The organism is Thiobaca trueperi (assembly GCF_004342175.1).
GTDB classification, from domain to species: Bacteria; Pseudomonadota; Gammaproteobacteria; order Chromatiales; family Chromatiaceae; genus Thiobaca; species Thiobaca trueperi.
Genome location: NZ_SMAO01000004.1, coordinates 461374 through 516446, shown reverse-complemented (window position 1 = coordinate 516446; position 55073 = coordinate 461374). Strand labels below are relative to the sequence as shown.

The window sequence follows — 55073 nt, the reverse complement described above, 5'->3', positions numbered from 1 at the left end:
GGCCGCCACGGCTGAGGAAATGAGCGGTCAGGCCGGGCAGCTTCAGCAGATGATGAGTTTCTTCAAGACCGGTGGCGAATCGGCCCGGCGGCAGGAAACCGCGCCGAGGCGGCAGACACGCCCCGACAGCAAGACCATCTCCACATCCGGCGTCAAGGCATTGACCGCCAAATCCTCGCTGATGCCTGAATTCATTCGTTTTTGAAAGAGGAACAGCTCATGGCAACAGCCCGATCCGAACAGTCGCGCGTGTCCTTTACGCCGGCTCGAACAGTCGTCGATTCTGCCAAGTCCGACTCGATCATCAACGATCACATACCGTTTCAGGCGCGGTTTAACAGGAGGTCTTTTCGACGGTAGCGGGCATGCCAGATTCCGGATCAGCCCGTGCCAAATCAGTCTTCGCCGAATCCAAGCACCCAGGACATTCATGATGACACTCTCCCTTTCCAGAAAAATGACCGTCGCCCGCAAAATGGCCCTCCTTGTCGGTGCCGCCCTGCTCGGCATCGGTCTGCTCGCCTTCTTCAGCCACCAGCAGATGGGCAAGGTCTTCGAGGCCGCCAACTACAGCACCGTCAAGTCGGTGCCCAGCCTGGTCACGCTCGGCAATCTGCGCGCTGACTTCTTGAATCTGCGGCTTCGGACGTATCGTCACATCATTACTGAGGATCCCGCCCGGATGGAAGAAGTGGAACAGACCATCACCCAGAGTCGGGGCAAGATCGAGGAAGCGATGCGCGCCTACGAGGCCACGATCTCGGACGAGGCCGACGGTGCCCTGCTTCGTCAGGAGCAGGAACTGTTCACCAAATACCTCGCCGTACTCGAACCCGTTTTGATCCAGTCGCGCGCCAACAACAAAGAGGCGGCACACAAGCTGGCTGAACAGAATGCCAGTCTCGCCAGAGAACTGGGCGCTAAAATCGACGAGCATTTTGACTACAACGTCAGTCAGGCCAAGAAGGCCGCCGATCTGGCGCTCAAGGTCCGCAGCGACGCCGCCAACCTGGCGCTGATCATTCTCGCCCTGACCCTGGTCACAGTTACCTTCATCGGCGTCGCCATCACCCGCAACCTGCTCCAACAACTGGGCGGTGAGCCCGATTTTGCCGCCGAGGTCGCCAACAAGATCGCGGCCGGCGATCTCAGCTCGCGGATCGATCTCAAACCCGGCGACAGCAGCAGTCTGATGGCGGCGATGAAGACGATGTCGGCGACCATCAATCAGGTTATTGAGGAGATGAGCCGCATGTCCGTCGAGCACGACAAGGGCGACATCGACGTGCGGATCGATGCCTCCCGCTTCAGCGGTTCCTTCCGGGCTATGGCCGAGGGCGCCAATCAGATGGCCGCTGGCCATATCGCGGTCTATCGGGACTCCATCGGCTGCGTCAGGGAATTCGGCGAGGGCAACATGGATGCGCCGCTGGCGGCTTTCCCCGGCAAGAAGGCCTTCATCAACGAGACCATCGAGCAGGTGCGCGGCAACATCAAGGCGCTCATCGCCGACACCCGGACCCTGTCCGATGGCGCGCTACGCGGCCAACTCGACATCCGCGCCGACGCCAGCCAGCACCAGGGCGATTTCCGGCGCATCGTCGAGGGGATCAACGGCACCCTGGACGCCGTCATCGGCCCGGTCAACGAGGTCATGCGCGTTCTGAAGCTGATGGAAGACGGACAGTTATCGGAGACGATCAAGACGAGCTATCAGGGACAACTGGAGGAACTGCGCAACACACTCAACAACACGGTCGAGAAGCTGGCGCAGACCATGCGCGATGTGCGCGCCACCGCCGACGATCTGACCTCAGCCGCCGATCAGGTGAGCATGACCGCGCAGACGCTCTCGCAGGGGGCCACCGAGCAGGCCGCCAGCGTGGAAGAAACCTCCGCCTCAATGGAGCAGATGGCGGCATCCGTTGCGCAGAACACCGAGAACGCCTCCGTCACCGACGGCATGGCGGCGAAAGCGGCGAAGGAGGCCGCCGAGGGTGGCGTGGCGGTGCGCGAGACGGTCGCGGCGATGAAACAGATTGCGCAGAAGATCGGCATCATCGACGACATCGCCTATCAGACCAATCTGCTGGCGCTCAATGCCGCCATCGAGGCCGCCCGTGCCGGTGAGCACGGCAAGGGCTTCGCGGTGGTCGCTGCCGAGGTTCGCAAACTGGCCGAGCGCAGTCAGGTGGCGGCGCAGGAGATCGGCGAGGTCGCCGGCTCCAGCGTCGAACTGGCGGAGAAGGCCGGGCGTCTGCTGGATGCCATCGTGCCGGCCATCACCAAGACCTCCGATCTGGTGCAGGAAATCGCCGCCGCTTCGACCGAGCAGTCGAGCGGCGTGAGCCAGATCAACGGCGCCGTGTCTCAGCTCAGTCAGGCGACCCAGCAGAACGCCTCGGCGTCGGAAGAACTGGCTGCCACGGCTGAGGAAATGAGCGGTCAGGCCGAGCAGCTTCAGCGGATGATGAGCTTCTTCAAGACCGGTGGTGAATCGGCCCCGGCGCGGCTCGCCGCGCCGACCCGCCCGTCCATTGGCAGCGCCAAAGTCCTGGTCAGCGGGACCGACAGGAAGCGGCTGACCCTTGGCCGGCCACTTCCCGATTCCGAATTCGTGACCTTTTGAGAGGAACGACCATGGAACAGATCCAAAGACTTGATGCCGGCCGATCCGGGCCCAGGCAGCGGGGCGCTGCCGAGGCCGATCAGTACCTGACCTTCACCGTGTCCGGCCAGATGTATGGAATCGGCATCCTGGCGATCAAGGAAATCATCCAGTACGGCGCGGTGTCCGGCGTACCGATGATGCCTGATTTCATCCGGGGGGTGATCAACCTGCGCGGCGCAGTGGTGCCGGTCGTCGATCTCGCGGCCCGCTTCCATGGCCGACTGGCCGAGGTGGGCCGGCGCAGTTGCATCATCATCGTTGAGATCGGCGAACAGGCCGCCATCCAGGACGTGGGCATCCTGGTTGACAGCGTGTCCGCCGTGCTGGAGATCGCCGCCGACGAGATCGAGCCCGCGCCGGCCTTCGGTGCCGGGGTCAGGACCGATTTCATCCGTGGCATGGGCAAGGTCAATGGCGGCTTCGTGATTCTGATCGATGTCGCGCGCGTCCTCGGCACCGACGGACTCATGCTCCTGGCCGACCCGGTTGAGGCATTGGCAAAGGCGGCGGCGCGCGCCGCGCCGGACGCTGTGGATGTTTTGGGATAAACTGCGCCTGGACATTGGCAGGGCCGTTGCCTGCATCGCCAGTGTCCGGGCGGATTTTCACCCACAAGCTCAGGTCTCGTCTCTGCCGCGACAGTCAGGCGGCGGTGATCGGTCTGCGGCTGGAACAGCATCGACCCAGATGGATATCGACATCACGGATCGCAGAGCCGCCAAGACCAGACAACGACGCATCGAGTCCGAGCGGCGACGGCGCGATCAGGGCCGCTTTCTGGAGACTCTGGACCGGATCTCACGCATCCTCACGGGCCGCGTGCACGATGCCGGTCTCATCACCGAACTGGCCGCCGCGATTCTGGACATCTTCAAGGCGGATCGTGTCTTCTTCCTGCATCCCTGCGACCCGGATGCCGCCACCTTCCGGATTCGGATCGAAGTGACCCGGCCCGAATGGCCCGGTGTCTTTGCAGACCGGGAGGTCGGTCCCGATGGGGTTGAATTCGTTCCGGACGATGCCTTCAGGATGCACCTCCGTCAGGCGCTGAGTCGCCGCTGGCCGTTAACGATCCAGTGCGCCGACGCCTCCGCCATGGGCCGGCATTATGGCGTCCAAAGCCAACTGTCCGCAGTGCTTTATCCGCAGGCGGACCAGCCCTGGCAACTGAGTCTCCAGCAATGCGGCGCCCCACGGCAATGGACCGACGCCGAGCAGCGACTGTTTCAGACCATCGCGGAACGGGTGGGCGAGGCGCTCTCGGGTCATCTGCTGCTCCAGCGGCTCCAGTCGAGCGAGCAGCGATTCGCCAAGGCGTTCCGCTCCAGTCCGGCGCCCATGCTCATCACCACGATCAATGAAGGCCGCATCCTCGACGCGAACGAACGCTGGCTCGACCTGCTGGAGGCCGAGCGGGAAAGGCTCATCGGAAGGACCACGCTGGAGCTCGACATCTGGGTCGATCCTGAGCAGCGCGCCCGCATGGTCGCCCAACTGCGGGCGACTGGCCCGTTTCAGAACCTGCCGATCCGTATTCGCTCCTGCCGTGGCAATCTGAGAGAGGTTCTCTGGTCAACCGAGATCATCCGGTTCGGGGACGAGGAGGTGCTGCTCTCATCAATCCACGATCTGACCGAGCAGCGGCGCACCGAGCGAGTGCTCCGGCTGACCCGCGCCGCCATCGACAGGAGCCGCATCGGTTTTTACTGGCTCAGCACCGGGGGCCAGGTCGTCGATGTCAATCAGGCCGCCGCCGACAGTCTGGGCTACAGCCGCGAGGAGCTGATTGGACTCCATGTGTGGGACTTCGACCCCAACTATGGCCCCGACATGTCCGACGAGATCTGGAGCGCCATCCGACGGCTGAAATCCATCGCCTTCGAGTCCAGTCATCGCCGCAAGGATGGAACCATCTTCCCGATTGAGGGCGCGACCGACCATATCTGCATGGATGATGACGAGTACGCATTCACCTTCGTGCGCGACATCTCCGACCGCAAGGCCGCCGAGGCCGAACTGCGGGCCAGCGAGGAGCGTTTTGCCAAGGCCTTCCGCTCCAGCCCGGCGCTCACGGTGATTTCCACCCTTGATGAGGGACGTTTCATTGATGCGAACGATCGCTGGCTGGACGCCATGGGATACCGGCGGGAGGAGGTGATCGGGCGCACATCGCAAGACATCGCGCTCTGGGTTGACGCCGATGAACGCACCAGACTGGTCTCGATCCTCAAGACCAGGGGTTCGTTGCGGGATGTCCCGGTTCGGATCCGGGGCAAAACGGGCGCGGAATTCGATCACCTGTGGTCCGCCGAGATCCTTAGTCTCAGCGGTCAGTCTGTCATGCTCTCGGCGGTTCAGGACATCACCGAGCGCAAGCGAACCGATCAGGCACTCAGACTGGCTCAGTTCTGTATCCTGCACGCCTCGGACGCGGTGTTCTGGATCACGCCGGAAGCGCGTTTCATCTATGTCAATGATCAGGCATGCAGCTCACTCGGCTATGCGCGTGACGAGCTGTTGAACATGAGCGTGTGGGACATCGATCCCGATTTCTCGCCGCAGCGATGGCCCGAGCACTGGGAAAAGACACGGCGACTGAAGAAGCACGGGCTCGAAACCCGACATCAACGCCGGGACGGCGTGATCTTCCCCGTCGAGGTCGTCGTCAACTACGTCGAGTACGAAGGCCAGGAATACGATTTCGCCTTCGTGCGCGACATCAGCGAGCGCAGGCAGACGGAGGAGCAACTGGCGCGCTACCGCGAGCATCTGGAAGAACTGGTGGCACAACGCACCACCGCCCTGGAGGCGGCCAACGCGCATCTGCAACAGGCCATGACGCAGTTGGTACAGGCGGAGAAGCTCGCGGCATTGGGCAGCCTGGTCGCCGGTCTGGCGCATGAGCTCAATACCCCGCTCGGCAACGCGCGCATGGTCGCCAGCACGCTGGACGAATGGTTGAGCGAGGCGACGGACGCCGTTCACGCCGGTGCGCTGCGCCGTTCGCAGTTGATCGATCTGATTGATCGCGGGCGCGAGGCGGCTGGCCTGATTGACCGCAACACGGCCCGCGCCGCCGATCTGATCAATCATTTCAAGGAAATGGCGATTGACCAGACCAGCATGCGCCGACGTCGCTTCAGTCTGCGTCAAACGGTCGAAGAGGCGCTGATCACGCTGGGACCGACCCTGAAACGCACGGCGCATCAGATCGCGATCAAAATCCCCACCGACCTCGAACTGGACAGCTACCCTGGTCCACTGGAGCAGGTCATCGCCAATCTGATCAGCAATTCGCTGACCCACGCCTTCGCCGGGATGGATGCCGGCAGCATCGAGATCACCGCGCACGCAGAAGGATCGGAACACATTGCAATGATCTATCGGGACAACGGCAGCGGCATTCCGGACGCCTTGCAAAACCGCATCTTCGAGCCTTTTTTCACCACCCGCCTGGGTCAGGGCGGAAGCGGGCTGGGGCTCTACATCGTATACAACCTGGTGACTGGCGTACTCGGCGGAAACATCAGGGTCGAAAGCCGGGAAAGTCAGGGTACAACCTTCCTGTTCAATCTCTCGTGTTCAGCACCTCAGCAGCCTGCCGTGATGGCATGAAAGACGAGTCTGCCGCCTGTCGGAAAGTCAAGGTCATCGGCGGGCGTACTCTGGACGTTTGACACATTCCATGCTACCCATGCTGCCCGTTGCGGATTCGGCCTGTTTACCCAGCCCGATTCTGAGGATTCACCGCAACACCCCTCGGCGCCCCCTTACCCCGAGCGCAACCTGATCCAACGACCGCCCCACCCCTGCGGTTCGGATTGTTTTGGGCGGAAGTATGCAACCGCACATCAACGCGCGCGTGTTTTCCAGCATGCGCGAAGGGATGATTATTACCGATTCACTGGGAACGATCCTGGAGGTCAACGAGGCCTTCAGCAGAATCACCGGCTATCGACGCGAAGAGGTGCTGGGCAGGACGCCGCGTCTCCTGCGATCCGGACGCCACGACCCGTCGTTCTACGCGACGATGTGGAGGGATCTGCTCGCGCATGGCTGTTGGAGCGGGGACATCTGGAACCGCAACAGACAGGGCGAGATCTATCCGGGACACCTGACCATCAGCGCCGTGCACGATGCACAGGGCTGGGCCAGACACTATGTCGGGCTCCTCTCCTGCCTCCAGACGGACGAACAGCACCTGGCGCGTCTTGCCTGTCACGATGTGCTCACGGGGCTGCCGAATCGTGTCCTGCTGGCCGAGCGTCTGCGTCAGGGCATGATGCAGGTGCGGCGACAGAGACGGCGTCTGGCGCTCGTCTATCTCGATCTCGACGGCTTCAAGGCGGTCAATGACGCCTACGGTCACGACGTTGGTGACCAGCTCCTGATTGCCCTGGCCGCGCGGCTCGGACAGGCGCTGCGGCAGGGCGATCTGCTGGCCCGGCTCGGCGGCGACGAATTCGTGGCCGTGTTCATGGATCTGGACGACGAGCAGGCCAGTGCGCCGCTCCTCGCGCGACTGCTTGCGGCAGCTTCGCAGACCATTCCGGTCGGTGCCCTCGTCCTGCCGGTCGCCGCCAGTCTCGGCGTCACGCACTACCCGCAGAACGAAGCCGTGGACGCTGATCATCTGGTCCGCCAGGCCTATCAGGCGATGTGTCAGGCCAAGCTCGCGGGCAGGAATCGCCTGCATCGCTTCGACGCCGAGCTTGCCACAAGCCTGAGAGTACGCAACGAGGATGTCGAACGGATCCGGGAGGGGCTGGAGCAGGCCGAGTTCCTGCTTTTCTATCAGCCCAAGGTCAACATGCGTACGGGCGAGGTCATCGGCGCTGAAGCCCTGATCCGCTGGCAGCACCCGCAGCGCGGTCTCCTGTCGCCGATCCATTTTCTCCCGCTCATTGATGAGCATCCGCTGGCCGCCGAGATCGGCGACTGGGTGATCGATTGCGCACTCAGGCAGCTTCGTCTCTGGCACACCTGGGGTCTGACGCTCACGGTCAGCGTCAACGTGGGGGCTTACCAGCTTCAGCAGCCCGATTTCGTCGAGCGACTGGCCGCCGCACTGGCGCGCTATCCCGAGCTTCCGGCGGGTTCGCTGGAGATCGAAATACTCGAAAGCAGCGCCCTGCATGACATCGACAAGGTGTCGGCACTGATGCACCAGTGCCGCGAGTTCGGTGTGGAATTCGCGCTGGACGACTTCGGCACCGGCTACTCATCGCTGACCTACCTCAAGCGGCTGCCGGCCGCCTCGCTCAAGATCGATCAGACCTTTGTCCGCGACATGCTCAAGGATCCGGACGATCTCTCGATCCTGGAGGGCGTGCTCAGTCTGGCGACGGCCTTCCAGCGGCAGACCATTGCCGAAGGCGTCGAAACGCTCGCACATGGTCAGCTTCTGCTCCAACTGGGCTGCGAACTGGCGCAGGGTTACGAGATCGCGCCGCCGATGCCGGCGGACCAGTTCGCCAACTGGGCGCGGGAATGGCGTACCCATGACGAGTGGCGGTCACAGCAGCCGGTCAACCGCCATGACCTGCCGATCATCTTTGCGCAGATCGAGCACGCCATCTGGCTCCAGGCGATCGACGACTTCCTCAAACAGGGTCTTGGATCGCTGCCGCCCTTGCATCACCAGGCGTGCCGTTTCGGGCGCTGGCTGAGCGCGGAAGGCGATGCACGCCACCGGGACAATCCGCTCTTCCAGCCGCTCAGGGTCAGCCATGAGCGGCTTTATGATCTCGCCGCGCGACTGATCGCGCACAAGACGGCGGGAGAGGATCAGGCGGTCGTTCAGGGACTCGCCGAACTGCACGCCGTCAGCGCCGAGTTCTGTCAGCGGCTCATGATGCTCGTACCCGGATGGCAGTGGTGCCGCAGTCACGCACCGGAAGACCATCCACACCCGATCAAGATTCAGCATGAGAGTCCTCATCCATGACAAGCCGTCCAGGGCAGCCGCCTGCGATCACCGACGCCACCAACGAAGCCATCTGGATCCCCGATCCGGGTCACGGCTGTGAGGGCGCGAACGCCTCGGCGCCAGGATTGATGACGGGGTCCGGCCTCGGCCCCAGCGGGCCGGTTCAGGGACCGCTGCACTCCCGCGAATCGCTCTATGCGGTCATCCTCAACGAGTCGCCGGACGGGATCCTGCTGATCGATGCCGAAACCCTGCGTTTCGTTGAATTCAATGACGCGGCGTGCGCCTCGCTTGGCTACTCGCGCGAGGAGTTCAGCCGTCTTGGTCTCGCGGACATTGATCAATCGATCATGAACGGGGAATTCAGTCAGCAGAGTGCCGCACTCGACCGGGCGGGCGGCGGCTGGTTCGAGACGACGCATCGCCACAGGGACGGGAGTCTCCGCCATGTCGAGGTGGCGACACAACAGCTTGAAACGGTTCAGGGTCGGCTGTGGGCGTCGGTCTGGCACGATGTGACCGAGCGGCGCGTCATGCATGAGCAACTCGCCCGCGAGATCGCCTTTTCGCAGACGGTGATCAATGCCGAAGTCGATGGCGTGGCCGTCTGTCACCGCATCAATCAGCCCCCTTATGTGCGCTTCACGGTCTGGAATCAGGCGATGATCGATCTTACCGGCTTCTCGCTGGATGAGATCAACCGTCTTGGCTGGTATCAGAGCATCTATCTGGACCCGTTGATTCAGGAAGGCGCGCGGGCGCGCATGGCGCGCATGTACCAGGGCGATCATCTCCAGGGCGAGGAATGGATCATCACGCGCAAGGATGGCGAATCTCGCCATCTTCGGATTCACACTGCACCTGTGCTCGAAGACGAGCGCGGCAGCCACGTCCTTGCGCTCATGCACGATGTCACCGAACAGGTCCGCAATGCACGCGCCCTGCGCGAGAGCGAGGCGCGCTATCGCGACCTGCTGGAGACCATCCCCGTCGGGATCGTGGTGCACGACGCCCTGGGGCGCGTCATCGACCACAACGCGACGGCCCTGACCATTCTCGGTCTCGCGCACGAGCGACTGCACCAACTCGATTCGCGCACCGATCACCGGGAAATGATTGCGGAAGACGGGAGTCCACTGGGAGCGGATCGTTACCCCGTGAACCGGGTCATCGCCGATCATCGCCCGGTACGCAATGCACTGGTCGGATGGGTGCCACACGGCGTGCAGGATCCGCGCTGGTTTTTTATCAATGCCGATCCGGTCTTCGCCGATGGCCGTCTGCGTCAGGTCCGGGTGAGCTTTACCGAGGTCACGGAAAAGAAACAGGCTAAAGACATCCTCGCCCGGCACCGCGAGCAGCTCCAGGAAGAGGTCAGGGCGCGCACCGCCGAACTGGAGACCGCGAAACAGCTTGCCGAAACCGCAAATGCGGCCAAGAGCACCTTTCTGGCCAACGTCAGCCATGAGGTTCGCACACCGCTGAATGTCATCATCGGGCTCAACCGCCTGCTCCAGAACACCGCCACGGATGCGGAGCAGTTGGAGCGTCTCGGCAAGGTCTCGGATGCCGCCGCGCATCTTCTGCGCGTCATCGACGATATTCTCGATTTCTCCCGACTCGAAGCGGATGCGCTGGTGCTCGAACCGGTGGATTTCATGCTGTCGCAGAGCCTTGACCGACTCTGCGTCCTGACCGATGAGCGACTGGAGACCAAGGGTCTCAGCCTGCGGATTCTGATCGATCCGGCGATTCCCGACCGCCTGCACGGCGATCCGCTGAGACTGGGTCAGATCTTGCTCAACCTGCTCGGCAATGCCATCAAGTTCAGCGACAAAGGGACCATTACGCTCGGCGCCAGCCTGATCGAGCAGTCTCCGGCCACGCTGCTGCTGCGCTTCGAGGTGCGGGACGAAGGGATCGGCATGTCCGGCGAGCATGTCGCCCAGCTCTTTCACGCATTCGAGCAGGGGGACTGTTCGGCGGCGCGTAAATTCGGCGGACTGGGTCTTGGGCTTGCCATCACCCGGCATCTGATCGGGCTGATGGGCGGCCAGATCGGGGTCGAGTCAGGCCCGGAGACGGGAAGCATCTTTTGGTTTACGGCCAGATTTGGGCTGCCAGCAACAGAGGCCGCACCCGCTGCGCCATCTGCGGCGACACCAGCCGAGCGTCTGATAGCGGCGCATTCCCAGGCGCGGATTCTGGTCGCCGAAGACAATGAGATCAGCCGCGAGGTGGCGAAGGAGTTGCTTGAAGAAGTGAAGCTCAGTGTCGATCTGGCGGAGAACGGCGCCATCGCCCTGCGCATGGCGGCGGCGCAGCCTTACGACCTGATCCTCATGGACATGCAGATGCCGGAGATGGACGGGCTGGAGGCCACGCGGAAGATCCGCGCACTGCCCGGATGGCGCAACCGTCCCATTCTGGCCATGACCGCAAATGTCTTCGAGCAGGATCGCACACGCTGTCTTGAGGCCGGCATGAACGATCATCTCGCCAAACCGGTTGACTCGGACCACCTTTACCGGACCCTTCTGCACTGGCTGGGGGATGGTGATGAAGCGCGCGGTGTGGACTCTGCTGCGTCACCTGTCGATCCTGCGCCAGTGCCTGAAATCATGGGGCTCGACATGGATCAGGGGATTCACCATGTCGGCGGAAATCGCGCCCTGTACTGTCGCCTGCTCAATCGCTTCGTGAACGAGCACGACGATGACATTCGCCGGATGGAAACCTGCCTGGCAACAGGAGATGACGAGGAGGCGCGACGGATCGTCCACACACTGAAAAGCACGGCGGCAACCCTGGGCGCCACCGAACTACAGCGTCATGCGGCCGCGCTGGAAACGGCCATCCTGAACAAAGCGACCGGCGAGGAGATCGAACATCATCGAGCCGCGACCGCCGATCTGTTGCAAAGGATCATTCGCGGCATCAGGGATGCCTCATTCAGGATCGAGTAAGGTGAAGGCAGGCGGGCCGCAGCACCGGATCCCGCATCAGACGATGACCGGGCGCTGCGCCGAACGCCTCCAGCTTCAGCCCGGCGCCGCCGAACCCGGATCGTATCCCAGCACCGGGGCCAGCCACCGCTCGGCCTCGGCGAGGGTCATGCCCTTGCGCTCGGCATAGTCCGCGACCTGGTCCTTCTGGACCCTGCCGACACCGAAATAGCGCGCCTGGGGATGCGAGAAATACCAGCCCGAGACTGCGGCGGTCGGCAGCATGGCGAAGTTCTCGGTCAGGGTGATGCCGACACGCCGGTCGGGTTCGAGCAGACGCCAGAGCGTGCCCTTCTCGGTGTGATCGGGACAGGCGGCATAGCCGGGCGCGGGGCGGATGCCCTGGTATTTCTCGGCGATCAGCTCCTCGTTGCTCAGGGTCTCGTCCGCCGCATAACCCCAGTAGCGGGTACGCACCAGTTGATGCAGGCGCTCGGCGAAGGCTTCAGCGAGCCGGTCGGCCAGTGCCTTGAGCATGATGGCGCTGTAGTCGTCGTGATCGGCCTCGAAGCGCGCCAGATGCTCCTCGATCCCGACCCCGGCGGTGACGGCGAAGGCGCCGATCCAGTCGGCGTGGCCTGCCGGTGCGATGAAATCCGACAGACAGAAGTTGGGCTGATTGCGCCCGGCGTCGCGCGGCATCTGCTGACGCAGGTTGTGCAGCCGTTCGAGCGGGCGGGTGCGTTCGGCGTCGGCAAAGAGCTGGATGTCATCGTCGCCAACCCCGTTGGCCGGGAAGAAACCGATGACCGCGCGCGCCTCCAGCCAGCGTTCGCTGACCAGACGCCCCAGAAAATCCTGGGCGTCGGCATAGAGCTTGCGCGCCTCCTCGCCGATCACCTCGTCGTCCAGGATGTCGGGGAAACGCTTGTGGGCCAGCTCCCAGGCATGGAAGAAGGGCAGCCAGTCGATGCTGTGCACCAGATCATCGAGCGGGAAGGCCGCGATGGTAGCGATCACGCCGCCGCCGACCGGCTCCAACCGGAGTGTCCAGTGCGCGGAATCGCTGAATCCGGCATCAAGCAGCGCCGGGCGCGGCGGCGCATAGCTCGGCCAGTCGATCGGCACCCGGTTGGCACGCGCGGCAGCGATGGGCATGGACTTGCGTCCCGACTCCTTGCCCTCGCGCTCGGCGCGGACGCGGGCGTATTCCTCGCTGATCGCTGCCAGATAGTCCCCGCGCAGCTCGTCGCTCAGGAGATTGGAGGCGACACCGACCGCCCGCGAGGCGTCCGGCACATAGATGACGGGCGCCGCGCGCTGGGGCGCGATCTTGAGCGCGGTATGGACCTTGGAGGTGGTCGCGCCGCCGATCAGCAGCGGGATCTCCATCCCGAGTCGCGCCATCTCTCTGGCGACATGCACCATCTCGTCGAGCGACGGCGTGATGAGACCGGAGAGCCCGATGATATCGACCTGCTCCTCCCGCGCGCGCTGGAGGATGGTGTCAGCCGCAACCATGACCCCGATGTCGATGACCTCGTAGTTGTTGCACTGAAGCACCACGCCGACGATGTTCTTGCCGATGTCGTGCACGTCGCCCTTGACGGTCGCCATGAGGATGCGTCCGTTGTTGGTGCTGAGATCGCCCGAGGCGGCCTTTTCGGCCTCCAGGAAGGGGAAGAGATAGGCCACGGATTTCTTCATGACCCGCGCCGACTTGACCACCTGCGGCAGGAACATCTTGCCCGCGCCGAAGAGATCGCCGACATGGTTCATCCCGGCCATCAGCGGCCCCTCGATGACCAGCAGCGGACGCCCGAGCAGCAGACGCGCCTCCTCGGTGTCCTCGTCGATATAATCGGTGATGCCCTTGATGAGCGCATGTTCCAGACGCTGCGCGACCGGCCAGCCGCGCCATTCCTGCTCCTCCGGGCGCGCCTCTTCCGCGCCGTCGCCCTGGTATCTGGGCGCGATCTCCAGCAGACGTTCGGTGCCGTCCTCGCGCCGGTTGAGGATGACATCCTCGACCGCCTCGCGCAGCTCCGCTGGCAGGTCGTCATAGATGGCGAGCTGACCGGCGTTGACGATCCCCATGTCCATCCCGGCCTGGATGGCGTGATAGAGAAAGACCGCGTGGATCGCCTCGCGCACCGGGTTGTTGCCACGGAATGAAAACGACACATTGGACACCCCGCCCGAGACCTTGGCGTGGGGCAGCGTGCGCTTGATCTCGCGCGTGGCCTCGATGAAATCGACGGCGTAGTTGTTGTGCTCGTCGATGCCGGTGGCGACCGCGAAGATGTTGGGGTCGAAGATGATGTCCTCGGCGGGGAAACCGACCTGCTCCGTGAGGATGCGATAGGCACGGGTGCAGATCTCGATCTTGCGCGCCTGGGTGTCGGCCTGACCGACCTCATCGAAGGCCATGACGATGACCGCCGCGCCATAGCGTCGGCACAGCCGCGCCTGATGCAGGAACTTCTCTTCGCCCTCCTTGAGCGAGATGGAGTTGACGATGGGCTTGCCCTGAACGCACTTGAGCCCGGTCTCGATCACCTCCCACTTGGAGGAGTCGATCATCACCGGAACCCTGGCGATCTCGGGCTCGGCGGCGACCAGATTCAGGAAGCGCTGCATGGCGGCAACCGCATCCAGCAGCCCTTCGTCCATGTTGACATCGATCACCTGGGCACCGCTCTCGACCTGTTCCTGCGCCACGCTCAGGGCGGTGTCGTAGTCGCCGTCCTTGATCAGCCGCTTGAAGCGCGCCGAGCCGGTGACGTTGGTCCGCTCGCCGACGTTCACGAAGAGCGTTTCGGCGCCGATGTTGAAGGGCTCCAGACCCGAGAGCCGGCAGGCCGGGGCGAGGCTCGGCAGCGGACGCGGGGGCATCCCGGCGACCGCCCCGGCGATGGCGCGGATGTGGTCGGGCGTGGTCCCGCAACAGCCGCCGATGATGTTGAGGAATCCCGAGCGCGCCCACTCGCCGATCTCGGCGGCCATCTGCTCCGGCCCCAGATCGTAGCCGCCCAGCTCGTTCGGCAGACCGGCGTTGGGATGCGTCGAGACCCGGCATTCGGCGATCCGCGCCAGCTCCTCGACATACTGACGCAGCTCATAGGGACCGAGCGCACAGTTGAGCCCGATGCTGATCGGATCGGCATGACGCAGCGAGTTGTAGAAGGCCTCGGTGGTCTGGCCGGTCAGGGTCCGACCCGATTGGTCGGTGATGGTGCCCGAGAGCATGATCGGGCGCTCGACCCCGTCCTCGTCGAACACCTGTCTGACCGCGAAGATGGCGGCCTTGGCGTTGAGTGTGTCGAAGATGGTCTCGATCAGGATGATGTCCGCGCCGCCCGCGATCAGACCGCGCGTGGACTCGGCGTAGGAAGCCACCAGGGTATCGAAGTCGATATTGCGGAAACCGGGATCATTGACATCCGGCGAGATGGATGCAGTGCGATTGGTCGGACCCAGCACCCCGGCGACAAAGCGCGGCCTGTCGGGTGTCGAGTAATCGTCGGCACAGCTCCGCGCCAGCCGGGCGGCGGCGACGTTGATCTCATAGGCCAGGGCTTCCATGCCGTAATCGGCCATGGAGACCCGGGTCGCGTTGAAGCTGTTGGTCTCGACGATGTCGGCGCCGGCCTCCAGATACTGGCGATGGATGCCGCCGATGACATCCGGGCGGGTCAGCGTCAGCAGATCGTTGTTGCCCTTGAGATCGCTCGGCCAGTCCGCGAACCGTTCGCCGCGATAATCGGCCTCGGTCAGACCGTGGCGCTGGATCATGGTGCCCATGGCGCCATCAAGGATGAGGATGGAGCGTTCGAGACGCTCGCGCAGACGGGAGGCTGAATCGGACATGGATGCTCGCGGAGGTTGGATCTGGACGGAAGCGTTTAGGAATGGACAGGATTAACAGGATTTTCCAGGATAAGCAGGATTTCAACTGATTGTTTTCAATCTTGTGAATCTTGAATCATCCTGTTAATCCTGTCCAATTAGCGGCCTTTCAGCGAGCGCCCGGCGCGGTGTGCGATGTTTTTGGACGCAGTTTATCGTGCCCGTCCCAGATCCGAGGCTGTTCCAGCCACTTCTGGATAAACGACCAGGAGGCATGATAACCGTCGTGAGGCAGACGGCAGGCCGAGCAGTCCTTGCGTCGGAGTCCGTGCCTGTCGGTATAGACCCGATAGGGTCCGGGGCAGTCGTAAGCGATCAGCGGACAATAGCAGAAAAGACAGTTGAATTCCCGCCTGACCCCTTGATGACAGGGGTAGAAGGGGCACTCCCGATTGGTGAAGCCCTTGAAGGCTGCGCTGCCGGTGCTGTCTTTGGGGTGCATGACGTTAAACTGAAAATCTCGTTGAGGCTCTCGCGAACCGATCTCAGAGCGGAATGGCTCCGATGTTTTTCTTCAAAAGAGCCTGCATACGCGGCCGGCCAGCAGCCGAAGTTTCGACCCCTAATCCAGTCCGATAGATCTCGGGAAGAAACAATCGCTCATCGCCCAATTTGCCGTCGAGGTCTTCGTAGATCACCCCGATTTCCTGCAATGCACTCAACAGGGCGGTGTTGAGTTGCGCCTGTTGCATGCTGAAGGGAACTTTGAGGTTGCGGATGCCTGCTTGCTCCATCATCTCCATCCATTTTCGCAAGGATGCAATCTCCGTCTTCGCCTCCTTCACCTTCTCGATGCTGCAACGAGGAAGAGCCTTGCGCAGGGACTCCGGCGCCAAGACGCGATCAGGCCATGTTTGCCCGACCCGCTCTGACTCTAAATCTGCCGCAATCCTCAGAAAGCGAACGAGATCACGCGCCTGAACGTTTCCCTTCAAGTCACACAGTGCGGCATAGACCCAGCGCGCGGAATGGGCCTCTTTGGATTTCTCGTTGCCGAGTTTTTTACCCCACAACCTCTCCAGCTTGTCTTTTAGCTGCTCAATGCGCAAAGACTCGGCCAACTTGGAATCGCCCTCATTGATCCCGGCCTGACAGCTCAGCATGAAGGCCAGGCGCAAGAAGCTCTCGGGGTTCCATTGCAAACGGAAAGGCAGGAAACGCTGCAGCAACTGCCCCAGGTTTTGACGGATCGTGGCCTGCACATAATCCGCGCGCACAAAGACCATGGCACCGAGATGTCGGTTTTCCAGTTCGCTGACGCGATTAGGTAACCGCAACAGCGCCTCAATGGCTTCTGAAGCACGACCCTCTGTGGCATCCTTGAACGCATCCTCAATGCCATCAAACACGAAGACCACTCGCAATTCCTTTGCTGCCAGGAACTGATTCAGTGTCTGTAAACCGCCTTCCGTGATACCCAACTGCCGTGCGATCAGGCCGTCCCAAAAGTCTTCCCAGTGATTGGGCGGATGCTGGAGCACATCTTGGATCTCTCTCTGAACAGCGCTGCCACTCAACAAGAGTTGTTTGTTAACTTGAATTGAATCAAGGACCGACCCCTGCGCTCCTTTGATCTCTCCATCCTGCCTGTCTTCGATATTGCTGGACCAGAGCACAGGAAAAATCCCGGCATCTATCAGACCACTCGAATCGAAGCCCAGCGTTTTCAGGAAGATTTTCCATGAACACGCTCGAACCACCCGCCGGAAAGTAAAAGTCTTTCCGGAACCTTTGGCGCCAATCATCAGCAGATTGGGCAGTTCTCTTGCGTAGTGTTTTCCCAGATTGAGAAGAGGTTCGGTAGCCAGGATCTCGCTTGTGTCGCTGCTGTCCGCAAACTCTGCGGCCTCGCACACCTCGTGAAGCTTGCGCGCTTGCGTTTGCCGCGAAGACGTATTCTGGCCGATTGCAGTTGCCTGATCGGTTGACCGTAAGGGTATGGGGGTGGCATAGAGCGCCTTAGCCCATTCACTCGCACTGGTAAACAGGCGGCTGGATTGAGGCAGGGTGTCCAATGCCTCTCGCACGGAGCCGATGGACATCAGGGTGCTCAGGAACTCTGCCTCCAGCCATTGGACTCCAGGCGTCAATGCGTCATCAGCGTCGGCAGCAGGATAGGCTTCGCCCAGCACTCTCAAAGCCTGTTCGTAGTGGCCTGCTTCGCGCAGATCTTTGGTCAGAAGACTCAACACGACTGTGGGACGTGCCGCGTTCTGACGTTCTGCCGGCAGCTGGCGGTTGAAGGCATACAAACGGCGCAGCACCTCTGCCATACCCTGCACGGATTGCGGCGCCACCGTACTGACAAGGAAGTGGTCCACCCGTGGGTCAAACAGAACCGGACTGGCCAGTTCACTAAGACCAGCCCTCAGATCGATGAAAACGGCATCCACACCCAGACGCTGCCCCAGGGCGTGCAGATGATCCGTCAACTGCCATGGGTTGGATGGGTTGCGGGCCAGATGTTCGGGCACCACCGGCATGTCCTGGATTTCGAGCAAATCCAGCGCAGCGGGCAACACAAACAGCTCGCGCTGCACACCTCCCACGTTCAAGGATGTTTTGCGTAATTCCTGCGCAAAGAACTCAAGCGTCGCATCCAGATCGGCAGGCGGGTAATGCAGTGCCTCCAAGAGTTGCACGAAGGACACCGTGGGTCGATTGCCCTCATCGAGCCAAAAGCTGACGCCCGGGGCTTCCAGGTCGGCATCCACGACGAGAACCTTTTTAGGCCCCTGACCTGGGTCTTGCATGCAGGCTGCCACATAGGTCATCAGTGTGCTGGTGCGCCCCACACCGCCCTTGAATGAATGGAAAGAGACCAAGGCAGGCCCGTTTTCCCAGTCCTTCGGGGCGTTTGCCAATGGCCGGCCCTCCAGCGCGGCGGTCACACCGGTTTCAGCCTCATTTGTATCGGCGGGCAGATACGTGACATCGCGCCAGAGCGGATAATTTTGTCCTGTGGCAAGTGCAGCAGCCGTATTTTCCTGAACCAGTTCAACCGGATAAGTGGCGTTTCCGATACGCAGGATGATCGCTTGCGGCTCGCGCTGGTAGGCGTGACCAAAGAGATCGCTCAGCCAACTGTCCACCTGTGATGGGTCAGCGGCGTGGCGAATCTCCATGCCATCGGCAAAACAGTCCACGCCCTGAATGCCATCGGGCAGTCGAGTCCAGAGGTTGGTTTGCTGTTTGAGCACCCGCTCCACGTCCAGCCATGTCAGCAAGCGTTCGATGGCTCCGTTATGCAGAGTCACTTGAGTTCTCCTTGAATCCAGTTCAGCACCTGCTGCAGCTGATCTTCGCAATCCTGGTCGGTGGGCGACGTGCATTCGCCCCCGTAGCGCCAGGCTTGATGCAGGATGCTGATACCGCCGTTCCGAGCCTGGCTACCGCTCTTTTGGGTCACCGGTTTAAGTTGCAAATTTTCCGGCAAGGCCAGATTTGCGCCGATCTTCAGTTCCTTGAGCAGTTGCCGCAAGTTGTGACCTATCTCGTCAATGTCATCGCAGTCAAATAGACTGCGTCTCTGCCGCTTGAGCCAAACGGCCTTCAGGCCGCACTCCACAGCGTAGAACAACAATAGGCGGTGTGGGTTCTTGCGTGTTACGCCTGCTGAGGGAGTGGCGATTGCCGATAGCTCCCGCCACGCGCGTCTTAGCTCGCGGTCAGTGAACGGGATCCCGCTCATGGCGCTCCCTCTACGCAAAACGCCGTCTTTCACCGCCACCAGCGACATTCTCGACACAGCGTCCGCACAATTCAGGGTGCTCTGAATTGACGCCCACATCGGCGCGATGGTGCCAGCAGCGCACGCATTTGGTGTGTTCGCAGGCGATGACGCGCACGGCGAGTCCGTCGAGTTCGGTGTCGCTGGCGTCGTCGGGCCGCGCGGCGAGCGGATGCAGTCTGACGTCAGAGACGATGAGCGCAAAGCGCAGTTCGTCGCCCAGCCGTCCCAGGGTCTCCAGCAGCTCATCGGCGCCATAGAGCTCCAGTTCGGCGTCAAGCGAGGCGCCGATCCGTCCGGCCTGACGGGCGGTCTCCAGTGCGGGGCCGACGGCGGCGCGGGCGGCGATGACCCGATCCCAGAAGCCACGATCCAGCGGGTCGCCGGCATCAAGCGCGAAGAGTCCGCCATACCAGGTCTCGGTAAAGACCGTCCCGGCCCGCGCGCCGGGGATCTCGCGCCAGATCTCGTCGGCGGTGAAGCTGAGGATGGGCGCCAGCCAGCGGCTCATGGCCTCGACGATGTGATACATGGCGGTCTGGCAGGAACGCCGCGCCAGGCTGTCGGCCTGGGTGGTGTACTGGCGGTCCTTGATGACATCCAGGTAGAAACCACCCAGATCGACCACGCAGAACTGCTGGACCTTCTGACAGATCAGATGGAACTGATAGTCACGATAGGCGTCGATGATCTCCGCCTGTAACCGGCAGGCGCGATCCACCGCCCAGCGGTCGAGTTCGACCATGTCGGCAGGCGCGACCAGATTGACCGCCGGATCGAAGCCGTTGAGATTGGCGAGCAGGAAGCGCGCGGTGTTGCGGATGCGCCGGTAGGCGTCGGCGGTGCGTTTGAGGATCTCGTCGCTGACGTTCATCTCGGTGCGATAGTCGGTCGCCGCGACCCAGAGCCGGATGATGTCGGCCCCAAGCGTCTTCATCACGTCCTGCGGGCTGACCACGTTGCCCTTGGACTTGGACATCTTCTCGCCCCTGGCATCCACGGTGAAACCGTGGGTGAGCACCTGACGGTAGGGCGCGCGTCCGTGCATGGCGACCGAGGTCATGAGCGAAGACTGGAACCAGCCGCGATGCTGGTCGGAGCCTTCCAGATAGAGATCCGCCGGGACGCTCAGTCCTTCGCGCCGTTCCAGCACGCAGGCATGGGTGACGCCCGAGTCGAACCAGACATCCAGGGTGTCCTGGATCTTGTCGTACTGCGCGCCCTCCTCGTCGCCCAGCAGATCGCGCGGATGGAGCGCGAACCAGGCCTCGATGCCGTGTTTTTCGATCCGTTTGGCGACGACTTCAATCAAATCAGTCGTGCGCGGGTGGAGTGCGCCTGTTTCCTTGTGAACCAGGAGCGTGATCGGCACGCCCCAGGTGCGCTGGCGCGAGATGCACCAGTCGGGACGTCCGCGCACCATGCCCTCGATGCGGCTCTGGCCCCAGTCGGGCATCCAGCGCACCCTGTCGATCTCACGCAGCGCGGTCTCGCGCAGACTCTGTTTGTCCATACTGATGAACCACTGCGGCGTGGCGCGAAAGATGATGGGCGTCTTGTGGCGCCAGCAGTGCGGATAGCTATGCGTGAAGCGCGTCTCCAGCAGCAGCGCGCCGTGCGCCTTGAGCGTCTCGACCACCTGCTCGTTGGCCTGGAAGACGTTCTGCCCCTCGAACAGCGGCGTGCCGGGCAGGAAACGGCCATCGCCGCCGACCGGGTTATCGACCGCGAGACCGTAACGCTGGCCGACGATGTAATCCTCCAGACCATGACCGGGCGCGGTATGGACCGCGCCGGTGCCGGCGTCGAGCGTCACATGCTCGCCGACGATGACCGGCACCTCGCGGTCATAGAATGGATGACGGAGCCTGAGCCCCTCGAAATCGATGCCGCGTCCATAGCCCAGCACCCGATAGTCCTGGATGCCCCAGCGGTCCATGGTGTCCTTGAGCAGACCTTCGGCGACGATCAGACGCTCCCGGCCCTGCGTCGAGTCGGCCTGGACGATGACGTATTCCAGTTCGGCATTGAGCGCGACGGCCTGGTTCGCCGGCAGGGTCCAGGGGGTGGTGGTCCAGATGACGACCGACGCCGGTCCCTCGCCGCAGCCGTTGGGGCTGCCGTGACAGCGCGCCGCGAGCACCTCCGGCTCGATGACCGGGAAACGCACGTCGATGGCAATGGACTGCTTGTCGGCGTATTCGACCTCGGCCTCGGCCAGCGCCGAGCCGCAGTCGATGCACCAGTGCACCGGCTTCTCGCCCTTCTGCACATGGCCGTTGGCGATGATCCGGCCCAGCGCGCGCACGATGTCGGCCTCGCAGCCGAAATCCATCGTCAGATAGGGCCGCTCCCAGTCGCCGAAGACGCCGAGCCGCTTGAAGTCGCGCCGCTGGCCATCGACCTGTTTGGCGGCGTACTCGCGGCAGGCGACGCGGAACTCGGCGGCGCTGATCTTGTGGCCCGGCTTGCCCTTTTTCTTCTCGACCTGGAGTTCGATCGGCAGACCGTGGCAGTCCCAGCCCGGCACATAGGGCGCGTCCAGACCGTCTAGGGTGCGCGACTTGACGATGATGTCCTTGAGCACCTTGTTGACCGCATGACCGATATGAATGTCCCCATTGGCGTAGGGCGGGCCGTCGTGCAGGATGAAGGTCTCGGCCCCGGCGCGCGCGGCGCGGATACGAGCGTAGAGATCCAGCGACTCCCAATGCTTGAGCATTTCAGGTTCGCGCTGGGCCAGGTTGGCCTTCATCGCAAAGCCGGTGTGGGGAAGATTCAGGGTATGCTTGTAGTCAGTCACGGCAATCGGTCTCGGTGCGTCGCAGGTGGGGGTGATTGAATGATCGCGCCTTTGAAATGGACAGGATTAACAGGATTTCACATGATGAACAGGAGGTTGTCATAAGGACATCGTCATAGAGCGTTGTCACGCTTTCGTGTTGTCCTGTGAATCCTGAAAAATCCTGTTAATCCTGTCTATTTCCCGGTCCGAGTATGGCGTCAGGTCTCGGCAATCACCTGTCAGCCTGCAACCTACAAGCCGTCAGGCCGAGAATCAAGCGCGTTTGGTGAGAATGGCGCGGATGCCCTATGCTTGCCATCCCCCTGTCATGATCAGGATCGCATTGCCCCCGCCCTGTCGCGCGGGAGGCCGTCTTCGGCGAGTTGGAACCATCTGTGAGCGAAAACACCGTCGATAAAAGCCAGTTGCGGATCGGGCTGTTCATCCATCTCGATCTGCCCTGGATGCGTCACCCCTTCATGACCAGCAGCTTCAAGATCCGCACCCAGAAACAACTGGATATCCTGCGGACGCTGGAACTCGATCAGGTGCGCATCGACCCCGACCGCAGCGATGCGCCGCTGGCCGTTGAAGCAAACGGCGAATCCCAGGACCAGCCACCGGCGCCTGCGCTCTCCGCGCAGATCAAAGATGACCTGACCGCCGCGCTCTGGGAGGAAAAGAAAAACCGCATCCGCGTGCTCAAGGAACGCCGCTCGCGGCTCAATCAATGCTCCAAACGCTACACCCAATCAGTCGGCATGGTGCGCAAGCTCATGGCCCATCTGCGCGCCGCGCCGGCCCAGGCCGCCGAAGAGGCGCAGGAACTGGTGTTGCAGATGGTCGATGAGTTGACCACGGATCAGGAGGCCACGGTGCAACTGGTCAATCTCAAGCATCAGGACGAAAACAGCTATTTCCATGCCATCAATGTCGTGGCCCTGGCGCTGGTCATCGGGCAGAAACTGAATCTGGAGAAGACCCAACTGCGCCTGCTCGGGATGGGCGCGCTCTTTCACGACCTGGGGCATCAACAGATTCCCACCCAGATCCTGCTCAAGAAAGAGCCGCTGACCCGCCCGGAACAGAAGCTGTACGAGCAGCATCCGCGCTATGGCGCGGAGATCGCGCGCCGGGTCGGCACTCTGCCGCCGGGCGTGATCGAGGTCATCGCCAAACACCATGAGCATGCGGACGGCAGCGGTTATCCCGAAGGTCTGAAGGGTGCCGACATCGGCCTCCTGACCCGTATCGTCACCGTCGTCAATCGCTATGACAACCTCTGCAACGGCTCAGGGCCAGAGGCCAGACTCTCACCCCATCAGGCCATCTCGCGCATGTATTCCAAAGAGCGGGCCTGCTACGATCCCAAGGTGCTGACCACCTTCATCACCAATCTTGGCGTCTATCCGCCCGGTACTGTCGTCAGACTCCAGGACGAGCGGATCGCGCTGGTGATCTCGCTCAACCCGACCGATCTGCTGAAACCGAACGTCCTGCTCTATTCACCCGAGATCCCAAAAGAAGAAGCCCCGGTGCTGGATCTGGCCGAGGAAGAACTGACCATCCGCGAGAGTCTGCACCAATCGGATCTGAACCAGGATCAACGGGAATATCTGAATCTGTCGGACAAGCTCAGTTACTATTTTCAGTCGCCGCCGGGGTCTTCCCGTTAAGCCGGTGACTCCCCGGAAAACGCCTGCACAGAACCAGTCTTCATCCACTCCTCCAGCACCTGTCTGAGGGCCATGAATTCCGCTTCCAGCCGCGCCGCCAGGCGCTGGGATTCGGCGCCAGACTGATCCGCTGCAACGACTGTTTCCAGGTCGAACGCCGCGTCACGCAGCCTGAAGGCCGCAATATTGGCGGCCAGACCCTTGATGCTGTGGGTCTTGAAGCGAAGCTGCGCCAGATCCCCCGCGTTCAGACAGCCCCGGAGTTCCTGCACGCGGATCGGGGCGTCCAGCAGAAACTGGGCGATCACGGCCCGGGCAATCTCACGATCACCCATGACGCGATTCAGCAGGTCGGTTTCCTGGAACACCTCAGCCAGAGCTGACGCCGCCGCCGGGCCAGGAGCCATGCCGGATGTGACCGCCGGTGCCGTCGCATCCATCGACATCCGTGCAAGCTGGGTCGTGATGGCCTCGGCCAGCTCCTGCGGCTGCACCGGTTTGGTCAGATAGGCGTCCATGCCGGCCTCCAGACAGCGTTCGCGATCCCCTTTCATGGCAAGCGCGGTCATGGCGATGATGGGCACCTGCGGATTGAGGACACCGGCATCGCCGTGACGGATGCAGCGCGCCGCCTCAAAGCCATCCATCCGGGGCATATGACCGTCCATGAGCACTAGGTCATAAGGGGTTCGCGCCAGCGCCTCCAGCGCCTCGACGCCATCGTTGGCGATGTCCGGCCTGGCATAGCCCAGTTTCTCCAGAATGCCGCAGGCGACAAGCTGATTGGTCGGGCTGTCGTCCACCAGCAGGATGCGCGCCTGGCGGGTTGGCGCAACGCCCTGGTCTTCTGCTGGCGTCGTGGTGCGATGGCTGACGATGGGCGATCCGACATCCCGTCCCATCACCCCTGCCAGCGCGTCGTGCAACAGACGCCTGCGCAGCGGTTTGGTCAGATAGCCGGAAAAACCGGTGCGCTCCAGGCGCACGGCATCGCGGCGTTCAGCCAGTGAGGTCAGCAGGATCAGATGCGTGGCGCAGATGAGCGGGTCGTGTTTGATCCGGGAGCCGAGTTGCAGGCCGCCCATGCCGGGCATCCTGAGATCGAGCAGCGCGACCTGAAAGGGATCGCCGGCCCTGGCGGCGGCCTGAAGCAGGCGCTGCGCGCTCGGACCATTGTCGGCCTCATCGACACGACATCCCCAGCCTCTCAGCAGCGTGCCGGCCAGCAGACGATTGGCGGCATGGTCGTCCGCCACCAGCACCCGGACTCCCTGCAACCCGGCATCGGTCATCAGGGGCGATGGGTCTGCATCGGACAGCGGTTCGAGTTCAGCGGTGAACCAGAAAACCGAGCCCCGCTCGATCTCACTTTCCAGACCGATGCTGCCATTCATCAACTCGGCCAGTTGCTTGGAAATGACCAGGCCCAGACCGGTTCCGCCGAAACGCCGGGTGGCCGAGTTGTCCAGTTGATTGAAGGGCGAGAAGAGCTGATCACGCTGATGCGCCGGAATGCCGATGCCGGTGTCGTGCACCGCGAAACGGATCAGCACCTTCCCGGGGGTGAGCGTCACCGGCATGACCTGGATGCTGACCTCACCCTGGTCGGTGAATTTAATCGCATTGCCCGCCAGATTGACCAGGATCTGACGCAGATAGCGGGGATCGCCGCGCACCCCGGCGGGGACATCCGAAGCGATGTAATAGGTCAGTTCCAGCGCCTTTTCCTGGGCATTGAAGGCCAGCATCTCCAGCACATCCTCCAGGGTGTCGCGCAGATCAAAGTCCTGCTGCTCCAGTTCCAGTCTGCCGGCTTCGATTTTCGAGAAATCCAGGATGTCATTGATGATGGCCAGCAGGCTCTCGCTGCTGGTACGCGCGATCTCGGCGAAGCGGCGCTGCTCCTCGTTCAGCCCGGTCTCCAGCAGCAGCCGGGTCATGCCGACAACGCCGTTCATCGGGGTGCGGATCTCATGACTCATATTGGCCAGAAAACGGCTCTTGGCCTGAGTTGACGCCTCAGCCTGCATCAGCGCCCGATCCAGCTCGCGGTTCTGACGCGCCATCTGCTGCGCGGCATGCTGGAGCTGGTATTCCGCCTTCTTGCGCTCGCTGACATCCTTGACGCCGCCATAAATCCTCAGACAGCCATCCTCGTCCAGCAGACGCTGATTGGTGATTTCGACCCAGATACAACTGCCATCGCGGCGGCGCAGCCGCAACTGGCAGGTCACAGGCTGGCCGCCGACCATGCTCTGAAGATGCTGATCGAAGAGCGGGCGGTCTTCGAGGATGATCAGGCGCCGCCAGGTGCCCATCGCCATGACCATCTCGGCCGTATGGCCGGTGATGCCTTCGACCGCGCCATGCACCCAGTCCAGCACAAAACGGCGGGGTCCGATCTCGGCAGCGGAGTAAGCGATGTCGGACATCAGGCCGGAGAGATGGCGAAAGCGCGACTCGTTCTTTCTGAGCGCCTCCTCCGCACGGCGCTGGCGCACGATGCGCCAGATGGCGTTGGCGACGAGCTGCATGCTTTCGACATCCATCTCGGTGTAGGGCGTCTCCCTGTTCCCCACCCCGGCCAGCATGTGCACCAGACCGCAGGCGCCGACCGGCACGCAGATGAAACGCTGCAACGGCAGGTGATTCTCCAGCAGACCCTGCCGCCGGGGATCCGAGGCGTAATCGTTGCACACGACCGGCGCGCACTGACGCAGCGCATCGGCCCAGATGCCAGCCTTGTGGAGCGGATAATGGACGGTGGCGGCGGGCATCCGGCAGTAGCCCTGTGCCAGGGTGGCGCGCGACCAGGCGACCAGCTCGATCGTCTCCTGATCGGCGTTGACCAGATGGATGAACGCGATCCGGCTGCCGGTCAGCGACTCGATCAGCTCCATGCCGTCCTGCATGAAGGCGATTTCATCCTGACCTTCGGCTGCAAGCGGCAGTTTCAACAGCGCATCGGCACGGCGATGCTGTAAATCCAGGGCGAATTCGGCCTGCTTGCGGGCGGTGATGTCGCGGTTGACGCCGCGCCAGCCCAGATCGGTGCCATCCGCATCGCGGATGGCACGACACTGATGCTCGATCCAGCGCACCTCGCCATCGGCGCGGCAGAGACGCAGCTCCAGCGTGAAACCCTGCGTCGCACACTCAGCGCCGCCGGCATCCTGATCCAGGGATCGGTGTGCCTGCCAGCGCGGCAGATCCTCGGGATGAATCAAACGATCCATGAGTTCGGGATCGGCGAGAAAGGCGTCCGGTCCATGGCCGCAGATGGACTCGCAGACAGGCGAGACATAGCCATATCGCCCGTCCGGGGTCATCCAGAAGTCCCAGTCCGCCGAATAGTCGGCAAGGATGCGATAGCGGGTCTCGCTCTCGCGCGAGCGGGCGTAGGCGGCGCGAATGTCCGCCTCCTGCCGCAGACCTTCGCTCAGATCCATGATCGCGCAGATGAGCTGGCTGTCGCCTTCGTCCTCCGCCGGGAGACGGGCAATATGAATCTCGCCCGCGAAGCCCCCGCCACTGGTGGTGAGAAAGTCCACCCTGGCGATCTGGGTGGCGCCGGACATCCAGGCCAGCCGCAGGGCATCGTCGAGACAGCCGTCAGCCGTGCGCGCCACCAGACGGGGCAGATAATGGCTGCGCAAATGGCGGTTGCGCAGACCGAACAGCCGCGCCGCCTCCTGATTGGCGTCCAGGATCAGACCATTGCGATCGACGACCAGAATCGCCTGAGGGATGCCGTAAAAGAGCGAGCTGTAACGGGTCGCCAGACGCTCGGCGCTGGCCTGGGTCGCCCGCAGTTCGGCGTTCTGCAGCTCCAGTTCGGCGTGGTAGATCCGCAGATTCTCGATCAGCTCGGCGAAATCCACCTCGCCTTCGATCAGATTTTTCTCCGCCCAGTCGAAGTCGCCGCGATCAAGCACTTCGCGTGCGCGCGCGCGGATTTTTGCCTGTCGGTTATCGGGATCAGGCTGATGTTCGTCGGATGAGGAAGCCATGAAAGCGTTCTGTGACCGTGCAATCGCCTTAAGCCAGGACGCCGGCAGGCAGTTGCATGCTGATGCAGTGCAGACTGCCGCCCTGACGAATGAGCGGTCGGCAGTCGAGCGGGAGGATGGTGCGAGCGGGGAAACAGTCGCCCAGTATGGATGCCGCCTCGGCATCGGCGGGATCGCCATAGACCGGGAGCAGGACCGCCTCGTTGAGGATGAGAAAATTCGCATAACCGGCCGGCAGACGCGCGCCCTCATCGTCCAGGATCGGGGCGGGAGACGGGAGCGGCACCAGGCGATAGGGCTGACCGTCGGGATCGCGCAGCACCTTCAATTCCTCTTCCATCGCCCGCAGCGCGGCATAATCCGCGTCGGCTGGATCGTCACAACGGGCATAGCAGATGGTTTGCGGGTCGCAGAAGCGCGCCAGCGTATCAATGTGCCCATCGGTGTCATCGCCAGTGATGGCGCCATGTTCCAGCCAAAGGAAATGCTCGATCCCGAGCCGGCGGCGCAGTTCGCGTTCGATCTCATCGCGCGAGCGGCCCGGATTGCGCAGCGGATCCACCAGGGTGCGCGTGACCGCAAGCAGCGTCCCCCAGCCATCGGTCTCGATGGCGCCGCCTTCGAGAACCAGGTCGCACGACTCGACCGGACAGTCGCCAAAAACGCCATCCGCCGCCAGATGCGCGGTAATGGCCGTATCCAGATCGGCCTGGAACTTGCCGCCCCAGCCGTTGAAGCGGAAGTCCAGCAGCAGCGGGCCGGCCTCGGTCATGAGACTGATGGGGCCATGATCGCGCGCCCAGGTATCGTTGCTCGGGGCGCTGGCGAGACGCAGCCGCGATTCATCGGCGCCGGCCTGTCGGGCCAGTCCGCGCACCCGTTCGGCCTGATCGCCATCGTGACAGACGATGAGGACCGGTTCGAAGCGGGTGATCAGGGCCGTCAGATCGGCATAGAGCGATTCGATCTCGGTCAGCCGCTCCGCCCAGTCGGTGTCGGCATGAGGCCAGGTCAGCATGACCCCGCTCTGGGGCTCCCATTCGGCAGGTAAACGGCGCATGGCATGAATCTCGTTAAACCGCGCCCGGCGCGGTATGCAATGGCGGTGGGGTGGAGCGATCTGGCGCAGCACCCTGGAATCCCGATTCCGTTCGCTGTCTGTCGTTGTCGTTGTCGTAATCGTCGGCTTGCGAATCTTCGATGACGATTACGGCAAGGATTACGACAACGACAACGGCAAGGATTACGACAGGGTCGCCAATCTTAACCCATGTGCGGCGCGAAGGATTCCGTTGCAGACCTGCGGATATGGGTCATTGATCGCCATAGTCATGCAGCAGCGCCAGCGCCCGTCCGGCATCCAGGGCGGGAAGAATCGGCAGCGGATCAAGCCGGTTGTCGATCACATAGTCGGTCAGCAGCATGCGGACCAGGGCGCGCAGATTCTCCGGCGCCCAGGGCTTGGAGACATAGCGGTCGAGTCCGGCCTCGTTGATGGCGCGGATGGTGTCGTCCTGATCGGCCTGCCCCGTCACCAGCGCCTTGCGGGTGCCGATGGCGCGGGGATCGCTCTTCAGCATGATCAGAAAGTCGATCCCGCTGATTCCCGGCAGACGATGATCGGCCAGCACCAGCGCCAGCCGGTCGCCGTCGGCGGCGATCTCGTCGATGACCTCCAGCGCGGTCGGCACATCCTCGGCCGATTCAACGCGGATCAGGCGGGCAAAGGTCGCCAGATCGCGCTCAATCGCCTCGCGAACCGGACTTTCGTCCTCCAGAATCAGGAGCGCCAGTTTCATATCGTGAATTCCTCATCAGCTAATGGCCCGTTGACGGGCAGGGTGACGGTGACCCGGGTGCGGCCCGGCGCGGAGACCAGACCAATGGTTCCGCCGTGGCTGTCGATGATCCGCCGTGCGATGGCGAGCCCGAGCCCGAGCCCGTAGCGAATCGAACCCGCTTTGGTGGTGAAACGCGGCTCGAAGACGCGCGGCAGGATAGCCGGATCGATGCCGCGTCCATTGTCCTGGATGCACACCCGAACATGCTGCGCGTCCGGCGCATCCGTGGTCAGCTCGATGCGCCCCTCGACCGGCAGCGCCTCCAGCGCATTGCTCAATAGATTCGTCCAGAGCTGGCCCAGCTCGCCCGGATGACAGCGGATGCGCGGCAGGTGCCCATAGTGACGCTCGATCTGCACCTCGCGCAACCGGTGTCCCATCAGACGCAGCGTATCCTCCAGACCGACATGCAGATCCACATCCGCGACCGGCTCGCCTTTCGGACGGCTGTAGGCGCGCAGACTCTCCACCAGCTCGCACATGCGCCGCGCGGCGACCTCGATGTTGCGCAGTGACGTGCCAAGACCGGCGGCGGATTCGATCAGATCGAGGCTCTCGGGGTCGCGCGCCAGTTCGCGTGCGCGCTCAGGGTCTTCGATCCCCGCCCGGACCAGACGCTGCGCCAGGGCGGAATCCTCAAGCACGCCTTCCAGCACGCGCCGTACCGCACGCTCTTCCGAGGTGCTGCGCGGCGGACGCTCGCGCTCGGCGGTCAGGGCCGCGCCCGCGACGGGGCCGCGCGGATGGCTCCTGAGCAACCGCTCCAGATCCTCGCCGATGAAACTGACCGCACGCATCATGGCCGTCACCGGGTTGTTCAGATCGTGCGCGATACCGGCCGCCAGCTCGCCAAGCGTGGCGAAACGCGCCTGCTCAACCAGTTCCACCCGCGCCGCTTCGAGCTGATGCAGCGCCTCGGCCAGACGCTGCCGCTCCTGCTCCAGCGAGCGGTTGAGCTGGATCTTCTCGACCTGGAGCTGATCGGCGCGCCGCAGCCGCCGGGCGAGCGCGCGGCTGGAAAGCGCCGCCAGCGCCGTGCCGAGCGAGGGATCGATCACCAGCGCCTGATCAAGCTGCGCAAAGGAGATCTGGACGGCCTCAATCTCAGTGGTCGCACGGGCGGTGAAGAACGCCTCCTGCTGCTGGAACAGCGACAGCAGACCGACCAGGGATCCGGTCGAACTGTGATGGAGCTGCAAATCACCGTCAGCCGTCGCCTGTTCGAGCGCGATCCGCCCGCGCAGCACCAGAAAGAGCGCCTTGACCTCGACACCCTCCTCGATCAGCCGGGTTCCAGCCGGCAGTTGCAGCCGTGGGCAGGGCCCCAGCGCACGCTCGATCCCGGCCAGAAACTGAGCGGTGATCGACTGCGCATCGCGTTCGAGCAGACGCAGCAGATCGCTTGCAGGTGATGCGAGCGGGCGGGGTGGATGGAAGGGATCAGATATCATGGATGTGGTGTGTTCTCAGCTCTTCTTCGTCAAGCGGGAGATGGCCAGGGCGGCCCTGTCCAGCGCCTTTTGCAGCACCTCCGGAGCGGGATTCGGCGCACGCCCCTCTGTGATGGACTGGTTGATCGCGGTGGCAATTCGTGCAATTTCCGTCAGGGCCAGCGAGCTGGCGGCCCCCTTGAGCCGGTGAGCCAGCGCGGCGGCCCCGGAACGGTCTCCAGCCGCCATGCGTTCGGCCATCTCCCGTCCTGCCAGACCATGAACCTCGGTGAAATGTCCCAGGATGCGCGCATAGACCGCGTCATTGCGGAAGAGATGCCGTCCCTGATCCAGGTCGAGGTCCGGCGTCGGGATACCGCCTGCCGCAGCAACGGCCGGCGCCTGGGACAGCCAGCCCAGCAGTATCCCGTAGAGGGCTTGCGGATCGACGGGCTTGCTGATGAAGTCGTTCATCCCGGCGGCCAGACAGCGATCACGGTCTTCCCCGAAGGCGTTGGCCGTCATGGCAAGAATGGGCACCCTGTCATGGTCGGAAAGGGCGCGAATGGCGCGGGTCGCCGCCAGCCCGTCCATCCCTGGCATCTGCATGTCCATGAGGATCAGGTCATAATCATGGTTCCGCGCCAGCGCCAGTGCCTCCAGGCCGTCGTTGGCGATGTCCACCACCAGTCCGACGGCGTCCAGAAGACCTTTGCTCACCTCCTGGTTGATGACATCGTCTTCAGCCAGCAGCACGCGGGCGCCACAGTAACGCTGCGACAGGACACGCTCGGCGTTGGACTCGAACGCCGCCGGTGCAGGCTGCGCGGTATCCGCGAACACCTGACCCGGAGCGGGTGCGGCGCTTTTGCCGAGACAGAGGGTGAACCAGAAGGTGCTGCCCGCCCCGAGCCGGCTCTCGACCCCGACCTCCCCACCCATGAGGGCAATGAGCTGGCGGTTGATGGCGAGTCCCAGCCCGGTGCCGCCATAGCGGCGCGTGATGGAGCTGTCGGCCTGTTCGAAGGACTGGAAGAGGCGATTCAGGTGCTCGGGCGCGATGCCGACACCGGTGTCCCGGATCTCGAAACGGAAGCGCTGCTGCACCGCGCCATCCTCTTCCAGGCGCACCTGAAGCCGGATCATGCCCTGCTCGGTGAACTTGATCGCATTGCCGAGAAAGTTCAGCAGGATCTGGGTCAGACGGGTCGGGTCGCCGCGCAGCCCCGGCCCCGCTTTCAGTGCCGGATCGAGATCCACCACCAGCTCCAGCCCCTTTTCCTGAACCCGCTCGCCGATCAGGGTGCAGACGCCCCGCAGCAGGGCGGGCAGATCGAGATCGATCTCTTCCAGGACCAGCTTCTGCTCCTCGATCTTGGCGATATCCAGGATGTCGTTGATGAGCTGGAGCAGATGCTGGGAGGCGTCGGCGATCTTGCCAAGCCGTTCCCGGCGACCTGGATCGGACTCCTTCTGCTGGAGCAGATAGGTCAGACCCAGAATCGCATTCATCGGGGTGCGGATCTCGTGACTCATATTGGCGAGAAAGGTGCTTTTGGCGCGGTTGGCCTGCTCCGCCGCCGCCTTGGCGGCGGCTAACGCGGCCTCGGCGCGACGGCGCATGACGATGCGCCAGAGGTCATCGGCGATGAGCTGAAGCTCATGCTCGTCGGACGCGTCGTAAGGGGTCGGTTTGTTGCCGACCCCGATCAATGCCCGGATCTGATCGCCTTCGACGACCGGCGCCCCCAGATGACGGATCAGATGGACATGGCCCGCCGGATAATGGCGGCGCACGGACAGTCCCTGATAATCGTTGTGGACGACCGGGCGGCGCAACCGCGCCGCGTCCGCCCAGACGCCGGCGGCGGAGATCGGATAATGGTTGTCATGGACGGCGCTGCACTGACTGAGCGTCCCGCTCGACCAGGTGGAGAACTGGAGGCTATCCTGGTCGTCGTTGACGAAGTGCAGATAACCGATCTCGCTCCCGGTCAGGCGCACCGCCTCGTCGATGCCGCGCTGCAGGAGGGCGCCTTCATCCATGGTGTCGGCCTGCTGGCTCATCTCGAACATCGCCTTGAGCCGCAGGTCGCTGATCAGAAGCTGGCGGTTTGCGGTCTCCAGGTCGGCCGTGCGCGCGGCGACCAGCTCCTCCAGGCGATCGCGATGCTGCTCCAGCTCGGCGGCAATCCGTTTGGATTCGGTGACATCCCGGCCCACCGACTGAAATTCCACACACTGGCCCTGAGCATCCAGCAAGGGTACATCCACCCATTGCAACCACCGGATCGTGCCATCGCGGGCGGTGGAAGGATGGTCGTACCGCAGCGTCTGCGGCTGGGCGGCGAGTTTGCGGTAACTCGCGATCACGGCTTCCCGTTCGGCCTCGGGGATGAAGTCAAACCAGCGGCGCCCGATCAGGTTCTCGCCACTGGCGGCGAACAGCGCGCGGTAGGCGCTGTTGACGAAGGTCAGGGTGCTGTCGGGCAGCCAGCGGCAAACGGCGTCGTCCTGACTCTCGACCATCGCCCGATAGCGGGCCTCGCTCTCGCGCAGCGCCGCTTCAGCCGCCCGGCGCTCACTGATGTCCTGGAAGGTGCCTGTCAGATAAGACTCTCCGGCGTCCTCCACCCGTCCGACACAGCGCAGTTCCGCCCAGAAGCGCCGGCCCGAGGCGGGAATGATCTCGCATTCGATGGTGAAGGGCGTATTGGCCTCCCATGACTCCTGAAGCTTGCGACGGATCAGCGGCAGGTATTCGGGCGCGTAGTATTTCAGCCCCTCCTCCAGCGTATCTGGCGGTTGATCCAGGGGATGTCCGAGCAGGTGGTAGATCGCCTCGGTCCACATCAAGGCGCCGGTGACGGGATTGGCTTTCCAGCCCCCCAGTCGGGCGATGGACTGGCTCTCCCGGAGAAACAGCATGGTTTCCTGGAAGATCCTTTCGGTTTGCCGTTGCTCGGTGATGTCGTACCAGATGGCCGCGAAATAGCGACGGTTGCGGATCTCAAGGACGCGATTCGCGACGCGCATGTGACGGATCTCGCCCGCTTTGGTGCAATGAATCACCTCGAAGACGCCCCCGCCCTGCTCAATCAGCGTGCGCGTCTGCTCCGCCACCCGATCCGCTCCCCAGACGCCCTGAATGCGTTCAAGGGTCAGCCGTGCAAACTCCTCGCGCGTATAGCCGAGTCCCTGACAGGCGGCGTCGTTAAACTCGATGAAGCGCCGGGTCTCGGCGTCGATCAGCACGATGCCTTCCGTCGTCTGGTTGACGATGGCGCTGTAGATCTCCTCGCGTTCCTGCAGGGCGCGCTGCTGCGCCTTGCGGTCGCTGATGTCGCGGTTGACGCCGCGCCAGCCCAGATCGGTGCCATCCGCATCGCGGATGGCACGACACTGATGCTCGATCCAGCGCACCTCGCCATCGGCGCGACAGAGACGCAGCTCCAGCGTGAACCCCTGCGTCGCACACTCAGCGCCGCCGGCATCCTGATCCAGGGATCGGTGCGCCTGCCAGCGCGGCAGATCCTCGGGATGAATCAAACGATCCATGAGTTCGGGATCGGCGAGAAAGGCGTCCGGTCCATGGCCGCAGATGGACTCGCAGACAGGCGAGACATAGCCATATCGCCCGTCCGGGGTCATCCAGAAGTCCCAGTCCGCCGAATGGTCGGCAAGGATGCGATAGCGGGTCTCGCTCTCACGCAAGCGGGCGTAGGCGGCGCGAATGTCCGCCTCCTGCCGCAGACCTTCGCTCAGATCCATGATCGCGCAGATGAGCTGGCTGTCGCCTTCGTCCTCCGCCGGGAGACGGGCGACATGCATCTCGCCCGCGAAGCCCTCGCCACTGGCGGTGAGAAAGTCCAGTCTGGTATGGGCGGTGCCGGACATCGCGGCCAGCCGCAACGCCTCGTTGAGACAGCCGTCTGCCGCCCGCGCCACCAGACGGGGCAGATAATGGCTGCGCAAATGGTGATTGCGCAGACCGAACAGCCGCGCCGCCTCCTGATTGGCATCCAGGATCAGACCATTGCGATCGACGATCAGAATCGCCAGCGGGATGCCGTAAAAGAGCGAGCTGTAACGGGTCGCCAGACGCTCGGCGCTGACCTGGGTCGCCCGCAGTTCGGCGTTCTGCAGCTCCAGTTCGGCGTGGTAGATCCGCAGATTCTCGATCAGCTCGGCGAAATCCACCTCGCCTTCGATCAGATTTTTTTCCGCCCAGTCGAAGTCCCCGCGACTGAGTACCGCACGCGCACGCGCATGAATCTTTGCCTGGCGGCTGTCGGGGTCTGTCAAATCACTGTCTTCTGAGGAAGCCATGGTTGCGTCCAGTAATGGTCATTTGAGTCCGCTGGCTTCGGTGCGGACAGCATGAGTCTCGGTCATGCCGGAATCGACCAGCCAGTCATGCGCAAATCGTTCCGGGCACAGGGGGCGCGCGAAGAAGAAACCCTGGGCCTGATCGCAGCCCTGTTCGCGGAGAATCGCGCGCTGCTCCTCGGTTTCCACCCCTTCGGCGATGACCGCGAGTCCGAGTGCATGGCCGAGCGCGATGATGGTCGAGACAAAGACGCGATCATCCGCGCGACTCTCCAGTTCCTGAACAAAGCGACGGTCGATCTTGAGTGCATCGATGGGGAGATCGCGCAGATAGCTGAGACTGGAATAGCCGGTGCCGAAATCGTCAATCGCCAGTCGGATGCCGAGCGTCTGCAATGACGTCAGGGTTTCCATGGTCGTCGCTTCGGAATCCAGGAGTGTCGATTCGGTTAGTTCAAGCGCGAGCCATTGGGCCGGCAGGTCGTGTGTCGCCAGGAGATCCGCGATCTGCTGCGTCAGGTTGGGACTGCGGAAGTGTTTCGCCGCAAGATTCACCGCCACCGGCACGGGCGGATAGCCGGCCTGACGCCAGGCGACCAACTGGCGACAGACCTCGGACAGCATCCAGTCACCGATCTCGACGATCAGATGACTGGATTCCGCCACCGGGATGAAGGCGCCCGGCGGCAGCAGCCCCCGGCTGGGATGCTCCCAGCGCACCAGCGCCTCGGCCCCCAGCAGGCGACCGTCGGCCAGATTCACCTTGGGTTGATAATGGGCGCGCAACTGACCGGCAGCCAGCGCCACGCGCAGCTCACCGCTCAGTGTGAGTCGCTCGACGGCGGCGCGATTCATGTCCTGATTGAAGAAGACGACCGTATTGCGTCCGCCGCCTTTCGCCTGATAGAGGGCCGTGTCCGCATTTTTCAGCAGATCACCGATGGTCGTGGCGTCCTGAGGCGCGAGGGCGATCCCGATTGACAGGGTGACTGACAACTCATGCGGCGCAAGCAGAAAAGGCGCCCTGAACGCTCTGAGCACCTTGTGGGCGACCTCTTCCGCGCCCGTTTGCTCGGTCTCCGGCAGCAGCAGGACGAACTCATCGCCGCCGAGACGGCACAGGGTGTCGGATTCGCGGACAAAGGCCGCCAGACGCCTGGTCGCCTGTATCAGGAGCTGATCCCCCGCGCTGTGACCGAGCGAATCGTTCACATCCTTGAAGGCGTCGAGATCCATGAACAGCAGGGCCACGGAGCGGCGGTTGCGTGTCGCCAGCGACAGCGCCTGTTCGGCGCGTTGAGTCAGAAGCGCGCGGTTGGGGAGATCGGTCAGCGGGTCAAAATAGGCAAGATGTTCGATCCGCTGCTCGGCCTCCTTCTGGGATGTGATGTCATTGGCGGTGCCGACATAGTGAGTCAGTTTCCCGGACTCATCGCGGACCTCGGTGAGGGTTGACAGAACCACCGACAACCCGCCGTCTTTACAGCGGTTGATGAACTCGCCCTGCCAGCGGCCCTGACTGGCCAGACAGTCCCAGACCGCTTTGTAGAAGCTGTCCGGGTGATGCCCGGATTTCAGAAGCCGTGGGTCAAGACCCAGCACTTCGGCCTCTTCGTACCCGGTGATCTCGGTGAAGGCCCGGTTGACCGCGACAATCCGCCGTTCGGCGTCGGTGACGATGAGCGATTCGCTGACTGACTCGAAGACCGCCGAGGCCAGACGCTGACGCGATTCGGCCTGGTGGCGGATATAGGTACTGCCGAGTGCGGACGCGACGGCGCGCAGGACGCTGTCTTCGGCCGTCGTCCAGGCGCGACCGATGCCGCAGTCAGCGAACCCGATGACACCCCAGAACTGGCCCTGGACGAGAATCGGCAGGATCAGCAGCGAGTTGATCCCCTGCGGGGCAAGGAATGCCACCACCGGAGCTGGCAGCTCACCGAGACTCCCGGCAATCGAGTGACCCGCCGACAGGCGCTCCCACCAGCCGGCAAAGACCGGCTCATAGTCCAGGACGCGCAGCGACGGATCTGGCGGGGAAGAGTCAAGCGGCGGGGCGCGCCAGGCGTTCAGCCACTCTGCCTGACGCCGCCCCGTCCGGGCATGCTGACGATTCTGAAAGACATAGGCCCGATCAGCCCCCACCGCACGCCCCAGGATCTCCAGGGCGGACTGGATGGCGCAATCGAATGCCGGGTCAGACAGCAGCTCGGCCAGCGCCGCTGCGGTCGCCTGCAGCAGGCGGTCGCGCTGTTCCAGTGTGCGCTGGGCCTGGCGACGCTCGGTGATGTCGGTCAGCATCGCGGTCACGGTGTTGGGCGCACTCTGAAAGGCCGTGATCTCGTAGTCCCTGGAGACGATCTCGTCGCGGTAGGCGACCGCCTCCCAGTGATGCGTACCCCCATGCCGGGCCAGTTGGCGGTAGATTCGCGGCCGCTCGGTCGCCGTGACCGCAGGCAGCAGCTCCTCCAGTGAGATCCCGAGCCGCTGGCTGCACGGACGTTGCAGAATGTGATCGACCGCCGCATTGGCTTCGATCAGGATCAGGGCGTCATCTGACTGGAGTTCGAAGACACCAATGGCGATCGGTGCATGGCTGACGATGCCGCGCAAGCGCGACTCGCGTTCCGCAAGCTCGGCGGTGCGGCTCGCGATCAATGCCTCGGCACGGATCTGCTGCGCCAGCAGCGAATAGAGATAGAGGGCGCACAAACCGGTCACGAGAGAGCCGGCAACCAGGATCCATGCGGCGTCAAACGGATGCGAGGAGAGACGTTGCAGCTCAGAGAAGATCCCAAGGGTCAGGGCCAGACCGATCACGACCACCAGCGTCGCCCCGGCCCAGGCATGGGCCACGCTGGCGCCTGAAGCGCCGTAAGGATTGCGCCGGTTAATCCAGGCGATCAGGAGAAACAGTGTGATCGCGCTCAAGCCAAGCGTACCGATCAGGGTGTCGCTGGTCTGCCGGGCGACCTGCGAAATATCCTGGCGGATCGGGGCGCGCAGCAGGAAGGCAGGCCGCCCGTCAAGATCCGTCATCAAATCGTACACAAAATCAGGGTCGGCGCGATCCGGATCGATCCAGGGCTGACCCGGCTGGAGCCGCTGCCAGAGCCCCTGCTCCGCCGGGCTCAGACGTGAATCGCCCTGAGCGAAGAGCATGAAATCCACCTGGACCCGCTCCGCCAGCTCATGCAGGAGCGCGGTCGAGAGCCGGCGCGCCATGAGCAGTCCGCCCCTGGATGGACCGGTGCCCTCTGTGGTCAGGATGGACCCCGCCGAGACGAAATAGAATCCCGCCTCGGTGTCAAGCAGACCCGCGATGGACCGCCCCTCAGCCCATACCGGGCGCAGCCACTCGATGCCGGAAACCCGGTCTCCGGCGAACTGCTCCGGGATCAGCTCGCCTCCACGCTCGGCCACATGCCCGCCCCGGTAAACGACCTGTCCGCGCGCCGACAGGACCAGGCAGAGATTGATCCGGGTGCCACTCTCCAGCATCGGCCAGTTGCTGAAATTATTCTGGATATAGTCCGCATTGCCGTCAGCGGCGAACCGATAGGTGTCATCCCAATTCGACCAGTCGGCCAGGGTGCCGCCAAGCTGACGCAGCTCGCCCCTGAGTGCACCTGCGGCGCGCTGGAGATCCTCAATGGCCTGTGCATGCTGCAACCGGGCAAACGCAGGCTCCACGATCCAGCGATCCACCGACCCGATGGCGATCACCACGAGCAGGGAGCCGGTCAGGGGCAGAAGAATCGCGCGAAGTCTGGAGGTCAGCGCCCGGCCATCGGGTCGCAGGTAAATCGTGTCGCCGGATGCCATGGTGTCGCGCCCATACGAGCCAGGGGAATGTGAGGGGTCATGCGCGCCAAAGCATGAGCCATGATCTGATCGTTGTCGTAATCGACAACGACAACGACAACGACAACGACCGTGGCAGCGGTGTTCTTTCGTCGAGCCGTTTCACTTAATTTTTGAGCCGGTCCTAAGTGGTGCAGTGCGACGCCGAATCCAATGGGCCACGCTTTTTTCGTATGATAACCGACCCTCAGTGCAGCGAAAATCCAGGGTCGGCCAGATCTGTGGCCCGCTCATGCTGCGCGCGGCATCTATCTCGGACGCTCTGGATCACCGCATCGCTATGAGAATCCCCGGCACGCACCGCTTCGTCACAACCCTGATCGCCCTGTCAGCCGTCCTGAGTCTGGTCACCGGCCTGATCCTGGTCGGTGCGGCCCTGGAGGACACGCGCCGCCTGGCAACCGAGGTGCATCTCAAGATGCAGAGCCTGACGCCGGCCATCGACCGCGACAGCGGCGACGCAGCGGGCCGGATCGATGTCAATCTGCGCGAGATCAGCGGCAACCTGGAGCAATGGCGGAAAACGCTCCTCGATTATGCCCTTCTCGGCGGACTGTTTTTTCTCACGACCCTGCTCCTGCTCGTCTGGTTGCAGTTCAGACGCGCGGAGGAGAATCGCGGTCTGCTGCGCACCCTGATGGACACCATCCCGGATCTGGTCTGGCTCAAGGATCCGAACGGCGTCTATATCGCCTGCAATCCGCGCTTCGAGCAGTTCTTCGGCCATCAGGAAACCGACATCGTCGGCCAGGACGACTACCGGTTCATGGATCGCGAACTGGCCGAGTTCTTCCGCAACAACGACCGTCTGGCGGTGCAGGCTGACGGCCCCAGCCTCAACGAGGAATGGCTGACCTTCGCCCGCGACGGCTATCGCGGTCTGTTCGAGACCATCAAGACGCCGATGAAGACCGCCCAGGGCAAGCTCATCGGCGTGCTCGGCATCGCCCGCGACATCACCCGCCAGCGGGAAACGCTCGATGCGCTGCAAATGCGCGAAGACCTCTATTCGTCCATCGTGAGTCAGGCCGGGGACGGCATTGTCCTGATCGATCCCGAGACCTGCCGTTTCATGGAGTTCAACGACGCCGCCTGTGAACTGGTCGGCTACAGCCGTCAGGAATTCGCCGATCTGACCCTGTTCGATCTCCAGTTCGACCACGGGGAAGAGGACGTCAGACAGATCATGGCGCGCATCCTGGAGGGGACGCTCAGTCGCTTCGAGGTGCGTCATCGGCACAAGGACGGACGCCCGCGCGACACCTGGGTCAGCAATCGCCCGCTCCAGATCCGTGGTCAACGGCTCCTGACGGCGATCTGGCACGACATCACAGGCCGCAAAGCGGCCGAGGCCGCCTTGCGCGAGGAACGCCGCTTCCGCGAGACCATCATGGAATCGATCCCCGGCATCTGCTACGCCCTGGACCGGGACGGCAACCTGCTCTACTGGAACCGGACGCTGGAGCGCATCATCGGCTGCGCCCCCGATGCGCTGACGGGACGGAATGCGCTCGATTTCTTCGTGGGCGATGACCGGCAACTGATCGGCGAGCGCATCGAGGCCGCATTCGCCGCTGCCGCAACCGGGACAGCGGTCGAGGCCGACGCAACGGTCGTAACCGCAAACAGGCCGGGCATTCCATTCCATTTCACCAGCCGACCGATCAACATGGGCGGTCAGCCGGTGCTGGTCGGGGTCGGCATCGACGTCTCTTCACGCAAGGAGGCCGAGGATTCGCTCAGACGGCTCAACGCCGAGCTTGAACAGCGCGTGCAGCAGCGCACCGCCGACCTGCTGGCGGCTCACACCCGGTTGCAGGACACCCAGTTTGCGATGGACAGCGTGGGCATCGGCATCACCTGGGCGGACTTTGCGAGCGGACGCTTCATCCATGCCAACCGTTTCTCAGCGGAATTCCTGGGCTACAGCCTCGAAGAACTGCTGAGTCTGCACGTCTCGGACATCGACCCGAATTTCCCCCCGGAGATCTACGCCCGAACGGTCCAGGACATCAGGAAACGCGGTCATGTCCAGTTCGAGACCGAACACCTGACCAGGGACGGGCGGCGGCGTCCGGTCGAAATGACCATCTACTACCATGCCGACGGCGAGTGCGCCGCGCCCCGGCTGATCGCCTTCATGTCCGACATCGCACACCGCAAGGAGGCGGAGGCGGCCCTGCTCCAGGCCAAGGAGGCGTCCGAGGCGGCGAACGCGGCCAAGAGCGCATTCCTGGCCAACATGTCGCACGAGATCCGCACCCCGCTCAACGCCATTCTCGGGCTCAATCACCTGCTCAGGAAGGAAGGGGTCTCGCCGTCGCAGATGCAGCGGCTCGACAAGATGGAGATCGCGGGACGGCACCTGCTGTCGCTCATCAACGACATCCTCGATCTCTCGAAGATCGAGGCCGGACGCATGGATCTGGAACACAACAACTTTCACCTGTCATCCGTACTCGACAGCGTCGCCTCCATCGTCCGGGATTCGGCCATCGGCAAAGGCCTGACGCTTGAGGTGGATGCAGATGGCGTGCCCCTGTGGCTGCGGGGCGACGTCACCCGCCTGCGTCAGGCGCTGCTCAACTTTGCCAGCAACGCCGTCAAGTTCACCGAGCAGGGAAGGGTCTGTCTGCGCTCCATCCTCCTGGAGGAGCAGGGTGATGCACTCATGGTGCGCTTCGAGGTGGAAGATACGGGCATCGGTCTCACCCCTGAGCAGCAGAACCGTCTTTTTCAGACATTCGAGCAGGCCGACGGCTCAACCTCACGCCGCTTTGGCGGTACCGGCCTCGGGCTCGCCCTGACCAGGCGTCTGGCGGAACTCATGGGCGGACGGGTTGGGCTGGACAGTACCCCCGGGGTCGGCAGCACCTTCTGGTTCATTGTCCCGCTCCAGCGCGGACACGGCCCCATGCCCATTCCGCCGCCGGCGAAGACCGTCGCCGGAGCCGAAGCCATGCTGCGTTCACGGCATCGGGGCGCACGTTTGCTGCTTGCCGAAGACAACCCGATCAACATCGAGGTCGTCCTGGAGATGCTCCACGCCGTCGAGATGGATGTCTGCGTCGTCGAGAACGGTCGCGAGGCCGTCGAGCGGGCGCGACACCAGACCTTCGACCTCATCCTGATGGACATGCAGATGCCGGAGATCGGCGGGCTCGAAGCCACGCGGATCATCCGCACCCTGCCCCAGTGGGCCGAGCGCCCCATCGTCGCCCTGACCGCGAATGCCTTTGCCGAGGACCGACAAGCTTGCCTGGCCGCTGGCATGAATGACATGCTGATCAAACCGGTCGAGCCCGACCGGCTCTATGCCGCACTGCTCCAGTGGCTCTCTTCCGCCGCACGCAGCGAGGGCGAATTCACCCCGACAGGGACCGCGCCACCAGTACCGGAGCCGGACAATGCGCAGATCATCCAGGCGCTGCGGACGCTGCCCGACATGGATGTCGATGCCGGACTCGCCAGACTCCGGGGCAACCCGCTCAAATATCTCACCCTGCTGCGTCAGCTCGTCGATGCCCAGAGCCTGCAAATGGCCGAGATCGAGCAGGTGCTGGATGCCGGCGACCGGATCGCGGCAAAACGCATGGCCCACAGTCTCAAGGGCTGCGCCGCCACGCTCGGCCTGACCGAGATCTCGGGACTGGCCTGCGATGTCGAGCAGTTGCTCAAATCCGAGGAGGATCCGGCGTCGCAGCTCGATGCGATCCATGCTGGCGTCGCCAGGATCCGGGAGGGACTGCAACGGCTGGAATCCATCCTCGCCCCCGCACGCCAGCCGCAGTGACCGGCGCGGCATCGCCTGACGCTCACAACAGCCCCAGCGCACCCCAGACCGTCGGCATCAAAAGGGCCAGCAGCAACGCGCCGAATCCGCCGATCACGATGCCGCTCAGGATCATCTCGGAGGTCGGCACCTCGCCGGTGGCATAGGCGAGCGCATTGGGCGGGGTGGAGATGGGCAGGGCCATCGCCAGCGAACAGGCCAGCGCGACCATGACCCCCACCGCCGTGGTGTCGATCGGCAGACCGACGGCCAGACTCAGGGCCAGCGGCACCAGCAGATTCGCCGTCGCCGAATGGGAGATGACGGTCGCAAGCCCAACCGCGATGGCGACCAGCAACAGCAGCAACAGGGCCAGCGGCAGCGTCTCCCAGGCCACCAGACCGATCAGCCAGACATCGAGCCCGCTGTAACCGATGCCCGTGCCCAGCGCGATCCCCCCGGCGACCAGCCAGAGCACCGGCCATTGCAGTCGTCTGAGATCGTCCGCGCCCATGACCTGCGTGGCGAGCAGGGCGACCACCGGCATGAAGCCAACCGTGGAGGACGAAATACCGTGCAGGGGTTCGGTGAGCCAGAGCAGGATCGTCGTCCCGGCGATGACATAAAAGAGGATTGCCGCCGGGGAGCGGTCGAAGTCGGCGTCGAGTTCGAGCCCCAGGGATGCATCTTTGGGGACATAGCGATAGGCCAGAAACCACCAGGCGAACAGCAGCAGGATCAGCATCAGCGGCACGGCCAGCGCCATCCAGCCGATGAATGACACGCCCTGCCCCTGCGCCTGGAGCGCCGCGAGCGCGATGGCATTGGGTGGAGTGCCGACCGGGGTGCCGATGCCGCCGATGTTGGCGGCGACCGGAATCGCCAGCGCGACCCCGGTACGCGCCCGCCCGCCCGGCAGCGCGGCGAGGATCGGGATGACCACGGCGAACATGGTCGCCGTGGTCGCGGTATTGGAGACGAACATCGACAGCAGCGCAGTGATCGTCATCAGCCCCAGCAGCGAGCGGCGCGCGTTGCCGGCGAAGGGGCGCAGCATGATGGCGGCGAGGCTGCGATCCAGGCCGTATTTGTGCGCGCCGTCGGCGATCAGAAAGCCGCCGAGAAAGAGCATGATGACCGGATTCGCCAGGGCCGCGAAATAGCTCGCCGCCGGTGGCAGTTTGCCCGCCGTCGCCATCAGCGCCTGATCCGAGAGCATCAGCACTTCGAGCAGGATCACCAGCGCCGCCGTGGCATAGAGCGGGATCGCCTCAGTCACCCAGAGCAGGATCGCGAGCAGAAAGATGGCCAGCATCCGCTGCCCGGCAGGCTCCAGTCCGGGGATCTCGACCAGCAGTGCGGCGACAAAGGCGAACACGCCAAGCAGCAGACCCCAACGCTGGACCGGCGTGGGAATGGGAAGGCGACGCGACGAGCGGGGACTGGCAAACGACATGGATGGATCCGGGAATGACGCTGAAAGCGGTATTCGGACAAGGATCGCATATCGCGCCACGCCAGGGCGGGCATTTTGCCAACCGGACCCGCGCCGGGCAGTGAATTTCCGTTCGATCTGTCGTATTGTGAGCCGGCAACAGGCTCGGAGCGGGGGCTCGATTCGTCCCCATGATTTCAAGTGATCAATCGAGACAGAGACGCCAAAGGTCGCCCATGACAGAGCCACCCAGCGACGACATCGCCACCCTGCGCCGGATCCTCAGAAAGCATCGCGTGATTGCCGTGGTCGGGCTGTCGGCCGAGTGGCATCGCCCGAGTTATTTTGCCGCCAAATACATGCAGGGACATGGCTATCGGGTGATTCCGGTCAATCCGCGCTACCCGGAAATTCTCGGCGAACGCTGTTATGCGCGGCTGGAGGACATCCCGGAGCCGGTCGATATGGTCGATGTCTTCCGCCGCAGCGCGGATGTGCTGCCGATTGCCGAGTCGGCCATCGCCATCGGCGCCAGATGTCTCTGGCAGCAGATCGGGGTGCAGAACCACGAAGCCGACCGTCTCGCGCGCGCCGCCGGCCTGGATACGGTCATGGATCGCTGCGTCAAGATCGAGCATGCGCGTCTGTTCGGCGGACTGCACTGGGCCGGGGTCAATACCGGCGTCATTTCCGCCAAGCGTCCACTCTGAAGGCAGTTTCCTCATGGCCGATCACGTTTTCCAGCCCGAGACCCTGGCGATTCACGCCGGACAGGTTCCCGACGCCGCCACGGGTGCACGGGCGCTGCCCATCTATCAGACCACCAGCTTTGTGTTCGACAGCGTCGATCATGCGGCATCCCTGTTCAATCTCCAGACCTTCGGCAACGTCTATTCGCGTCTCTCGAACCCGACCGTGGCGGCGCTCGAAGAGCGGATCGCCGCGCTCGAAGGCGGACGGGCGGCGGTGGCTGCCGCCAGCGGCATGGCTGCCGAGTCGCTGGCGCTCATGACCCTGCTGCGCGCGGGCGACCATCTGGTCGCCTCGGGCGCGCTCTATGGCGGAAGCGTGACCCTGCTGGCGGTGGATCTCGCCAAATTCGGCATCGAGACGACCTTTGTCGAGGCCGCCAACCCGGACGCCTTCGCGGCGGCCATGCGCCCGAACACCCGCGCCATCTTTGCCGAAAGTCTGGGTAATCCCAGTCTGACCGTGCTCGACATCGCCGCCGTGGCCGAAGTGGCGCACGCGCACGGAGTGCCGCTGGTGGTCGATAACACGGTGCCCTCGCCCTTTCTCTGCAACCCGTTCGCGCTGGGGGCCGACATCGTCGTGCATTCGGCGACCAAATATCTGGGCGGGCATGGCACCACACTGGCCGGGGTCGTGGTCGAGAGCGGTCACTTCCCCTGGGACAATGGCAATTTCCCCGGCATGACCGAGCCCTCGCCCGGCTATCACGGCGTCAGGTTCTACGAAACCTTCGGTGATTTCGGCTTCACCATGCGCTGCCGCATGGAGACCCTGCGGGTGCATGGCGCCGCGCTCTCCCCCACCAGCGCCTGGCAGATTTTGCAGGGCGTCGAGACCCTGGGGCTGCGCATGGAGCGGCACTGCCGCAACGCCCGCGCCGTGGCTGAGTTTCTGTGCAGCCATCCGCAGGTCAGTTGGGTGAATTATCCCGGTCTGCCCGACGATCCTCAGTACCCATTGATCGCGCGCCAGATGCGCCAGATCGACGGCGCGCCCGGCGCCTCCGGCCTGCTCGCCTTCGGCGTGCGCGGCGGACTGGAGGCCGGTATCCGTTTCATCGAGTCGGCCCAGTTCATGAGTCATCTCGCCAACATCGGCGATACCCGCACCCTCATCATCCACCCGGCCTCCACCACCCACCGTCAGCTCGACGCCGACCAGCAGCTTGCCGCCGGCGTGCGCCCGGACATGATCCGGGTCTCGGTCGGCATCGAGCATATCGACGACATCCTGTGGGACATGGATCGGGCGTTAAGCCGAGTCTAGTCTTCAGTCAGGCTGAGCTTTCGCCATTTCGTCACCCGGCTGTCACACAAGCATCATCTGCCGTCCATCCACGGCTTGTAACATCATTGCTCCCTGTTGCCCCATTACCTGGAGAAATGAATGATGCGAACAAGGCATGCGAGATGGCTGCTCCCTTCCGCCATGCTGGTTGCTGGCGGTGTCGGGATCGGTCAGGCGACGGTCGATGACAACGCCCTGCGCAAGACGGCGCAGGAGCTGCGCGCCGTCACGCAGGAGATGCAGTTTCAGCGGATCGCAACACTTGGCAATTATCGGAATCTCGGCGCAGACGCCATCGACCAGGAAACGGTATCGGAGATCGTGGCCGCCACCAAAGACGGCATGATGCTGGTCTACACCGACAGCCCTGGCGAGCGGATCGGTTTCGTCAGTATCGTCAATCCAGCCTCCCCGATCCCGAAAGGCACCCTGGCGATGGGTGGCGAACCAACCTCGGTCGATGTGCTCGGCAATGAGTACGCGCTGGTCGCCGTCAATACCAGCGAGGACTATGTCAACACCAGTGGCAAGCTGGTGGTGGTGAACGTCAAGACGCGGAACATCGTGCGCGAGATGCCGCTTGGCGGCCAGCCCGATTCGATCAAGATCGGTCCCAATGGCCGGTACGCCGCCATCGCCATCGAGAACGAGCGGGACGAGGAGGTGGAGGTCGATGGCGTCGAGGGCGGTCTGCCGCAGCCTCCCGCCGGATCACTCGTGATCGTCGATATGCTGGGAAAAGCGCCCGCACAATGGCAACTGCGCACGGTCGCGCTCACCGGCCTGGCCAGCTATGGCGGGGACGATCCCGAACCCGAATTCGTCGATGTGAACGCCAGCAATCAGGCCGTGGTGACGCTACAGGAGAACAATCACCTGGCCGTGGTCGATCTGGTCAAGGGCGAGGTGATCCACGACTTCGATGCCGGCAAAGTCACCCTGAACGGCATCGACCGTACCGAGGATGGCGTCATCTCGCTGACCGAATCCCTGGCCGATGCCCCGCGCGAACCGGATGCCGTCACCTGGCTGCCGAACGAGGCGAACGGCTCCTGCCGGATCGCAACCGCCAACGAGGGTGATCTCTTCGGCGGCAGTCGCGGCTTCTCCCTCTTCGACTGCAAGGGTAACCTCCTGTTCGACAGCGGCAGCACACTGGAAGAGATCGCGGTTCAGCACGGGCATTACCCGGAGAGCCGTTCCGAAAACAAGGGCGTCGAGCCGGAGGCGATCGAGTACGGGCGCTTTGCCGGCGACGACTATCTGTTCGTGGGCAGCGAACGCGGCAGCTTCGTCGCCGTGTATAAGGTTGTCGGGAAAAAACCGAGCTTCGTGCAACTCCTGCCCGCGCCGCTCGCCCCGGAAGGCGTCCTCGCCATTCCCTCGCGCAACCTGCTGATCGCCAGCGGTGAGAGCGACGACCCCAGTTATGGGGTGCGGTCCAGCCTGATGATCTATCAGCTCAAGCGGGGCCAGCCGACCTATCCGCAGATCGTCTCGGATGATCGTGCCTTTGCGCCGATTCCCTGGTCGGCGCTGTCGGGCCTGGCCGCTGTGCCGGGCAAGCGCGACAGCCTGCTTGCGGTCTGGGACTCCTACTACAGCGAGAGCCGGATTCTCTGGATCGATGCCTCGGCGCGTCCGGCGATCGTCACCGACGATCTCCTCATTCAGGGCGGTACCGGCAATTACGACCCGGAAGGCATCGCCGTTGCGCCGGACAACACCTTCTGGATCGCCAGCGAGGGCAATGCCGACGACTCGCGTCCGAACCGTCTGCTCCAGGTCAATCCCAAAACGGGTCAGGTGCTGCGTGAAATCGGGTTGCCGGCAGAGATTCTGGCCTGCCGCAAGGCAGCCACGGCGCGCAAGACGCTGGGTTCGGGCTTTGAGGGTCTGGCGGTGCAGCCGGTCAAGGGCGGCTACCGGCTGCTCGTCGCCCAACAGCGCGGCTGGGACTACAGCACGCCGGAGTGCGAGGATCTGGACGACGATGCGGGCGGATTGAATGCTCGTGGCGAGCCGAATCGGACCCGTATCTGGACCTATGACCCGGCTCAGGGCACCTGGGATCACTTTGCCTGGACGCTGGCGCCGCTGACCGCGAACGCCGCCTGGGTCGGCCTGTCGGAGATCAGCCGCGCCCCGGATGGCTCCTATATCCTGATCGAACGCGACAACCTGACCGGCGATTTCGCAAAGCGCAAAACGCTTGTCAGGATCACGCTTGACAAGGCTGACGACGGTCTCATTACCCAGGGCGAGAAAGCGATCCATAACCTCATGCCCGGTCTGAAGGCGAATCATGGCTGGATCACCGACAAGCCGGAGGGTGTCGCGGTCACAAGCGCCGGCCTGACCTTTGTGGTCACCGACAACGACGGGGTCGAGGACTGGTCTGGAGAGACCGGGTTCCTGGGGCTCGGCGGATACAAAAAGCTGTTCAAGTGAGCATGGCTGCCAGGTCAATCCTGGCGGATGAACGGGGCATGGACGCCCTACCTGACCCGATCCCGTCTTTTAGCACGACCTCTTGTTTTCCATCTATTTCCCGCCAAGGAAGTAGTCTCGCACTGCCCGCGCGCCCTCCTGTCGGGCAACCCTTCAGTCTCTCAGGAACTGCACGGTAGAGACCCTGGTCGGTCAGATCACCTCCCGGTCGAGAAACACCGGCGCCATGCGCCAGTCGATCTGGGCCTGAATGGCCGGGAACAGCCGCGCGAGAAACTCCGGGAGGAAGCCTTCCAGGGGCGCTCTACCCATCCAACCTCGCTAAAATATCTCTCTCATTCAACGTGACTGAACCAGAGAGGCTGTCGGGGTGGTAATCTTGAAGAAAGGCATCGACATCCAGGAGCGATCCGCCCGCCAACGGCTGGACAGCCTGCCCAAGCGCCTTCTGCTCGCCGTCATGCTGTCGTCGCTGCTGACGGCCTGCGCGACCGGCAGCGATATCGAAATATCGGCCCCACAGGACTGCGCGCGCCAGGGCGGCACCATCCAACCGGTCTGCCTGTCGCAAGAATCGCTGTGCGTGATTCCCTACCCCGATGCCGGCCTGCCCTGTCGCGATTCGGACGACTGCGCAGGCGCCTGTCTGGCACAGACGGCGGTGAACCAGGGCGAGCCGGCGGTCGGGGAGTGCGAACGCACCAATGCCCCCTGCGGCTGTCGCACCTACATCGAGGATGGCCGGGTCGCGGACGCTATCTGCGTCGATTGAATCAGCGCCCATGCCGCCTAATCAGAGGGTCCACCAGCTTGGAGTTAACTTCAATGAACGACGAGGCGATCATCGCCGCCACCCGGAAATGGATCGAACAGGCGGTCATCGGGCTCAACCTGTGCCCCTTCGCCAAAGCGGTCTATGTGAAAGAGCAGGTGCGGTTCGTGGTGAGCCGGGCGCGGCATCTGGACGGATTCCTGGAAGACCTTGACCGCGAACTGGATTTTCTGGCGGCCGCCGACCACGCGCTGGTCGAGACGACCTTGCTGATCCATCCCACGCTGCTGCTGGACTTTCTTGATTTCAATGATGTTATCCCGCTGGCCGAAGCGGCCGTTGAGGAGCACGACCTGCAAGGTGTGATCCAGATCGCCAGCTTTCATCCGGCCTTTCAGTTCGCGGGAACGGAACCCGACGACCTCAGTAACTTGACCAACCGGGCGCCGTTTCCAACGCTGCACCTGCTGCGCGAGGCCAGCATTGACCGAGCGGTGGCTGCCTTCCCGGAAGCGGAAACCATTTATGAGTGTAATATCGAGACACTCAACGCCTTGGGGCAATCGGGATGGCAGGCATTGTGGGATAAGCCGTAAGCCGGGTGGGACCAGCCAACTCCAAGCGCCGACCCTCAGCCTCCAGGCGCTGGATGTCGGGTTTTCTTCAACGCCACGATTTCACACCAAGAGTGTTTGACCCATGGACCCAGAGCAGTTCGTCTTCCGCGATCCCCATGGCAGCCGCTGGAAGACCCTTGGCCGTTTCGCTCGGGTCAGCGCAATCCTGGGCGCGCTGACCCTGGCGATCTTCCTCTATTCGCTGCTCGTCGAGCCGCGCCTGACGCCCCTGCCGGCTACGTCCGAGCAGGCATTGACCATGCAGGCGGATCCCGAGCCGGGGGTCGTGCATCGCCCCAAGTCGCCCGCCCCCTGGGTGACCGAGACCCTGGCCGGATCGCGGGTCGCGGCCATGCCCCGCACGGAGCCCGTGCGTCTGGGCTTCCTGGACGACGACGAGGAGCGTGCGCGTCTCTCGTTGCGCGAACACGCCGACCAGCTCACGCATCTCGCCCCCTCCTGGCTGCGACTGACGGGAATGCCGCCGCGACTGGAGTCAACGGCGGACACCGCAGAGGTCGCCGGGATCGCCGCCGCTCATGGCGTCAGACTCATGCCGATCCTCTCCAATCTGCTTGGCGAGGCGTTCGATCCCGAGGCCGTGGAGCATTATCTGCGGGCCGACCCTGCCGAGCAGCGCGCGCTCGCCCATGAGATCGAACGGCATCTGCTGAACATGCGGGCGCAGGGCGTGATCCTGGTCTGGGAACAGATCGATCCAAGCTACCGTGAGGAAATGGCCCGTCTGGTCGGTCTGCTGCGCGCCGAACTGCACGCAGCGGGGCTGGAACTCTGGCTCGGCGTACCGGTCGGGGACGATCTCAAGGTCTTCGACCTGGATCTGCTCGCCCCGCATGTCGACCGCTTCGTGGCGATGCTCTATTACGAGACCGGCGAGTACGAGGACGCCGGCCCGCTCGCCTCGCTGCCCTGGTTCGGCGAGTGGCTCGATGCCCTGACCCGGCATGGCGATCCGAACCAGTGGATCATCGGCATCGGAACCTTCGCCTACGACTGGCCGGCGAACGGCACGCCCGAACTGGCGTCTTTCCATGACATCATGGCCCGCGCGGCCTCCGCCCAGACCAGTCGGATCGACAATGCCGCACCCTACGAAGGACCGCGTCTCTCCTATGAGCAGCAGGGTGTCGAGCACAGTGCCTGGTTTCTCGATGCGACGACCTTCTGGAATCAGCAGCGGCTCGTCTTGCAAAAGAAACTCGGCGGCATCGGCATCGACCGCCTCGGCACCGAGGATCCGCTGGTGTGGGAGGCCATCCGCTGCGGCCTGTCGTGCGATCCGGTCCGCTTCGAGCAGATCCCGATCTCCGACCGGATCGGCATGGTCGGCAACGGTGACTTCCTGGAGGCGCGCCATGAGCCACACCTGGGGCATCGTCGCATTCAGGTCGATGGCGCCGGCATCTGGGGCGTCAGCTATGACGGCTTTCCACAGTCCGCCATCGTGCAGCGGCGGGGAGAGACCGGATCGGAGCGCGTCACCCTGACCTTCGACGACGGCCCCGACCCCGACTGGACACCGCTGGTTCTTGACATCCTGCGCGATGAGGGCGTCCAGGCGGCCTTCTTCGTCACCGGCGCCCGGGCGATCCGTTATCCCGATCTGGTGCGGCGGATCGTCGCGGAAGGGCACGAGATCGGCAATCACACCTTCACCCACACGGATCTCGCCAAGGCCGGCCCCATCCGGGTCAAGCTGGAGCTGAACGCCACCCAGCGCGCGATCGAGAACATCACGGGACGTTCCTCACTGCTGTTCCGTCCGCCCTATGACGCCGACCGCACTCCCCATCGGCTGCGCGAGGTCGAACCGCTCATCCTCGCGCAGGAGCTGGGCTATATCCCGACCATGGCCAGCATCGATCCGCTGGACTGGCAGACCCCGCCCGCCGAACAGATCCTGGAGCGCATCCGGCAGGACCGCCCGGCCGGCAGCGTCATCCTGCTGCATGACGCCGGTGGTGATCGCTCGGAGACGATTGCCGCACTGCCCGAGCTGATCGCCTATCTGAAGGCGCGCGGCGATGAGATCGTCCCCCTGCACCGTCTGCTCGGCGTCCCCAAAGAGGCGGTGATGCCCGCCATCCCCTCGGCGGACCCCGCGCCGCCGCGACTCGTCGCCGGCACCGGGCTCAACCTGGTCCAGGCGCTCGAAAACGGGCTCTGGGGCTTCCTCATGGTGGCGACCGCCCTCTTGTTCCTGCGCACGCTCCTGGTCCTCGGACTCGCCCTGCGCCGCGCGCGGCTGGAGCCGCACATCACAATGGCGGAAGACTTCAACCCGCCGGTCTCGGTGATCCTCGCCGCTCACAACGAGGAGGCCGTGATCGGCCAGACGCTCAACGCCCTGCTGGCGAGCCAGTATCCGGCCCCTGTCGAGGTGATCCTGATCGACGACGGCTCGACCGACCGCACCGGCGCCATCGTCGCCGGACTGGCCCGCATGGATCCGCGTCTGCGGCTGGTCAGTCAGCCCAACCGGGGGAAGGCCGTGGCGCTACGATCCGCGCTGGCGCTGGCGCGGCACGACATCATCGTGATGCTGGACGCCGATACCCAGTTCGCACCGGACACCATTGCCGAACTGGTGCGCCCGCTCGCCGATCCCCAGGTCGGTGCCGTGTCCGGCCACATCCGGGTCGGCATGCCGACCAATCTGCTCGGACGCTTTCAGGCGCTCGAATATCTCTCGGCCTTCAATCTCGACCGCCGGGCCTTCGACGCCCTGAACGCCATCACCGTGGTGCCGGGGGCCGCCAGCGCCTATCGGGCAGAGGCGATCCGTGCGGCGGGAGGCATCCAGTCCGACACCCTGGCCGAGGACACGGATCTCACGCTCGCCCTGCACCGCGCCGGTTATCGCGTCCGCCACACCCCCAGGGCGCGGGCGATCACCGAGGCACCGCGCTCGATTCGGGGGCTCTTTCGGCAACGCAAGCGCTGGTCCTTCGGCACCCTGCAATGTCTCTGGAAACACCGCCGACTCTTCTGCAACCCGGCCTTTGGCTGGCTCGGCTGCTTTGCCATCCCTGGCATCTGGTTCTTCCAGCTCCTGCTGGTCGCGCTCGCGCCGGTCGTGGATCTGTGGCTGATCCTGGCCCTGCTGGGGGGCGCTGCCGGTCCGGCGATCTTCTATGCCGGCATCTTCCTGACGGTCGATCTGGCCCTGGCGCTGATCGCCTGCCGGCTGGAAGGCGAGCCGGCACGCACGGCCTGGCTGGTGCTGCCGATGCGTCTCCTCTACCGCCCCCTGTTGAGTTTCGCTGTCCTGTCTTCACTGCATCGCGCGCTGCGCGGCACCTGGATGGCCTGGGGACGTCAGGATCGCTGGGGACAGGCGCGGCGGCGCTGGCGAACCGGAGTGACATCATGAAACAGCGTTACTGGATCCTCGGCGCCCTGCTGGCGCTCTGTCTGGTGGGCGGCGCCACGCTCGGACTCTCGAAAACCCACCAGACAAGCAACGGGCAAGCGTTCACATCCGCCAGCGGGCACAGGACTGAACCAAGCGCCGGGATGCGGCTCCTGGCGCCACGGGGCGGCGCCTACACGGGCGCCTACATCGAATTCGGCGAAGAGGAGGACAGCGTCACGCTGGACAAGATCGACGCCTTCTCCACCCTGGTCGGGCGTCGTCAGGCAATCGTCGCCTTCTCCAACTTCTGGGGTCGCGGACACTTTCCAATGGCGCAGGTACGGGTCATCGCCAATGCGGGCGCGGTCCCGCTCGTCTTCTGGAACCCATGGGACAAACGGGAGAAGGGGGTTTGGGGCAAATTCGACCTGAGGGGGATCGCGGCGGGGGACTGGGATGCCTATATCGATGCCTGGGCGCAGGAGGCGCGCGCCTTCGGCCAGCCGATCCTGGTGGCCTGGGGACTGGAGATGAACGGTAACTGGTTCCCCTGGTCGGGAACCTTCTACGGCGGCGGCGAGCCCCTGTCCGCGACCGAGCCGACCCGTTACAAGGGGCCAGAGACCTTCAAACGCGCCTATCGGCATGTGGTCGATCGGGTGCGGGCGGCCGGGGCATCCAATGTGTCCTGGGTCTTCCACACCAACAACGCCTCCATCCCAGACGTGCCCTGGAATCGCATGGCGGCCTACTATCCCGGCCCCGAGTATGTGGACTGGCTGGCGATGAGCGCCTATGGCAAGCAGTTTCCGCAGCAGGACTGGATTGATGTCGAGCAGTCGCTCATCGATCCCTATCGAGAACTGGCCGCCGTCGATGCGGGCAAACCCGTCCTGGTGGCCGAGTGGGGGATCGGCGAGTTTCCCAAGTCAGGCGACAAGGGAGCCTGGATCCGGGACGCCTTTGCCGCGATGGAGCAGCAGATGCCGAGGCTCAAGGGGGCGGTGTTCTGGCACGAACGCTGGCAGAACAGCGATCTGTCCTACAGCAATCTGCGCGCGGGCTCATCCCTGCCGGCACTCAATGCCTATCGCGACGGCGTTTCGCGTCCCTTCTGGCTGGCCGAGCCGGAATACGGGCCTCATCCGCCGATGCCGAACAATCCATCCACGGCATCCCTTCTCCCATGACCGTCCCCGCTGCATCCAGGAAGCACTCCATGTCCGCACAACCCTGGCGTCTCGCCACGATCGCGCTGCTGGCCCTGCTCGTCACCCCCGCACTGGCCGAGAAGACCTCACGGATCCTCCCGGAGACGCCCGAGCCGACCCGCTTCGTCGTGCGCGGCCCGCTGATCCTCGACCGCATCCGGGGCGATCTGCCGATGCATTTCCGTGGTATCGGTTACTCGCCCTATCTGCGCGGCGAGTCGCCCCTGCCCCTGATGGATCCGCCCGAAAGCGAGCGCTACGCCGGGCATCTGGCCCTGGC

27 protein-coding genes and 1 pseudogene (1 of these 28 running past the window's edge) are annotated in these 55073 nt (G+C 63.7%); 16 read left to right on the top strand and 12 right to left on the bottom strand.

The features are described from left to right. The 6 genes and pseudogenes from EDC35_RS10335 to EDC35_RS10310 form a co-directional block, all read left to right on the top strand. A pseudogene (locus EDC35_RS10335) lies at positions 1 to 205 on the top strand (methyl-accepting chemotaxis protein); the annotation flags it as partial. Between the two features lie 228 nt (positions 206 to 433). Then, positions 434 to 2629: a HAMP domain-containing methyl-accepting chemotaxis protein gene (locus EDC35_RS10330; RefSeq protein WP_132977190.1), complete on the top strand. Its 2196-nt coding sequence runs from the start codon at positions 434 to 436 to the stop codon at positions 2627 to 2629. Positions 2630 to 2640: 11 nt separating this feature from the next. Beyond that, positions 2641 to 3219 (top strand): chemotaxis protein CheW, encoded by a 579-nt coding sequence (locus tag EDC35_RS10325; RefSeq protein ID WP_132977155.1) that lies wholly within the window; start codon positions 2641 to 2643, stop codon positions 3217 to 3219. A 139-nt stretch (positions 3220 to 3358) separates the two neighbouring features. Beyond that, entirely contained in the window at positions 3359 to 6286 is a 2928-nt protein-coding gene (locus EDC35_RS10320) for a PAS domain S-box protein (RefSeq protein WP_165903403.1), read from the top strand. 223 nt (positions 6287 to 6509) lie between these two features. Then, positions 6510 to 8618 (top strand): EAL domain-containing protein, encoded by a 2109-nt coding sequence (locus EDC35_RS10315; RefSeq protein WP_132977153.1) that lies wholly within the window; start codon positions 6510 to 6512, stop codon positions 8616 to 8618. After that, complete coding sequence (locus tag EDC35_RS10310) at positions 8615 to 11566, top strand: PAS domain S-box protein (protein ID WP_132977152.1); 2952 nt, start codon at positions 8615 to 8617, stop codon at positions 11564 to 11566. Before EDC35_RS10315 ends, EDC35_RS10310 begins: the two co-directional genes overlap by 4 nt. Before the next feature lie 75 nt (positions 11567 to 11641). Here EDC35_RS10310 and metH read toward each other — a convergent pair whose 3' ends face one another. The 5 genes from metH to ileS all read right to left on the bottom strand — a co-directional run bounded on the left by metH (position 11642) and on the right by ileS (position 21987). Next, on the bottom strand, positions 11642 to 15415 hold the full coding sequence (metH, locus tag EDC35_RS10305) for a methionine synthase (RefSeq protein WP_132977151.1): 3774 nt from the start codon (positions 15413 to 15415) through the stop codon (positions 11642 to 11644). A 148-nt stretch (positions 15416 to 15563) separates the two neighbouring features. Beyond that, the gene (locus EDC35_RS10300) at positions 15564 to 15896 is read right to left on the bottom strand and encodes a cysteine-rich small domain-containing protein (protein ID WP_132977150.1); all 333 of its coding nucleotides are present in this window, start codon (positions 15894 to 15896) and stop codon (positions 15564 to 15566) included. 43 nt (positions 15897 to 15939) lie between these two features. Then, positions 15940 to 18711, bottom strand: coding sequence for a KGGVGR-motif variant AAA ATPase (locus EDC35_RS10295; protein WP_132977149.1), 2772 nt, complete (start codon positions 18709 to 18711; stop codon positions 15940 to 15942). Next, complete coding sequence (locus tag EDC35_RS10290; RefSeq protein WP_132977148.1) at positions 18708 to 19145, bottom strand: hypothetical protein; 438 nt, start codon at positions 19143 to 19145, stop codon at positions 18708 to 18710. The genes EDC35_RS10295 and EDC35_RS10290 overlap by 4 nt, the downstream gene beginning before the upstream one ends. A gap of 10 nt (positions 19146 to 19155) precedes the next feature. Next, positions 19156 to 21987, bottom strand: coding sequence for an isoleucine--tRNA ligase (ileS, locus tag EDC35_RS10285; RefSeq protein ID WP_132977147.1), 2832 nt, complete (start codon positions 21985 to 21987; stop codon positions 19156 to 19158). A 377-nt stretch (positions 21988 to 22364) separates the two neighbouring features. Here ileS and EDC35_RS10280 point away from each other — a divergent pair, with 377 nt between their 5' ends. Then, complete coding sequence (locus tag EDC35_RS10280) at positions 22365 to 23645, top strand: cyclic di-GMP phosphodiesterase (protein WP_132977146.1); 1281 nt, start codon at positions 22365 to 22367, stop codon at positions 23643 to 23645. On the opposite strand, the gene EDC35_RS10275 is transcribed toward EDC35_RS10280, so the two are convergent. From EDC35_RS10275 to EDC35_RS10250, 6 genes are all read right to left on the bottom strand, one after another. Then, positions 23642 to 27655 carry a response regulator gene (locus EDC35_RS10275; RefSeq protein WP_132977145.1) on the bottom strand — a complete coding sequence of 1338 codons (4014 nt, stop codon included), beginning with the start codon at positions 27653 to 27655 and terminating at the stop codon, positions 23642 to 23644. The two genes, EDC35_RS10280 and EDC35_RS10275, sit on opposite strands and share 4 nt — an antisense overlap. A gap of 28 nt (positions 27656 to 27683) precedes the next feature. After that, complete coding sequence (locus tag EDC35_RS10270; protein WP_132977144.1) at positions 27684 to 28715, bottom strand: agmatine deiminase family protein; 1032 nt, start codon at positions 28713 to 28715, stop codon at positions 27684 to 27686. Positions 28716 to 28968: 253 nt separating this feature from the next. Further along, positions 28969 to 29454 carry a response regulator gene (locus EDC35_RS10265; protein WP_132977143.1) on the bottom strand — a complete coding sequence of 162 codons (486 nt, stop codon included), beginning with the start codon at positions 29452 to 29454 and terminating at the stop codon, positions 28969 to 28971. Beyond that, entirely contained in the window at positions 29451 to 30947 is a 1497-nt protein-coding gene (locus EDC35_RS10260) for a sensor histidine kinase (protein WP_132977142.1), read from the bottom strand. Before EDC35_RS10260 ends, EDC35_RS10265 begins: the two co-directional genes overlap by 4 nt. Before the next feature lie 15 nt (positions 30948 to 30962). Next, positions 30963 to 35255, bottom strand: coding sequence for a PAS domain S-box protein (locus EDC35_RS10255; RefSeq protein ID WP_132977141.1), 4293 nt, complete (start codon positions 35253 to 35255; stop codon positions 30963 to 30965). An 18-nt stretch (positions 35256 to 35273) separates the two neighbouring features. After that, positions 35274 to 39080, bottom strand: a complete 3807-nt coding sequence (locus tag EDC35_RS10250) for an EAL domain-containing protein (RefSeq protein ID WP_132977140.1) — start codon at positions 39078 to 39080, stop codon at positions 35274 to 35276. 319 nt (positions 39081 to 39399) lie between these two features. Between EDC35_RS10250 and EDC35_RS10245 the strand changes: the two genes are divergently transcribed. Then, entirely contained in the window at positions 39400 to 42912 is a 3513-nt protein-coding gene (locus EDC35_RS10245) for a PAS domain-containing hybrid sensor histidine kinase/response regulator (protein WP_165903402.1), read from the top strand. Positions 42913 to 42934: 22 nt separating this feature from the next. Here EDC35_RS10245 and EDC35_RS10240 read toward each other — a convergent pair whose 3' ends face one another. After that, the gene (locus tag EDC35_RS10240) at positions 42935 to 44347 is read right to left on the bottom strand and encodes an SLC13 family permease (protein WP_132977138.1); all 1413 of its coding nucleotides are present in this window, start codon (positions 44345 to 44347) and stop codon (positions 42935 to 42937) included. A 215-nt stretch (positions 44348 to 44562) separates the two neighbouring features. On the opposite strand from EDC35_RS10240, the gene EDC35_RS10235 reads away from it, so the two are divergent. From EDC35_RS10235 to EDC35_RS10200, 8 genes are all read left to right on the top strand, one after another. Next, positions 44563 to 45036: a CoA-binding protein gene (locus tag EDC35_RS10235; protein WP_132977137.1), complete on the top strand. Its 474-nt coding sequence runs from the start codon at positions 44563 to 44565 to the stop codon at positions 45034 to 45036. 13 nt (positions 45037 to 45049) lie between these two features. Beyond that, complete coding sequence (locus tag EDC35_RS10230) at positions 45050 to 46345, top strand: O-acetylhomoserine aminocarboxypropyltransferase/cysteine synthase family protein (protein WP_132977136.1); 1296 nt, start codon at positions 45050 to 45052, stop codon at positions 46343 to 46345. Between the two features lie 120 nt (positions 46346 to 46465). Next, entirely contained in the window at positions 46466 to 48817 is a 2352-nt protein-coding gene (locus tag EDC35_RS10225; protein WP_243651592.1) for an esterase-like activity of phytase family protein, read from the top strand. Between the two features lie 379 nt (positions 48818 to 49196). Beyond that, complete coding sequence (locus EDC35_RS10220) at positions 49197 to 49589, top strand: hypothetical protein (RefSeq protein ID WP_243651590.1); 393 nt, start codon at positions 49197 to 49199, stop codon at positions 49587 to 49589. Positions 49590 to 49642: 53 nt separating this feature from the next. Further along, the gene (locus EDC35_RS10215; protein WP_132977135.1) at positions 49643 to 50185 is read left to right on the top strand and encodes a DUF1415 domain-containing protein; all 543 of its coding nucleotides are present in this window, start codon (positions 49643 to 49645) and stop codon (positions 50183 to 50185) included. 103 nt (positions 50186 to 50288) lie between these two features. Continuing rightward, complete coding sequence (locus EDC35_RS10210) at positions 50289 to 53600, top strand: trifunctional glycoside hydrolase family 18/polysaccharide deacetylase/glycosyltransferase family 2 protein (RefSeq protein WP_132977134.1); 3312 nt, start codon at positions 50289 to 50291, stop codon at positions 53598 to 53600. Next, positions 53597 to 54772, top strand: coding sequence for a glycoside hydrolase family 26 protein (locus EDC35_RS10205; protein WP_132977133.1), 1176 nt, complete (start codon positions 53597 to 53599; stop codon positions 54770 to 54772). Before EDC35_RS10210 ends, EDC35_RS10205 begins: the two co-directional genes overlap by 4 nt. A 29-nt stretch (positions 54773 to 54801) precedes the next feature. Next, positions 54802 to 55073 carry the start of a hypothetical protein gene (locus EDC35_RS10200; RefSeq protein WP_132977132.1) on the top strand. The gene runs 964 nt beyond the window's last position, so the window shows 272 of its 1236 coding nt (coding positions 1-272); the start codon lies at positions 54802 to 54804; the stop codon falls past the right edge of the window.

Bases quoted from the DNA above. Each gene is read 5' to 3' on its own strand.
- EDC35_RS10330 (WP_132977190.1), top strand. From the start codon at position 434: ATGACACTCTCCCTTTCCAGAAAAATGACCGTCGCCCGCAAAATGGCC.
- EDC35_RS10325 (WP_132977155.1), top strand. From the start codon at position 2,641: ATGGAACAGATCCAAAGACTTGATGCCGGCCGATCCGGGCCCAGGCAG.
- EDC35_RS10320 (WP_165903403.1), top strand. From the start codon at position 3,359: ATGGATATCGACATCACGGATCGCAGAGCCGCCAAGACCAGACAACGA.
- EDC35_RS10315 (WP_132977153.1), top strand. From the start codon at position 6,510: ATGCAACCGCACATCAACGCGCGCGTGTTTTCCAGCATGCGCGAAGGG.
- EDC35_RS10310 (WP_132977152.1), top strand. From the start codon at position 8,615: ATGACAAGCCGTCCAGGGCAGCCGCCTGCGATCACCGACGCCACCAAC.
- metH (WP_132977151.1), bottom strand. From the start codon at position 15,415: ATGTCCGATTCAGCCTCCCGTCTGCGCGAGCGTCTCGAACGCTCCATC.
- EDC35_RS10300 (WP_132977150.1), bottom strand. From the start codon at position 15,896: ATGCACCCCAAAGACAGCACCGGCAGCGCAGCCTTCAAGGGCTTCACC.
- EDC35_RS10290 (WP_132977148.1), bottom strand. From the start codon at position 19,145: ATGAGCGGGATCCCGTTCACTGACCGCGAGCTAAGACGCGCGTGGCGG.
- EDC35_RS10275 (WP_132977145.1), bottom strand. From the start codon at position 27,655: ATGGCTTCCTCATCCGACGAACATCAGCCTGATCCCGATAACCGACAG.
- EDC35_RS10270 (WP_132977144.1), bottom strand. From the start codon at position 28,715: ATGCGCCGTTTACCTGCCGAATGGGAGCCCCAGAGCGGGGTCATGCTG.
- EDC35_RS10265 (WP_132977143.1), bottom strand. From the start codon at position 29,454: ATGAAACTGGCGCTCCTGATTCTGGAGGACGAAAGTCCGGTTCGCGAG.
- EDC35_RS10260 (WP_132977142.1), bottom strand. From the start codon at position 30,947: ATGATATCTGATCCCTTCCATCCACCCCGCCCGCTCGCATCACCTGCA.
- EDC35_RS10255 (WP_132977141.1), bottom strand. From the start codon at position 35,255: ATGGCTTCCTCAGAAGACAGTGATTTGACAGACCCCGACAGCCGCCAG.
- EDC35_RS10250 (WP_132977140.1), bottom strand. From the start codon at position 39,080: ATGGCATCCGGCGACACGATTTACCTGCGACCCGATGGCCGGGCGCTG.
- EDC35_RS10245 (WP_165903402.1), top strand. From the start codon at position 39,400: ATGAGAATCCCCGGCACGCACCGCTTCGTCACAACCCTGATCGCCCTG.
- EDC35_RS10240 (WP_132977138.1), bottom strand. From the start codon at position 44,347: ATGTCGTTTGCCAGTCCCCGCTCGTCGCGTCGCCTTCCCATTCCCACG.
- EDC35_RS10235 (WP_132977137.1), top strand. From the start codon at position 44,563: ATGACAGAGCCACCCAGCGACGACATCGCCACCCTGCGCCGGATCCTC.
- EDC35_RS10230 (WP_132977136.1), top strand. From the start codon at position 45,050: ATGGCCGATCACGTTTTCCAGCCCGAGACCCTGGCGATTCACGCCGGA.
- EDC35_RS10225 (WP_243651592.1), top strand. From the start codon at position 46,466: ATGATGCGAACAAGGCATGCGAGATGGCTGCTCCCTTCCGCCATGCTG.
- EDC35_RS10215 (WP_132977135.1), top strand. From the start codon at position 49,643: ATGAACGACGAGGCGATCATCGCCGCCACCCGGAAATGGATCGAACAG.
- EDC35_RS10210 (WP_132977134.1), top strand. From the start codon at position 50,289: ATGGACCCAGAGCAGTTCGTCTTCCGCGATCCCCATGGCAGCCGCTGG.
- EDC35_RS10205 (WP_132977133.1), top strand. From the start codon at position 53,597: ATGAAACAGCGTTACTGGATCCTCGGCGCCCTGCTGGCGCTCTGTCTG.